51 protein-coding genes (2 of these 51 running past the window's edge) are annotated in these 57,671 nt (G+C 43.8%); 32 read left to right on the forward strand and 19 right to left on the reverse strand.

The annotated features are described in order from the left end of the window. From AAA942_RS04010 to AAA942_RS04045, 8 genes are all read left to right on the forward strand, one after another. On the forward strand, positions 1–58 hold the end of the coding sequence (locus tag AAA942_RS04010; RefSeq protein ID WP_338218945.1) for an acyltransferase family protein. It extends 1,088 nt beyond the left edge of the window; only the last 58 of its 1,146 coding nucleotides appear in the window; the start codon falls outside the window, past its left edge; it ends in the stop codon at positions 56–58. A gap of 76 nt (positions 59–134) precedes the next feature. Next, on the forward strand, positions 135–1,130 hold the full coding sequence (locus AAA942_RS04015; protein ID WP_338218946.1) for an endonuclease/exonuclease/phosphatase family protein: 996 nt from the start codon (positions 135–137) through the stop codon (positions 1,128–1,130). A 24-nt stretch (positions 1,131–1,154) separates the two neighbouring features. Beyond that, complete coding sequence (locus AAA942_RS04020; protein WP_338218947.1) at positions 1,155–1,688, forward strand: DUF4287 domain-containing protein; 534 nt, start codon at positions 1,155–1,157, stop codon at positions 1,686–1,688. Between the two features lie 248 nt (positions 1,689–1,936). Next, positions 1,937–2,797: an ATP phosphoribosyltransferase gene (gene hisG, locus AAA942_RS04025; RefSeq protein ID WP_338218948.1), complete on the forward strand. Its 861-nt coding sequence runs from the start codon at positions 1,937–1,939 to the stop codon at positions 2,795–2,797. A gap of 23 nt (positions 2,798–2,820) precedes the next feature. Beyond that, entirely contained in the window at positions 2,821–4,116 is a 1,296-nt protein-coding gene (hisD, locus tag AAA942_RS04030) for a histidinol dehydrogenase (protein ID WP_338218949.1), read from the forward strand. Continuing rightward, positions 4,113–5,165, forward strand: a complete 1,053-nt coding sequence (gene hisC / locus AAA942_RS04035; protein ID WP_338218950.1) for a histidinol-phosphate transaminase — start codon at positions 4,113–4,115, stop codon at positions 5,163–5,165. The genes hisD and hisC overlap by 4 nt, the downstream gene beginning before the upstream one ends. Before the next feature lie 100 nt (positions 5,166–5,265). Next, positions 5,266–6,360 carry a bifunctional histidinol-phosphatase/imidazoleglycerol-phosphate dehydratase HisB gene (hisB, locus tag AAA942_RS04040; RefSeq protein WP_338218951.1) on the forward strand — a complete coding sequence of 365 codons (1,095 nt, stop codon included), beginning with the start codon at positions 5,266–5,268 and terminating at the stop codon, positions 6,358–6,360. 86 nt (positions 6,361–6,446) lie between these two features. Next, a complete protein-coding gene (locus AAA942_RS04045; protein ID WP_338218952.1) occupies positions 6,447–7,244 on the forward strand; it encodes a tetratricopeptide repeat protein in 798 nt (265 codons plus the stop codon). Positions 7,245–7,246: 2 nt separating this feature from the next. On the opposite strand, the gene AAA942_RS04050 is transcribed toward AAA942_RS04045, so the two are convergent. Then, positions 7,247–8,128: an ATP-grasp domain-containing protein gene (locus AAA942_RS04050; RefSeq protein ID WP_338218953.1), complete on the reverse strand. Its 882-nt coding sequence runs from the start codon at positions 8,126–8,128 to the stop codon at positions 7,247–7,249. 100 nt (positions 8,129–8,228) lie between these two features. Here AAA942_RS04050 and AAA942_RS04055 point away from each other — a divergent pair, with 100 nt between their 5' ends. After that, positions 8,229–8,975, forward strand: a complete 747-nt coding sequence (locus AAA942_RS04055) for a polyprenol monophosphomannose synthase (RefSeq protein WP_338218954.1) — start codon at positions 8,229–8,231, stop codon at positions 8,973–8,975. Here the strand turns inward: AAA942_RS04055 and AAA942_RS04060 are convergent. Further along, positions 8,959–10,176: an ABC transporter permease gene (locus AAA942_RS04060; RefSeq protein ID WP_338218955.1), complete on the reverse strand. Its 1,218-nt coding sequence runs from the start codon at positions 10,174–10,176 to the stop codon at positions 8,959–8,961. The genes AAA942_RS04055 and AAA942_RS04060 overlap by 17 nt on opposite strands. A gap of 44 nt (positions 10,177–10,220) precedes the next feature. Between AAA942_RS04060 and AAA942_RS04065 the strand changes: the two genes are divergently transcribed. The 8 genes from AAA942_RS04065 (at position 10,221) to AAA942_RS04100 (ending at position 18,428) form a co-directional block, all read left to right on the forward strand. Continuing rightward, positions 10,221–11,399: an exo-beta-N-acetylmuramidase NamZ family protein gene (locus AAA942_RS04065; protein WP_338218956.1), complete on the forward strand. Its 1,179-nt coding sequence runs from the start codon at positions 10,221–10,223 to the stop codon at positions 11,397–11,399. 50 nt (positions 11,400–11,449) lie between these two features. Further along, positions 11,450–12,334, forward strand: a complete 885-nt coding sequence (gene fic / locus AAA942_RS20310; protein ID WP_445083318.1) for a protein adenylyltransferase Fic — start codon at positions 11,450–11,452, stop codon at positions 12,332–12,334. A gap of 114 nt (positions 12,335–12,448) precedes the next feature. Next, positions 12,449–13,393: a methionyl-tRNA formyltransferase gene (gene fmt, locus AAA942_RS04075; protein ID WP_338218957.1), complete on the forward strand. Its 945-nt coding sequence runs from the start codon at positions 12,449–12,451 to the stop codon at positions 13,391–13,393. A 68-nt stretch (positions 13,394–13,461) separates the two neighbouring features. Continuing rightward, a complete protein-coding gene (locus AAA942_RS04080; RefSeq protein ID WP_338218958.1) occupies positions 13,462–14,304 on the forward strand; it encodes a DUF4412 domain-containing protein in 843 nt (280 codons plus the stop codon). Between the two features lie 103 nt (positions 14,305–14,407). Next, positions 14,408–14,911, forward strand: a complete 504-nt coding sequence (locus AAA942_RS04085) for a dihydrofolate reductase (RefSeq protein ID WP_338218959.1) — start codon at positions 14,408–14,410, stop codon at positions 14,909–14,911. Next, positions 14,908–15,693, forward strand: a complete 786-nt coding sequence (locus AAA942_RS04090; protein WP_338218960.1) for an SDR family oxidoreductase — start codon at positions 14,908–14,910, stop codon at positions 15,691–15,693. Before AAA942_RS04085 ends, AAA942_RS04090 begins: the two co-directional genes overlap by 4 nt. A gap of 89 nt (positions 15,694–15,782) precedes the next feature. Further along, positions 15,783–17,039 carry a competence/damage-inducible protein A gene (locus AAA942_RS04095; RefSeq protein WP_338218961.1) on the forward strand — a complete coding sequence of 419 codons (1,257 nt, stop codon included), beginning with the start codon at positions 15,783–15,785 and terminating at the stop codon, positions 17,037–17,039. Between the two features lie 87 nt (positions 17,040–17,126). After that, on the forward strand, positions 17,127–18,428 hold the full coding sequence (locus tag AAA942_RS04100) for a dihydrolipoamide acetyltransferase family protein (RefSeq protein WP_338218962.1): 1,302 nt from the start codon (positions 17,127–17,129) through the stop codon (positions 18,426–18,428). Positions 18,429–18,483: 55 nt separating this feature from the next. Here the strand turns inward: AAA942_RS04100 and AAA942_RS04105 are convergent, their stop codons facing one another. The 5 genes from AAA942_RS04105 to AAA942_RS04125 all read right to left on the reverse strand — a co-directional run bounded on the left by AAA942_RS04105 (position 18,484) and on the right by AAA942_RS04125 (position 26,692). Continuing rightward, entirely contained in the window at positions 18,484–21,339 is a 2,856-nt protein-coding gene (locus AAA942_RS04105; RefSeq protein ID WP_338218963.1) for a response regulator, read from the reverse strand. Continuing rightward, entirely contained in the window at positions 21,339–22,343 is a 1,005-nt protein-coding gene (locus AAA942_RS04110; RefSeq protein ID WP_338218964.1) for a hypothetical protein, read from the reverse strand. The genes AAA942_RS04105 and AAA942_RS04110 overlap by 1 nt, the downstream gene beginning before the upstream one ends. Positions 22,344–22,369: 26 nt before the next feature. Beyond that, a complete protein-coding gene (locus tag AAA942_RS04115; protein WP_338218965.1) occupies positions 22,370–22,609 on the reverse strand; it encodes a hypothetical protein in 240 nt (79 codons plus the stop codon). Further along, positions 22,606–23,028 carry an OsmC family protein gene (locus tag AAA942_RS04120; protein WP_338218966.1) on the reverse strand — a complete coding sequence of 141 codons (423 nt, stop codon included), beginning with the start codon at positions 23,026–23,028 and terminating at the stop codon, positions 22,606–22,608. Before AAA942_RS04120 ends, AAA942_RS04115 begins: the two co-directional genes overlap by 4 nt. A 286-nt stretch (positions 23,029–23,314) precedes the next feature. Further along, positions 23,315–26,692: a methylmalonyl-CoA mutase family protein gene (locus AAA942_RS04125; protein WP_338218967.1), complete on the reverse strand. Its 3,378-nt coding sequence runs from the start codon at positions 26,690–26,692 to the stop codon at positions 23,315–23,317. 257 nt (positions 26,693–26,949) lie between these two features. Between AAA942_RS04125 and AAA942_RS04130 the strand changes: the two genes are divergently transcribed. Both AAA942_RS04130 and AAA942_RS04135 read left to right on the forward strand, forming a co-directional pair. Next, positions 26,950–28,293, forward strand: a complete 1,344-nt coding sequence (locus AAA942_RS04130; RefSeq protein WP_338218968.1) for a sugar porter family MFS transporter — start codon at positions 26,950–26,952, stop codon at positions 28,291–28,293. Beyond that, complete coding sequence (locus tag AAA942_RS04135; protein WP_338218969.1) at positions 28,286–29,164, forward strand: carbohydrate kinase family protein; 879 nt, start codon at positions 28,286–28,288, stop codon at positions 29,162–29,164. Before AAA942_RS04130 ends, AAA942_RS04135 begins: the two co-directional genes overlap by 8 nt. 4 nt (positions 29,165–29,168) lie before the next feature. Here AAA942_RS04135 and AAA942_RS04140 read toward each other — a convergent pair whose 3' ends face one another. Beyond that, positions 29,169–29,636, reverse strand: a complete 468-nt coding sequence (locus AAA942_RS04140; RefSeq protein WP_338218970.1) for a SixA phosphatase family protein — start codon at positions 29,634–29,636, stop codon at positions 29,169–29,171. A gap of 156 nt (positions 29,637–29,792) precedes the next feature. Between AAA942_RS04140 and topA the strand changes: the two genes are divergently transcribed. Beyond that, positions 29,793–32,120: a type I DNA topoisomerase gene (gene topA, locus AAA942_RS04145; protein WP_338218971.1), complete on the forward strand. Its 2,328-nt coding sequence runs from the start codon at positions 29,793–29,795 to the stop codon at positions 32,118–32,120. 57 nt (positions 32,121–32,177) lie between these two features. On the opposite strand, the gene AAA942_RS04150 is transcribed toward topA, so the two are convergent. From AAA942_RS04150 to AAA942_RS04170, 5 genes are all read right to left on the reverse strand, one after another. Further along, a complete protein-coding gene (locus AAA942_RS04150; RefSeq protein WP_338218972.1) occupies positions 32,178–34,514 on the reverse strand; it encodes an OmpA family protein in 2,337 nt (778 codons plus the stop codon). Between the two features lie 4 nt (positions 34,515–34,518). Next, positions 34,519–35,688, reverse strand: a complete 1,170-nt coding sequence (locus tag AAA942_RS04155) for a hypothetical protein (protein ID WP_338218973.1) — start codon at positions 35,686–35,688, stop codon at positions 34,519–34,521. A gap of 80 nt (positions 35,689–35,768) precedes the next feature. Continuing rightward, positions 35,769–36,557 carry a hypothetical protein gene (locus AAA942_RS04160; RefSeq protein ID WP_338218974.1) on the reverse strand — a complete coding sequence of 263 codons (789 nt, stop codon included), beginning with the start codon at positions 36,555–36,557 and terminating at the stop codon, positions 35,769–35,771. Positions 36,558–36,806: 249 nt separating this feature from the next. After that, positions 36,807–37,286 carry a hypothetical protein gene (locus tag AAA942_RS04165; RefSeq protein WP_338218975.1) on the reverse strand — a complete coding sequence of 160 codons (480 nt, stop codon included), beginning with the start codon at positions 37,284–37,286 and terminating at the stop codon, positions 36,807–36,809. 133 nt (positions 37,287–37,419) lie between these two features. Further along, complete coding sequence (locus AAA942_RS04170) at positions 37,420–37,578, reverse strand: hypothetical protein (protein ID WP_338218976.1); 159 nt, start codon at positions 37,576–37,578, stop codon at positions 37,420–37,422. A gap of 1,904 nt (positions 37,579–39,482) precedes the next feature. On the opposite strand from AAA942_RS04170, the gene AAA942_RS04175 reads away from it, so the two are divergent. Beyond that, positions 39,483–39,611: a hypothetical protein gene (locus tag AAA942_RS04175; RefSeq protein WP_338218977.1), complete on the forward strand. Its 129-nt coding sequence runs from the start codon at positions 39,483–39,485 to the stop codon at positions 39,609–39,611. A 17-nt stretch (positions 39,612–39,628) separates the two neighbouring features. Here the strand turns inward: AAA942_RS04175 and AAA942_RS04180 are convergent, their stop codons facing one another. Both AAA942_RS04180 and AAA942_RS04185 read right to left on the reverse strand, forming a co-directional pair. Continuing rightward, on the reverse strand, positions 39,629–41,491 hold the full coding sequence (locus AAA942_RS04180) for a hypothetical protein (protein WP_338218978.1): 1,863 nt from the start codon (positions 41,489–41,491) through the stop codon (positions 39,629–39,631). Then, positions 41,488–41,643, reverse strand: a complete 156-nt coding sequence (locus AAA942_RS04185) for a hypothetical protein (protein WP_338218979.1) — start codon at positions 41,641–41,643, stop codon at positions 41,488–41,490. Before AAA942_RS04185 ends, AAA942_RS04180 begins: the two co-directional genes overlap by 4 nt. A 204-nt stretch (positions 41,644–41,847) precedes the next feature. Between AAA942_RS04185 and AAA942_RS04190 the strand changes: the two genes are divergently transcribed. The 6 genes from AAA942_RS04190 to AAA942_RS04215 all read left to right on the forward strand — a co-directional run bounded on the left by AAA942_RS04190 (position 41,848) and on the right by AAA942_RS04215 (position 49,017). Then, positions 41,848–42,546 carry an SIR2 family NAD-dependent protein deacylase gene (locus AAA942_RS04190; protein WP_338218980.1) on the forward strand — a complete coding sequence of 233 codons (699 nt, stop codon included), beginning with the start codon at positions 41,848–41,850 and terminating at the stop codon, positions 42,544–42,546. Between the two features lie 462 nt (positions 42,547–43,008). Beyond that, positions 43,009–44,349 carry a flavin-containing monooxygenase gene (locus tag AAA942_RS04195; RefSeq protein ID WP_338218981.1) on the forward strand — a complete coding sequence of 447 codons (1,341 nt, stop codon included), beginning with the start codon at positions 43,009–43,011 and terminating at the stop codon, positions 44,347–44,349. Between the two features lie 4 nt (positions 44,350–44,353). Further along, positions 44,354–45,466, forward strand: a complete 1,113-nt coding sequence (locus AAA942_RS04200) for a serine hydrolase domain-containing protein (RefSeq protein WP_338218982.1) — start codon at positions 44,354–44,356, stop codon at positions 45,464–45,466. Continuing rightward, complete coding sequence (locus AAA942_RS04205; RefSeq protein ID WP_338218983.1) at positions 45,463–46,797, forward strand: YfcC family protein; 1,335 nt, start codon at positions 45,463–45,465, stop codon at positions 46,795–46,797. The genes AAA942_RS04200 and AAA942_RS04205 overlap by 4 nt, the downstream gene beginning before the upstream one ends. 22 nt (positions 46,798–46,819) lie before the next feature. After that, positions 46,820–47,839, forward strand: coding sequence for an L-glyceraldehyde 3-phosphate reductase (mgrA, locus tag AAA942_RS04210; protein ID WP_338218984.1), 1,020 nt, complete (start codon positions 46,820–46,822; stop codon positions 47,837–47,839). Then, positions 47,839–49,017, forward strand: a complete 1,179-nt coding sequence (locus tag AAA942_RS04215) for an MFS transporter (protein ID WP_338218985.1) — start codon at positions 47,839–47,841, stop codon at positions 49,015–49,017. Before mgrA ends, AAA942_RS04215 begins: the two co-directional genes overlap by 1 nt. 60 nt (positions 49,018–49,077) lie before the next feature. Here AAA942_RS04215 and AAA942_RS04220 read toward each other — a convergent pair whose 3' ends face one another. Continuing rightward, a complete protein-coding gene (locus tag AAA942_RS04220; protein ID WP_338218986.1) occupies positions 49,078–49,869 on the reverse strand; it encodes a hypothetical protein in 792 nt (263 codons plus the stop codon). A gap of 198 nt (positions 49,870–50,067) precedes the next feature. Here AAA942_RS04220 and AAA942_RS04225 point away from each other — a divergent pair, with 198 nt between their 5' ends. From AAA942_RS04225 to AAA942_RS04245, 5 genes are all read left to right on the forward strand, one after another. Further along, positions 50,068–51,192: a pyridoxal phosphate-dependent aminotransferase gene (locus AAA942_RS04225; RefSeq protein ID WP_338218987.1), complete on the forward strand. Its 1,125-nt coding sequence runs from the start codon at positions 50,068–50,070 to the stop codon at positions 51,190–51,192. Further along, entirely contained in the window at positions 51,192–51,740 is a 549-nt protein-coding gene (locus AAA942_RS04230; RefSeq protein WP_338218988.1) for a GNAT family N-acetyltransferase, read from the forward strand. Before AAA942_RS04225 ends, AAA942_RS04230 begins: the two co-directional genes overlap by 1 nt. Positions 51,741–51,862: 122 nt before the next feature. Continuing rightward, complete coding sequence (locus AAA942_RS04235) at positions 51,863–52,243, forward strand: methylglyoxal synthase (RefSeq protein WP_338218989.1); 381 nt, start codon at positions 51,863–51,865, stop codon at positions 52,241–52,243. After that, positions 52,233–53,219 (forward strand): 6-phosphofructokinase, encoded by a 987-nt coding sequence (pfkA, locus tag AAA942_RS04240; RefSeq protein ID WP_338218990.1) that lies wholly within the window; start codon positions 52,233–52,235, stop codon positions 53,217–53,219. The genes AAA942_RS04235 and pfkA overlap by 11 nt, the downstream gene beginning before the upstream one ends. A 318-nt stretch (positions 53,220–53,537) precedes the next feature. Then, positions 53,538–54,185 (forward strand): hypothetical protein, encoded by a 648-nt coding sequence (locus AAA942_RS04245; protein WP_338218991.1) that lies wholly within the window; start codon positions 53,538–53,540, stop codon positions 54,183–54,185. Between the two features lie 60 nt (positions 54,186–54,245). Here AAA942_RS04245 and AAA942_RS04250 read toward each other — a convergent pair whose 3' ends face one another. From AAA942_RS04250 to AAA942_RS04260, 3 genes are all read right to left on the reverse strand, one after another. After that, positions 54,246–55,796 (reverse strand): alpha-amylase family glycosyl hydrolase, encoded by a 1,551-nt coding sequence (locus tag AAA942_RS04250; protein ID WP_338218992.1) that lies wholly within the window; start codon positions 55,794–55,796, stop codon positions 54,246–54,248. Positions 55,797–55,861: 65 nt separating this feature from the next. Continuing rightward, complete coding sequence (gene fbaA / locus AAA942_RS04255) at positions 55,862–56,923, reverse strand: class II fructose-bisphosphate aldolase (RefSeq protein WP_338218993.1); 1,062 nt, start codon at positions 56,921–56,923, stop codon at positions 55,862–55,864. 18 nt (positions 56,924–56,941) lie between these two features. Continuing rightward, positions 56,942–57,671, reverse strand: partial view of an alpha-amylase family glycosyl hydrolase gene (locus AAA942_RS04260; RefSeq protein ID WP_338218994.1) — the end only. Its footprint extends 2,069 nt past the window's final position; the window shows 730 of its 2,799 coding nt (coding positions 2,070–2,799); its start codon lies off the right edge, out of view — the gene reads right to left on this strand; it ends in the stop codon at positions 56,942–56,944.

Here is a 57,671-nt window from a genome sequence, read left to right on the forward strand (position 1 = left end):
ATTGATTTGGGTGATTGGATATGCCATGGACAAGCGCAAGATTTACATCAAAGTCTAGGATTCTCCCCTTGATTCCCTGACTGATGGCAGACTTATTTGTAAATTGAAGAATTGTAAACCTAAACTTTTCCTGGATGCAACTCAAAATTGGAGTCTACAACATTGCTTGGATGAGAGATCTATTCGATTCGGATGGATCTCCAAAAACCACCGGTAAAGAAGGGGACCGAAGTAAACATCTTGCCCAAATTATTCAGGCGATCGATCCTGACTTTTTGGGAATTGTAGAAGGGCCGAATACACTAGTCAACGGCACCAAAACCGCATCAGCTCAGCTGGAGGCTTGGACTCAAGAGTTTATTCCGGACAAAGTCTTTAAAGGCGTGCATGGTTTTCCTTCTCCAGGTCAGCAAGAGCTGTGTGCCATATACAAGCCAGACAAAGTCCAAGCGGTTTTCACCCCCGAAACAGCAGAAGACAAACGGTTTGATCAGCCCTTCTTGATGGATACAACAGACAGGCTGATAAAAGAGCAATACAAACATTATCGTCCCCCTTTGGAATTGAGTCTGTTGGATACCCAAAACAGATTTCTCACGCGGATCATCATTGCCCATACCAAATCCAAAGGAATATTTGACAAGGTGGACTTCGCCCGATATGAAAAACTATCCCAGCGGGATAGACTCAGGCTCTTTGCCGAATGTGCCCACATTCGACAGAGATGTGACGAATACTTGGAAAAAAATCACCCTGTAATTGTTATGGGAGATATCAACGACGGGTTTGAGCTGGACTTTTACGAAAATCGATTCTCCAAAAGTGCAGTGGAAATCTTACTCGGGGACCTTTGGAAGCCGGAATGGATACTAAAACCCGTCCTTCCCAAACCCAATCTAAATGCCCATGGATGGACTCCCAACTCCTCTCGCTTCACCGACAAAATCACCAAGGACCAATTCAATGTGCTCATAGACCACATTCTGGTCAGCAGACAGATTCAGGTCGTGGAGGGAAAAGTCTGGAATCCTTATTTGGAAAAATCCGATACTGTGATTCAGGCTATTCGCTCCCAGCTTCTTGATGTCTCTGATCATTTTCCAATTGTTTCCACCCTAAATTTTCCCTAGACCATGGACCCAGCCGCCCAAACTATGATTGACAACTTGCAAAAAAATACAGGAAAATCCCTGGAAGAATGGATTGCAATCGTTCAGAAACAAAACCTAGGAAAGCACGGAGAAATCCTCAAATTTCTGAAGACCGAGCATGGATTTACCCATGGCTATGCCAATCTGGTAGCTCACAAAGCCTTAAAATCGGATGCGGGATCTGCAGAGGACTCCAATGATCTTGTCAAAAAGCAATACATGGGTAAAGAACACTTCTGGCCCGTTTTTGAAAAGCTGAAAGCCGAAATCGAGTCATTTGGAAAGGACGTGGAATTCGCTCCCAAAAACGCCTATGTCAGCGTCAAACGCAAGAAGCAATTTGCCATGCTGATCCCAGCTTCCAAAACACGCTTCGAAATCGGAATTAATCTCAAAGGACAATCCCCAGAGGGAATATTGGAAGCAGAAACCAAATCCAATGCCATGTGCAGTCACAAAGTCACCATCAACCACGAAGAACAAATCACTGGAGAGGTAATTGATTGGCTGAAAAAGGCCTATACTGCCGCAGGATAAATCCCAAAAAACAATTCATCTGTTTGCTAGTTCTGATTCTCAGATTAACTTTGCCATCGATAATGGAAAACACCAATAGAAATATTGAATTTTTTGCGACTTCACAGCATGCCCCCATGCTGCATCATTTCCATCATTCCTCTTGAGAGGAATACATTTACACCCAGACCCGGTGGTGCCGATGACAGGGATTCGGCCATTCACCAAATTTTATTAAATCAAAAACTTTACTAGCGTAACTTGTCCCCATGGAACAAATAATCCGCATTGCCGTGCAGAAAAGCGGCCGATTATCCGATGACTCACTCAGCCTGATCAAAGAGTGTGGAATCAAATTTTACAACGGAACCGGAAAGCTGAAATCTACCGCAACCAATTTTCCGGTCGAATTCCTTTTTCTCAGAGACGATGACATTCCTGGCTATGTGGCAGACGGCGTGGCAGACCTGGGAATAGTCGGTGAAAATGAACTCGTCGAAAAAGACAAAGATGTCCTCACGCTCAAAAAGCTGGGATTTTCCAAATGCCGTCTTTCCTTGGCCATTCCGAAAGGCCAAGAATATCCAGGAATTCACTATTTCCAAGGAAAAAGCATTGCGACATCCTATCCCAAAATCCTCGACGATTATCTCAAATCCCATCAAATTGAGGCTGAAATCCACGAAATCAGTGGTTCAGTAGAGATCGCTCCAAGCATTGGCCTGGCTGAGGGAATCTGTGACATCGTGAGTTCAGGTTCTACCTTGCTGATGAACGGGCTGAAGGAAGTGGAAGAGATTTTCAAATCCGAAGCGGTATTGATCGGAAATCATGATATGGCCGATTGGAAAAAAGCCATAGTGGACAAATTGCTTTTCCGGATCAATGCTGTCCAAAAAGGGAAAAGCAATAAATACGTCCTCATGAATGTGCCCAACGCATCCATTTCAAGAGTGATCGAATTGATCCCTGGGATGAGAAGCCCTACAATTCTCCCTTTAGCCCAAGAGGGATGGTCCTCCGTGCATTCTGTATTGAGTGAGGATCAGTTTTGGGAAAATATTGAAGAACTCCGCGCAGCAGGTGCTGAAGGAATATTGGTAGTTCCAATCGAAAAAATGGTCATTTAAGAAGAAAGCTAAACAAGAATCTTATGAAACTTTTGGTCAATCCTAGCCCGGACAAGTGGACAAAGCAACTGGCTAGACCTGTACAGAAAAGCAAAGAGATCAATAAAATCGTCAAGCCCATCCTCAAAAAGGTAGAACGTACAGGCGATAAGGCGCTGTTCAAATTTGCCCAGGAATATGATCATGTAAGTTTGGATCAGCTTGTAGTCACTCCTGCGGAAATCGAAGCGGCCACAGCCTTAGTCAGCAAAGATTTGAAAGAGGCGATCCATACCGCCCAAACCAATATTGAGAAATTTCATGCGGCCCAAGCAAGTGAGGAATTGATTCTGGAAGTCATGCCCGGTGTAACCTGCAAAAGAAAAAGCGTGCCAATTCAGCGGGTAGGATTATATGTACCGGGTGGCACTGCTCCCCTTTTCAGTACCGTATTGATGCTTGGAGTCCCAGCCAAACTTGCGGGATGCAAGGAAATTGTGCTCTGCACCCCACCAAATCGGGAAGGAAAAATCCATCCTGCTATTCTATATACTGCAAATCGGATTGGCATTACCAAAATCATCAAAGTGGGAGGAGCCCAGGCAGTGGCGGCGTTCACCTTTGGCACCAATTCCGTGCCTAAAGTGGATAAAATATTCGGTCCAGGAAATCAATACGTTACCGGTGCCAAGCAACTAGCCACTAAATATGGGGTAGCTATTGACATGCCTGCGGGACCTTCTGAGGTTTTGGTCTATGCGGATGAATCTGCCGTGCCGGCATTTGTAGCCTCCGACTTACTTTCTCAGGCCGAGCATGGAGTGGATTCTCAAGTGGTCTTGGTGACACCTTCGGAGAAGTTTGCCAAAAAGGTCCTCAAAGAAATCAATACCCAGCTCGAAGAACTTTCCCGAAAGGACATTGCCTTCAAAGCCCTCCAAAACTCCACAGCTGTGGTAATGGAAGATTCCTCAGCTGCCATTGATCTGATCAATGACTATGCCCCTGAGCACCTGATCATCGCCGTGGAAAACGAGGAAGAAACAGTTAATGCGATTTACAATGCTGGATCGGTATTTATTGGCAATTACACTCCTGAGTCAGCTGGTGATTATGCTTCGGGCACCAATCACACTCTGCCAACCTACGGATATGCAAGAAACTACAGCGGGGTATCTCTGGATAGCTTTGTGAAAAAAATGACCTACCAAAAGATCACCCCCGAAGGATTGAAACTGCTGGGTCCAGCTGTTGAAATCATGGCAGCCAATGAACAGCTTGACGCGCACAAAAATGCAGTTACTGTAAGACTTAACTACCTGAAAGAAAACAAAAAATGAGCTTCGATCTAAACTCATTATTGAGAGCGCATATCCTTCGACTTCAGCCTTATACTTCAGCTAGAGACGAGTACACCGGAAAGGAAGGTATCTTCCTTGATGCCAATGAAAATCCTTTTGGTTCGATCACTTTAGCCGATTATAACCGCTATCCTGACCCTTACCAAAGTGCGCTAAAGGAGGAAATAGCTAAAATCAAAGGAGTAAGACCAACTCAGATCTTTTTGGGAAATGGTTCGGATGAGGCTATTGATTTGTTGTATCGAGCCTTTTGCAATCCTGGTAAGGATAATGTCATCCTTCTGCCTCCCACCTATGGGATGTATGAAGTGAGTGCAAATATCAATGATGTGGAAATCCGCAAGGTTTCACTAACCACAGACTTCCAACTTCAGCCGGATAAAATCCTGGCAGCTGCGGATGATCACTCTAAAATCCTTTTTATCTGCTCCCCCAATAATCCCTCTGCAAACAAAATGAAGCGGGAGGACATCCTGTTTCTTCTGGAAAAATTTCCGGGACTTGTGGTAGTAGATGAAGCATATATCGACTTCAGCGATGAGCCGAGCTTCACCACAGAACTTGATCGATTTCCCAATCTATTGGTAATGCAGACCTTCTCCAAAGCTTGGGGATTGGCTTCTCTCAGACTGGGAATGGCATTTGGCAGTGAGGAGTTGATTCGGATTTTGAATAAAATCAAGCCGCCTTACAATATTTCCGGCTTGACGCAGGAGACGGTATTGGCCGCAATCCAAGACAAGGTAAAAGTCGACCGGATGATAAAGGAAATTCTTTCCGAGAGGGGTCTTCTTCAGAATCAATTGGAAAAGCTGCCTTTTGTGCAGAAGATCCATCCCAGTCATGCTAACTTTCTCTTGGTTCAAGTACCAGAAGCCAACAAGGTTTATGATGATCTGATTAAGGAAAAAATCATTGTGAGAAACCGCGCCAAGGTTTTGCTTTGCGAGGATTGTCTACGCATCACTGTGGGTACAAGGGCTGAAAATGAAGCGTTTTTGGAAGCATTCCAAAAGGTGTGTTCGTGAATTGGAAGTTTGAAATCCAACCTGTTTTGAAAAACTTAAATCGAGCAATAAAGGCCAAAATTGATACTTCAGCTCGTAAATCGTAATTCCAAAATCAAAAATGAAAAGAGTATTATTTATAGATCGGGATGGAACCATTATCAAAGAACCACCCACGGACTTTCAGGTAGACAGCCTAGAAAAGCTGGAATTCCTCCCGAAAGCTATTTCCAACCTTCGGAAAATTGCAGAAGAAACAGACTACGAACTCGTCTTGGTTACCAATCAGGACGGTTTGGGTACGGATTCTTTTCCTGAAAAAGACTTCTGGCCGGCACAATACAAAATGCTCAAGACTCTGGAACAGGAAAATGTCTTTTTCAAGGCTATTCACGTGGACCGGACATTTGAGCATGAAAATGCTCCTACCCGCAAACCACGTACGGGGCTTTTGACCGAATACTTTAACGATGAATATGATTTAGCTAATTCATACGTGATAGGGGATCGGTTTACCGATGTGCAGCTTGCGCAAAATTTGGGAGCCAAAGCCATCTTTATCGGAGATCCAAATCCCGATGCCGCACTTTCCACCAAAGACTGGGATGAGATCTATTCTTTCCTGAAAATGCCTCCTCGACAGGCAGAAGTCAAAAGAACCACCTCTGAAACAGACATCTACATCAAATTGAACCTTGACGGAAGTGGAAAATGCGACATTTCCACAGGCTTGCATTTCTTCGATCACATGCTGGAGCAATTGGGCAAGCATGGAAGTACTGACCTGGAAATCAAGGTGAAAGGGGATCTACACATTGATGAGCATCATACGATTGAAGACACGGCTTTGGCTTTAGGTGAAGCCTATCTAAAGGCTTTGGGAGATAAAAAAGGCATTTACCGCTATGGATTTATGCTTCCAATGGACGATGCTTTGGCACAGGTAGCTATTGATTTCGGAGGACGCCCCTGGATTGTCTGGGATGCCAAGTATACCCGCGAAAAAGTCGGAGATATGCCCACGGAGCTCTTTTTCCACTTTTTCAAATCCTTCTCCGACACAGCAAAGTGCAATCTGAATATCAAAGTGGAGGGAGACAATGAACATCACAAGATCGAGGCTACCTTCAAAGGTCTCGCACGAGCTATCAAAATGGCCGTAATGCGGGATCCAAGAAATATCAACCAACTCCCAAGTACCAAAGGAGTTCTATGAAAAAGAAAAGCTGCCAAGGCAGCTTTTTTTGTGTCTTTTAAGAAATTTTTTATTCCATTTTTGAAATTGTTTTTGTTTATTTCGTTATGAAACGACTTCATCATATTCTTACGGGTTTGGCTATACTTTTACTGGTCTCCTGCAGTGCCGACCCTGCCGAGATTGAGGCCTTGTACCAAAGCGGTCAATATGAAAGAGCAATTGAGGCCATCAATCGTAGGCTATTCCTCCATGTCAACGAAATCAAATCCATTCATATCCGAGCTAGGTGTTATGAGGAATTGGGAAAAACCAAAGAAGCCATTGCAGACTACGAAACGATTATTTCCATCGATCCAGCTTATGCTCAGGCTCATGCAGGGATCGGAAAAATCCTTTTCGAAAAAGAATACTATAGACAAGCAGAGCTCCCTATACTCAAAGCTTCAAGTTTAGACCCAGAGGATTTTGAAATCCTTTACTTAGCAGGCAGGTCCCAGCTGATGGTCAAAAACTGGGAGAGGGCCGAAAATTTCCTTAAACTGGCCCAAACTATGAATCCGGACTTTGCAGAAACCTACTACTATATGGGAATGGCAAGAGCAGGTCGAGGTGACATCTATGGAGCAGCCGCCTCCTTCAACACCTATTTGAAGAAGGAACCTGACAACATTACTGCACGATATAACCGGGGTTTTGCTTTGCTCAAGATCGGTTATTTGCCATGGGCTTTAGAGGATTTTGACTTTGTACTCAAAAACCGTCCTGACCATATCGAGGCCTTAGGCAAAAAGGGCATTTGCATGGCTCGAATGGGCAATCCCGAAGGATGCCAACTGATCAAAGAAGCAGCAGAGAAAGGAAGCGACTATGCCCTGAATAAGATGGAAGAGTTTTGCTCCTGAGTTTAACTTAATAGTCGCTCGCTGACTGCTTTTTTATAGTTTGGCAAGGCATTCTCAGTCAGGCCAAGAAACAGATAAGGCTCGATCAGTTCCAGTTCCATCAGATGAAATACCCCGTCAATTAAGACTCCATCAACTCTTCCATAGAGTGTGCCTTTTCCAAATTCATTCATCAGTCGCTGGGCGGGAACAAGCAATTCAGGCCCCGGCTGAATTACCTGAATCGTCCCCCCAAAGTAATGCTGTACCCGAAAATCTTCTTTAGCCGGAGTTTTCAATACCGCATGGGAAAAAGAACCATTGAAGAATAGTAAAGAATACTCTCCGACCTCAGCTACTTCTTTGACAAATGGCTGAGCTAAAAAGTCCTCCATTTCGAGAAGCTGAGCCACCTTTTCCTTAAAATCATCCCATCGATTTACAGGGATTTTAAGGGTGTTTTTTGCCCCTCCACTCACCACTGGTTTGATGACCAAGGTATCCGACTTTATTTTTTGAAGAATCCGGTCCAAATCTGGGGTGGAGCCTTTTTCCAACAAAACACCCGCTATAGTAGGAAAGCCTTTTGACTCGATCTCCAAAAGATATCTTTTATCAGAATTCCAACGAATCAAATCCAAATCATTCAATACCTGAAGGCCTAAAGCCTGTATTTGATCCATCCAAGCCAAAAATTCGGGATAATAATCAAAGTAATCCCAGACAGATTTGATCAATAAATGGGAAAAATTGGACCAATTCACTTCAGGGTCAGACCAAGCGACGATTTGATGAGAAAGCCCTAATTCCTTCAAAACTTGAGAAAGAAGTTGGTCTTCATCAATAGTATTGGCGTCGTATGCACCTGTAGAAAAATAGCTGACTATGGCAATATGGGGATTCATTAGGGTAATTTTTGCCGCAAAACTAGACGATCTCCAAGATTCAGGCTGACCACTCCTCAAAAAATCCACGTGAACTCTTACTTTTGAGCTTTGAAGCACTATGAACCACCGAAAACTCGTCATCATTCCCACCTACAATGAACTGGAGAATATCCGGGAAATGGTGCTTGCTGTAATGGGACTTGAGGGAGAATTTGAACTCCTGATCATTGACGATGGATCTCCTGACGGAACCGCAAGTGTGGTAAAAAATCTTCAACAAGACTTTTCAAACAGACTTCACCTTTTAGAAAGAAAAGGAAAGCTAGGCTTGGGCACCGCCTACATCACTGGCTTCAAATGGGCCTTGGAAAAAGGCTATGATTTCATTTTTGAAATGGACTGCGATTTTTCCCATAATCCCAATGACCTTATCCGCCTTTACGATGCCGTTAAAGACCAATCATTTGACTTGGCAATTGGATCACGATACATCACTGGAGTAAATGTGGTCAATTGGCCAATAGGTAGGGTTTTGATGTCTTATTTCGCCAGCGTATATGTCAAATTTATCACCGGTCTTCCTATCAAAGATGCCACGGCTGGTTTTAAGTGCTATCACAAAAGTGTCTTGAAAGGAATCAATTTGGACGAAATTAGATTCATTGGCTATGCCTTCCAGATCGAAATGAAGTTCACAGCTTGGAAACTGGGATTCAAGTTGATCGAAGTTCCGATCATTTTCACGGACCGAACCAGAGGAGAATCCAAGATGAGCCCAAAAATCTTCAAGGAAGCGGTTTTTGGCGTGATTTGGATGAAAATCAAAAGTATTTTTTCCCCCTATCGCCTCAATCAAAGCGAATAGACTTAATTGGGTCAACTCTGGAAATCACCAAAACGGGAATCCATAGTACCAAAGCAGTTAAAATCGCAATCCCAATATTCAACAGAATAAATACTGGCCAATTCCAATCAATGGGAACATAGCTCATATAGTAATTGGTCGGATCTAGTGGAATCAAGCGAAAGGTATCCTGCAAAAAGCCGATCCCTAAGCCAATAACATTTCCAATCACGAGCCCTCTTCCCAAAATCTTCATCCCATTCCAGAAAAATATTCTCCGAATTTGGGCATTTCGGGCTCCCATGGCCTTCAGCAATCCGATCATCTGAGTTCGCTCCATGATCAGGATAAACAAAATTGCTCCCATATTGAAAATGGCCACAAAGCCAATCAGAGAGATAAATACCACCACATTGGTATCAAGAAGGCTTAGCCAGTCAAAAATTTCCAGAAACCGATCACGGCTGTCAATCAGTTTTAAGTCAAAATCCAATTTATTTTCTATCAAGGGCAAATATTCATCAGCCTTCAATGCATCATCCACAAAAATCTCCAGACCACCTACTTGGTCCTTGGTCCAGCTATTGAGATTCCGGATGGTTTGTAACTCCCCGATTACAATCTTTTCATCGAAATTTTCCAGATACGTCTCAAATATCCCCACCACTTCCACTCTTCTGAAGCGCGGAGGGTCCTGCACAAAATAGAGCGTCACCCGATCTCCAACACTAAGGAGCAGCTTATTGGCCACCAGCTTACTGAGCATAACTTCATTGCTGACTCCAGTATCCGGAATGGTAAGCATTCGTCCTTCGACCAGATTCTTTTTGAATTCCAGTGTATCAAAATCCTTCCCTACCCCTTTCATCAGGATTCCTTCCACCTCTTCCTCTCCTTTCATCAGGGCTGCTTTATGTCCGAAGGACTGAATTCGCTTAATGAAGGGAAATTGATCTGAAGATTGAGTGAATTCTGACTGAAAAGAAAAAGGTGCCTCTTCAAAGGCATTGCTCATCTGAAAGCGCTGCACCTGAAAGTGTCCGGTAAAACTATACACCCGATCGGAAACGGTCTTTTGAAACCCGCCCAAAATCATGAAGGCCAGAATGGCCACTCCTAAACCCAAACCTAAACTGCCGACTGCAATGCGATGAATGGTCCCAGAAAAACCCCCGGCCTGCTTAAAACTGATTCTTTTGGCAATGAAATAGGAAAGGTTCAAGGGACTCGGTTAAATTTGTTTTTCACAACTCCCCGCAAATTAGCATGAAGCAAGCGAAAAATTCACTTCTGATCGGTTTTTTGGCCTTTTTTACTCTAGCCCTTGTTACCCAAACCACCTTTGCCCAGCAAGTTCTCGTAGGAGCTGAGCAATCCCAAGTATACCTTCCCGTCCTTCAGGGAAAAAAGGTAGGATTGGTAGGCAACCAAACCTCCATCCTTCCCCAATCAGCCAATAAACATGTGGTAGATTTTCTCCTAGAAAATGGAATCGAAGTAAAAAAAGTATTTGTGCCGGAGCATGGATTCCGAGGCACGGCTGATGCGGGAGAAAAAGTAGACAACAGCGTAGACCAAAAGACCGGACTGCCTATCATTTCCCTATATGGAAACAATAAAAAGCCATCTGCTGAGCAAATCAAAGATCTAGACGTGGTGATTTTTGACCTTCAGGACGTGGGAACCCGCTTTTTCACTTACATCAGCACCATGCACTACGTGATGGAAGCCTGTGCAGAGCAGGGAAAAAAGGTAATCATCTTTGACCGACCTAATCCCAACGGAGGCTATGTCGATGGCCCGATGATGAAAAAAGGCTTTGAATCCTTTGTGGGAATGCACCCTATCCCTGTGGTCCACGGACTCACTGTTGGAGAATTGGCTCAGATGATCAATGGGGAAAAATGGCTCAAAGGTGGATTGACCGTGGACTTGGAAGTGATTCCGGTTGCCAATTGGACCCATGCTCAAGCTTACAGCCTTCCGGTGAAGCCTTCTCCGAATTTACCGAGCGACTTAGCAATCAAACTCTATCCTAGCACCTGCTTTTTTGAGGGTACGGTGATGTCTTTGGGACGGGGCACCTATGATCCATTTCAGATGTATGGCTATCCCGATCCCAAATTCGGGACCTTCACCTTTACTCCTGTTAGTATCGACGGCATGTCCAAAACGCCTCCTCATCAGGACAAAATTTGCTACGGTGTGGACCTTCGAGGAGAGTCTTTGGACCATCAATTCACTTTGAAATACATTCTTGATGCATATCAGAAATCAGGAATGAAAGAGAAGTTTTTCAATAATTTCTTCAATACCCTTGCTGGCACAGATGAGTTGAAAAAGCAGATTTTGGAAGGAAAAAGAGAAGCAGAAATCCGGGAAAGCTGGAAAGCGGGTTTGGAAGAATTCAAAAGGAAAAGAGAAAAGTATCTGATTTATAAGTGATTTCAAAATCAGAATTATAAACCCTAATCTCTGAACTAACGAATTTCCCCATGACAAATCCTCAAAAAATATCCATTCGATTTTTTGACGACCGGGAAGTGCGTGCCCTTTGGGATGAGACGAATTCCAAATGGTGGTTTTCTGTGTTGGATATCATTGCGGTACTGACCAATCAGGACGATTATAACAAAACCCGTAACTACTGGAAATACCTGAAATCCAAACTCAAGAAAGAAGGAAGTCAAGTGGTTAGTGATACTACCCAGTTGAAATTACTTGCACCTGATGGAAAAAAGCGACTTTCCGATATGCTTGACTACGATGGGATAATTGCTTTGGGAAAAACATTTCCAGGAACAAAAGCCAATCGTTTTATCGAATGGTTTACCTACAGCGAGGAGACTATAGACGGCAAAAGCAAAACAAAAGCCTATGCCCTATTTGGAAGTTCATTCATCCATAGCATTGAAGTAGGCACCACCAAGGGGTTACAGCAAATCCATGCCTATCTGTTTGGAGGATTATATGATTTTGCAGGACAAATCAGACAAAAGAATATCTCCAAAGGCGGATTCCAATTCGCTATGGTGCAGTTTCTGGAGGCCACTTTGAAGCGAATAGATGAGATGCCCGAGCGTACCTTTGATGAAATCACAGACAAATACGTAGAAATGAATGTGGCCCATCCTTTCATGGAAGGTAACGGCAGAAGCGCACGCATTTGGCTGGATTTGATTTTGAAAAAACGTCTGAAAAAATGTGTAGACTGGAGTAAAATCGGAAAAACAAAATACATAAGCGCCATGATACTAAGTCCTGTCGATTCCAACCCTTTAAAAAACCTGCTTGAAAACGCCCTGACCGACGAAATTGACAGCAGAGAGATGTTTATGAAAGGAATTGATTACTCCTATTACTATGAGGAAATTGATTGAAAAAGACTGCCTGAAAATTTGAATCCAAGCAGACAGATAAATTTTAATATTAACTACTATTTGGATTGAGGTCTATTGAAAATCCAAAGTCCAAGATCCAACACCGAACTCCGAATGTCTAATAAAGAAGTAAAGTCAAAAAAAGACCTACGAATCATCTACATGGGCACGCCCGAATTCGCTGTGCCTGCATTGGAAAAACTGGTCGAAGCTGGATGGAATGTGGTCGGAGTCATTACAGCTCCAGATAAGCCTCAAGGCAGAGGCCAGAAACTAGTAGGTTCCCCAGTCAAGCAAGCTGCCGAGCAACTCGGACTTCACATCCTCCAACCGACCAATCTCAAAAATCCGGAATTCCAGCAGGAATTAAGAGACTTGAAAGCTGACCTTCAGATCGTAGTTGCCTTCCGGATGCTTCCAGAGTCGGTATGGAATATGCCACCCTTGGGGACTTTCAATCTTCATGCTTCTCTTCTCCCTGATTATCGGGGTGCCGCTCCGATCAATTGGGCGATTATCAACGGTGAAAATGAAACCGGCGTCACTACCTTTTTCCTCAAGCATGAGATTGATACCGGAAGTATTATTTTTCAGGAAAAAGTAGCTATCCTCCCCGAAGACGATCTGGGTTCGCTCTATGAAAAATTGATGACCATTGGCTCGGAACTGGTGGTCAAAACGGTAGAATCCATTTCCAAAGGTGATGTTAATCCTTTGCCCCAAGACGAGTCAAAGGCCCTTCATCATGCACCGAAGATATTCAAGGAAACCGGGAAAATCGATTGGAATCAATCAGCGGAATCCATCCACAATTTGGTCAGGGGGCTATCACCCTATCCGGCAGCATGGACCGAGTTTCAGGGAAAAATCTGTAAGGTGTTCAAAACGGAGGTCTCAAAAAAAAGCCTTTCTGGCAAAGAACCGGGAATGTGGGAGTCCGATGGTAAAAGCTACTTGACTTTTCAGTGTGGAGATGGAAGTCTGAAAGTGAAAGAACTTCAACTGGAAGGTAAAAAACGGATGAAAACCGAAGAGTTGCTGAGAGGATTAAAGTGGTGAAGTTTCTTTTAGCTATTTACTTTTTATCTGATTTTTAAGACATTGCCATAGATTTTTAAATAAAAACTATGAAAAAGCTAATTTTAATCTGCACCATTGCAGGATTTACTTCTGTCCTACCTGTACAAGGCCAAATTCTTAAGAAAATTCAAAACGCCGCTCAAAATGCGGCCCAAAGCGCCACCACTTCCAAGTCCGAAAAAGAGGGTAAATCTCCAATGGAAGGTCTTTTGGGAGGCATGATGCAAGTAGCCGACACTGAATCAGCCTATGATTTTACTGGGTACATGGTCATGGAGGTCACTACAATCAGCAAAAAAGGTAAAGCTGAGCCCCCATCCCGAATCAATTACCTTCTGAGTGACAACCCGGATTTTATGGGAATGGCCTTCTCTGACCCCAAAACACCTGAAAATATTACCACAACCATAATGGATGTAAAGAATCAGGCGATGGTCATACTAATGGATAATGAAGGCCAAAAAACCAGCATTGCTATGAAGGTAGATTATGATCAGATTCAGGAAATGGTGGATGAAGAAGCAGACGAACAAATGGAAGAGGAGAATTATTCCATCACCAAAACCGGAAATAAGAAAGAAATTTTGGGCTATGCCTGCGAAGAATACCTGGTAAAATCCGAAGACGGACAGGGAAATTATTGGGTGACTGAGGAGCCAATTGAAGGTTTCTCTATGTTTTCTCCACAAAGCAATCCCATGGTTTCCAACAAAACAGTGGAAAAGTACCAATCCTTTTTCTCCAGTGCCCCAAAAGGATCATTTTTGGAAATGATCTTTACTGACAATAACGGTGAGGTTACTGATATGAAAGTAATTGAAATCCAGACCAGCTCGCCCAAAAAATACAATATGGCCTCCTATCCCAATGCCATGTCAGGCATGAATTAAGAAGGCACACACCAAATTTTTAAGGCAAAAGGGCAGTTTTTCTGCCCTTTTGCATTTTTTGAACCGCAAGACTGGTAAATTCATGAGCTAAATCAAGTACCTCGTGAAAATCATCCTCATCGCTGCAGTAGCAGAAAATCAGGTCATAGGAAGAGACAATCAGCTGATCTGGAAATTATCCTCAGACCTTAAACGATTTAAAAATTTGACTACGGGTCATCATATCTTGATGGGAAGAAAAACTTTCGAATCTCTGGGGAAACCCCTTCCAAATCGAACCCATTTAATCATTACAAGAAACCCTGACTTTCAGGCTCCTGAGGGACATTACAGTTTCGCGAACCTAGAAGAAGCATTTATTTTTTGCAACAAATTGGAAGTCGAAAAGCTTTTTATCATCGGAGGAGGGGAAATATACAATCAGGCACTTCCTTTTTGTGACCAACTTGAAATCACAGAAGTTCACGCCGAGCCTGAGGGGGATACCTTTTTCCCTGCAATCCATTTAGCGGACTGGGAAGAGGTAGAAAGACAAGACTTCCCCGCAGATGAAAAAAATGAATTCTCCTATTCCTTTGTCACCTATGAAAAAAGAGCCCAGCTATGAGTAAACAGGTCATTTGGATTACAGGTGCTTCATCCGGGATTGGTGAGGCTACTGCCAAAGTATATTCCAAAAAAGGATTTGATGTTATTATTTCGGCCCGAAAGGAAAAAGAACTGGAGCGGGTAAAAAGTGAATGCCAGCATCCCGAAAACATACGGGTTCTCCCACTAGACTTGACGGAAACCTCCCAAATGGATGCTAAGGTAAAGGAAGCCATCTCTTTCTTCGGAAAGGTAGATATTCTCCTGCACAACGGGGGCATCAGTCAGCGCTCGTTGATCCGAGAAACTGCTTTGGATGTAGACCGGAAGCTAATGGAAGTCAATTATTTTGGAACGGTAGCCTTGACTAAGGCGATCCTACCTCATTTTATCCAGAATAAAGGTGGACAATTTGGAGTAGTCACTTCCTTGGTCGGGAAGTTTGCCTCACCCTTTCGCTCATCCTACGCCGCTTCCAAACATGCGTTGCATGGTTTTTTTGATACCTTAAGAGCAGAACATTATCAGGATAACATCTCTGTGACGCTTATCTGTCCCGGATTTATCAAGACTCAAGTCTCCGTAAATGCACTCACCGGGGATGGATCTTCTTTGGGAAAAATGGATGAGGCTCAAGCCAAAGGAATGAGCCCTGAAGCCTGCGCCGAAGGGATTTTTTCCGCGCTTTCAAGGAATATAGAAGAAGTGCTGATCGGAGGAAAGGAAAAGTATGCCGTGTACCTCAAGCGATTTTTTCCTGGTATTTTCTCAAAAATTCTACGCAAAGCCAAGGTCAGGTAATCAAAAAGACATTCTCAATTTTTCCAAGAACCTATTCTCCTCAAAAGAATCAAGCATTAAAACATCACCCTAAATAACAAAGCGAGTAAATGAAACTTGTACGTGCTGAAATCATCGCAATCGGAGATGAACTTCTCTATGGACAAATCATGGATACCAATTCCCATTGGATCAGTCAAGAACTGGATTTGGTCGGAGTAAAAGTGGTCAGAAAAACCACCGTTGGGGATAACAGAACAGATATCTTAGCCGCTTTTGCAGCTGCCGAAGAAAGAGCCGACTTGATATTGATCACCGGAGGATTGGGACCGACCCAGGATGACCTGACCAAGCCACTTTTGGCAGAGTACTTTGGCTGTGAAGTTGTAGAATTTCCCAAGGCAGTGGAAGCTGTCACTTCCTTTTTTAAGCGAAGAGGTAGAGAAATGACCCCGCTAAATATTCTGCAAGGCCATCTTCCCTCCTGCTGCACCTATGTGCCCAATGAGGTGGGGACTGCTCCGGGAATGTGGTTTGAGCGAGGAGGGAAATACTGGATGTCTATGCCGGGGGTGCCTCATGAGATGAAGAAGCTCATGAAGGATTTTGTTTTGCCCACTTTACCCAAAGTGGTGGCTTTGCCTGTCATTTATCACAAAGTAATCAAGACAGTAGGAATTGGTGAAAGCTGGCTTGCTGACCTGATCAAGGATTGGGAGAACAACCTTCCCGGACACATCCGCCTGGCTTACCTTCCTTCTTTGGGTCATGTCAAACTCCGACTGACTGCCTTTGGGGACAATCTAAAGACCCTCGAGGAGGAGGTAGACGTGCAAATCGGGCAGGTCATGCCAATCATCGATAAATATGTTTATGGATTCAATGCCGAGACTTTAGAGACCGCTATTGGCAAACTTTTGAAGAACGAAGGGAAAACTCTAGCTTTAGCCGAGAGTTGCTCAGGAGGCTACGTTTCTCATTTGGTAACCACGGTTCCGGGAAGTTCTTCTTACTTTCAGGGATCGGTAGTCCCCTACCATAATCAGTTTAAGGAGTCCATTTTAGGGGTAAAACCGGAAACCTTGGAAACCTTCGGTGCCGTAAGTGAAGAAACAGTAAAAGAGATGGCAAATGGGGTTAAAAAGCTGTTTAAGGCAGATTTTGGTCTTTCCAGCAGTGGTGTTGCCGGCCCGGATGGTGGATCTGAGGAAAAGCCAGTTGGGACTGTTTGGATTGCCTGTGCAGGAGATGGATTCGTAGAAACCCGAAAACTCCAACTGACTCAAGACCGAATGCTGAATATCCAACTGACCGGGGTGGCGGTCTTGAATTTATTGAGAATGTGCTTTTCCAGAAAAGACAAATAAAATTTTATAAGAAAGGTTTGGGAAGGTATTCGATAAAATTTAATTTTAAAACTTGAATATAAACCCAATTTAATTACCAAATACGATATGGCAAGTGTAGAAATGCTAATGCCCAAAATGGGTGAAAGTATCATAGAAGGCACCATTTTGACCTGGCTTAAAAAAGAAGGAGACACCATCGAGGCGGATGAGTCTGTCCTGGAAGTAGCTACAGACAAGGTGGATACCGAAGTACCTGCCACCCATGGTGGGGTTTTGAAAAAAATTCTCGCAAAAGAAGGTGATGTTGTGGCGGTAGGTGCTCCTATAGCCATTATTGAGACCAACCAAGAAGTAGAACCTTCAGCTCCTAAATCAGAAGCCCCTTCTTCTGCAAAAGAAGAATTGGTAGCTGCTGCACCTGCGCATACTGCTTCTTTGATTTCCAAATCCAAGTCAGAAACCACAGGTCCGGCTGAAGACGGAAGATTCTATTCCCCCTTGGTCAAAAGCATGGCTAAAGAAGAAGGAATATCTGCCTCTGAGCTTTCGGCTATCCCAGGAACAGGCAAGGATGGTCGTGTCACCAAGCAGGATATGCTGGACTACCTCAGCAAAAGAGGGGAAAAAGCACCAGAACCAATCCCAGCTTCACCAGCACCATCCATTTCTGCCCCTAATGTACAAGTCAGCATTTCGGCTTCCGACGAAATCATTGAAATGGATCGCATGCGAAAAATCATCGCGCAGCGAATGGTCGAATCCAAACGAATTTCAGCTCATGTGACCTCATTTGTGGAGGCGGATATGACGGCAATTGTTCTTTGGAGAGAAAAAAACAAGGAAGCATACAAAAAGAAATATGGAGAAGGAATCACCTTTACCCCATTTTTTATCGAAGCCGTGGCCAAAGCCATCCGTGATTTCCCAATGATCAATATCTCTGTGGATGGAGAGCGAATCATTAAGAAAAAGGACATCAATATCGGCATGGCTGTGGCTTTGCCCTCCGGAAACTTGATTGTGCCTGTAATCAAAAATGCAGATCAGCTTAATCTGGTAGGAATTTCCAAAGCAGTGAATGACTTGGCAAACAGAGCAAGAGTCAACAAGCTGACAGCTGACGACTTATCTGGCGGCACTTATTCCGTATCTAATGTAGGCTCCTTTGGAAATGTGATGGGCACTCCGATCATTCCTCAGCCTCAGGTAGCCATCTTAGCTGTGGGTGCGATTGTCAAAAAACCTGCGGTAGTGGAAACCCCAACCGGAGATGTGATTGCCATCCGTCACAAAATGTTCTTATCGCATTCGTATGACCACAGAGTTGTTGATGGGGCTTTGGGAGGAATGTTTGTTCGTCGGGTAGCCGATTACCTCGAAGCATTTGACATGAATACCACTTTGTGATTTGATTAAAAATCAGACTTAAAGCCTCCGAAATAATATTTCGGAGCTTTTTCTTTTAAGAGATTTCTTCTCCTCTGACTTTCCTGAAGTAAAACTCCAGCTTGTCGGCTAGGACCGCGAGTCGGATGGGTTTGGTGAGGTAATCATCCATCCCTGCCTTCAAGGCCTCTTTTTGATCTTCTTCAAAAACATTGGCTGAAAGCCCAATAATGATCAGTCCTTTCTTGTCTTTGAGCTTTCTGATTTCACGAGTAGCTTCCAATCCGTTCATATCGGGCATTTGCACATCCATAAGCACTACATCAAAATCTTTCTCCTGCACTCTTTGTAGGGCCTCCTTCCCGCTTTTTACCGTATCGTACTCAAATCCCAACTGCTCAAACATCAAGGTCATCAGCTGCTGATTGAGCTCATTGTCTTCTGCCAAGAGTACACGAAGTGGAAATTCCGCCCCCATGTCTTTTACGTCTTTCCAAGTTAAGACCTGATTTCCAGAAGCAAGATCCTCCTTTTCTGCTCTCTTGACCATAATTGAAAAAGCAAACTTGGAGCCTTCACCGAGTTTGCTCTCGATCTTCAATTCACCTCCCAAAAGTTCGATCATTCGTTTGGCTATGGCAAGCCCCAGCCCTGTTCCCTGGAAATTCTTCGATATAGAGCTATCCACTTGATAAAACGGCTGGGTCAGGTTTTTTATATTTTCCTCAGAAATCCCGATTCCAGTATCCTGAACTTCATAGCTTAAAAAATATAAATCCGACCCAATATCCTCCAATTCCAAACGGACCGTCACTGATCCACCTTCGGGAGTGAATTTGAGGGCATTCCCCATCAGGTTGAGAAGGATCTGATTAATCTTATTCTTGTCCCCTTCAAAAACTAAATTCTCATCCAAATTAACCAAGACCTTCAAGTCTATTTGCTTTTTCTTGGCCAATCCGGAAAGCATTTCTTTCTGAACATGAATTTCTTTTGCCGGATCAAAGATCTCTTTATTAATCTCAATTTTCCCTGACTCGATTTTGGAATAGTCCAAAATATCCCGAATGATATCCAAGAGCGTATTTCCCGAGTTTTTGATGATCTCCACGTATTGCTTTTGGATTTGGCCCAATTTGGTTCCTTCCAGCAAGTCGATTATCCCCAAAAGCCCATTCATAGGTGTTCGTATTTCATGGCTCATATTGGCCAAAAACTGGGATTTGGCCTGACTTGCCTGATCCGCTGCATTCATCGCTTCTACCAATCCCTTCTCCCAGATTTTCTGACTGGTAATATCTCTCGACAGGGACATAACCTGATTATCATCCAAGGAGAAGAACCTCATTTCATAATGCTTCTCTCCCATCGGAGAATTCCAAAAGACCTGTACGGTCTGCATTTTTTTGGTTTGAATGGACTTTTTAAATGCGCCAATGACCAGCTCTTCCTGATTGTGTGGTACGATTTCCGAAATATTTCTACCTAAGGTCTCTTTGGCAGATTCCAGAAGGGTCTCTGAGTCAATCACATGAAAATCAATCACATCGCCTTGCCTATCATAGATAAAAATGGTGTCAGGAATATTCTTAATGAGGTTTTTGAGCCGGGTCTCACTTTGAAGGATTTTTTGCTGAGCGACATATTGCTTGGTAATGTCTATGCCCAGTCCAAATCCTCTTTCAAACCTACCATTTTCATCAAAAACCACTTTTGTAAAGACACGAACCCTTATTTTCTCCCCATTTGGTTTGATAAAATCATATTCTAAATCCACCAAATCTTTTCCCTCAGCCACCATTTCCATCACTGTGGATTTGACTTGATTTGCCTCTGGATGTGTGGAGTCTTTTTTGAATGAATAAATAAAATCCTCCCTGGTATGTCCAAGAATTTCCTCCACTTGCTCACTCACCTCGGTAATCTGGCCTAAATGGTCATGGAAAAACACAAAGCCTTTCAATTCTTTTAGCAGAAGATTTTGCTGCTCAAAAAGAGAGGAAATTTCCTCCAGATTCTTTTCCCGTAGACGGTCTGCTTTAAACTTGCTCTTAAGAGAAAAAATAAAAACAGTAATCATTCCCACCAGGATAACAGCAAGGATAAAAAAGACAAAAAGGTAAGTAGAGTAAATGCCCGAGGTAAGATTCTCGGTAGGTACCAAGAAAACCAATGCAGCATCGCCTTTTGAAGGGGAAAAGTTGAAAGGATATTGAGCTAAAGTTCCAGCTACGGCCCCTTTTTCCTCATCTTCCCAAGAAACCGGATAGATTCCTTTCAATCCCAAAGAAATATCCTCTTTCGCCTTCAAAATAGCCTCCTGATCAGGGTCAAGAGATATACTATCCTTTCCCTGATCGAGAGAAATCAACTTATTGTTGAGAAACAGAAACTTCTCCCCTCCCTGATCCAGATAAAAAATAGAGACGTAGCCTTTGGAAAAATCAGGTAAGTCCAACAGAAACACGAACTTCACCCCTTCCCGATCAAGTTGAATAAAACTATCAAGTTCCCCTAGACTAGGCAGTCCCTCGGCATCCTTTTGCACCAAGAAGTCATTCCTTGAAGTAAGGGAAAACAGCAAAACTGAATCCCCTAAATCCATCCAAAGGTGATCAATCATCCCCGGAAAGGCATTAAATAACTGCCGTGTAGTTCGGACTAATCGATCGGGATCGGAATTAATATCCTCAAGTTGATCAGCAATATTATCAGCAAAAAACCCGGATTCTGATTTAAACCGGTCTATCTCCGACTCCAGTCCTCGTGAAGCCAAAGCGGTCTGCTGACTCAGAAAATCCTTTCTTGACTGGACTTGGGTCTGATAGATGGCATTGAAAAAGCTAAAACCCAAGAAAATCACCATGAAAATCAGGGCGGAACCCACCGCAGTTAGCAAAAAGAAATTAGAGCGTTTCAGTGGACTGGACATCAATTAGAGGGTATGATTTGGATCATGTACCAGTCAATCTCCTGAAAGGGATAACACAGAGCCACTTTTAGACTTTTCTCTTCCTGAAATTCAAAAACTTGACTTTTCTTCAGTAAAAACTCTTGTGCCATTTCTCTGACTTCCCTGCTTCTGCTTTGGAAAAGATTAAAGTCTGAGACTCTAAAATTCTCCGACTTCACAGTCTCCCTGTAAACATGGTTTTTTAAAGGTGGCATGCTGATGGTTTCTATTGCACCAGCCTTTCCTGCAACAATATCTCCCTTGGCATTCACCAGAAGATACTCCCCTTCATAGTCTTGCAAATAATTATAAATCACATCATCTACTGTGAAATCCACTCCCAAAACAGCAAAAAGAGAATCATTCTTGTAAATGGGGTGAACCAATGAAACAATCCAACCTCTACCTGCAGGGTCAACATACGCATCAGGAATCCATACCAATCCCCTATTTGGATTGTTGATTTCGTTTGCCGCATAGTAAAAGTTAAACTGAGTGACATCAATATTCGGATCTACGATGTTTTTATGATCATAGCAAGGGTACACCCTGCTGACTTGAAGTGCAGAATTGCTGTAAACTTGGGCTACGAGCTCATTTTTCTTCACAAAATCCGAAAAGCGTTCATCCAAAAAATTAGTGGCAGCCACTTCTTTGAGAGCCTTCTCACGATTTGCGGTAGTATTAAGAATAATTATGGAGCTTTTTGAAGAGTCAGATCCTGGTGTCGCAGAAGAGAAAGGACCCTCAATCAAATACTTATCGTAATCAGCCTGAGACAGAAGGGAGTCAAAATTTGAAATGTGATCTTCATAAAAATGCGCAATGGAATCTAAACTTTGGCTTAATAAAGCCCCCTGATCCTCTAATAGGTCGACCATTTCATCTAATTCCGAAAATTCAGCTTGATAGGATTTTTCGGGCAATAAGCTGCATGAGCCGACTCCAAGCCCTAAAATCAATAGAATCAGGTAGTTTTTCATATTTCCCCGCTTGCGTAGAAGGGAAATTATAAATTTTCTACTTGGTCACGAAAGGTTTTTCCCATTTCTTCAAACCTCCGAACAACAGCACTAAAAAAATCTCCACTCCAAAAAGCTTCCAGTTCGGATTCTTCCAATACATCCATCTCACTCAGCTTGAATGTTTGTTCAAGCGGCCCCAACTCAAATTTGATCAAATACTTATTATTCCAGGAGAAGACGCTGACCCTGACCTCATCCTTTACAAATTCTTTGACCACTCTCATGAAGGCCTCCTTACTTCAGACGAAAAGGTAATATTTGACTTCAGCGAGGAAGCTACCGAACAGTATTTTTCAACTGACAAAGCAATCACCTTGGCAAACTCTTCCTCCGTGGCGGTGGGGGAGACAATTACAAACTTTAATTCAATATCAGTATAAAAAGCAGGCACTCCATCGTTTCTGGTTCCTTCTACCTCGACAAAGAAATCAACGATTTCTCTGCGCTTCTTTTTCATCATCAATACGGCATCCACTGAAGCACAGCCTCCCAAGGCTGATAGCAGCAAATCCATAGGGGATTGAGCATGCTTATGCTCAGGATCATACATATCGATATTGACCAAGTTTCCCTGAGGATTGCGGGATTCATATTCCAAATCCGCCTTCATGCGGACAGTGACGTTGCGTTTGTTTCCAGCCATTTTTATTTACGATTTACTACATTTTCGATGTCGGAATTTTGATTTCGGATTTCGGATTTTGTAGAAATTTTAAATCCCAAATTCTATTTTTTAAAGTTTAAAAGGTAAATCCTGCTTTCGAAAAAGCAGGATACCCCTTGTTTAGTTTTGCTGTTTGTTGTACCACTTCTGCAGAAGTGGCACTCGAACTATATTCTAGAGTCTTATGCCTAGCGTCTTGTATCTAGACTCTTGTCACTTAATTCAGCCCTTTTTCTAATTTCAGACTTCAGCCTTCTGCATTGAATTACATATTTCTTCGATACTGACCGCCTACTTCATACAAAGCATTGGTAATCTGACCCAAGGAACAATACTTTGCTGCTTCCATGAGCTTTTCAAAGACATTCTCATTTTGGACTGCGGCTTTTTTGAGTCCGGATAATTGCTCTTTTTCCTTGCCTGAATAGGCCTGATGAAGATTGTTCAAGGTTTGAATCTGAGCTTCTTTTTCTTCCAAAGTGGCACGGATTACCTCTCCCGGGATAATCGTAGGAGAGCCCTCACTGGAAAGGAAAGTATTGACGCCGATGATAGGATACTCTCCCGTATGCTTCAGCATTTCATAGTGCAAACTTTCTTCCTGGATTTTGCCACGCTGATACATGGTCTCCATCGCTCCCAAAACCCCTCCTCGCTCAGTGATGCGATCAAATTCCAAATACACAGCCTCCTCGACCAAATCGGTCAATTCTTCAATGATGAAAGAACCCTGAAGCGGGTTTTCATTTTTAGCCAGACCCAATTCCTTATTGATAATCAATTGGATAGCCATCGCACGGCGAACCGATGCTTCAGTAGGCGTTGTAATCGCCTCGTCGTAGGCATTGGTATGCAGGGAGTTGCAGTTATCATAGATCGCATACAATGCCTGGAGCGTAGTCCGGATATCATTGAAATCAATCTCCTGCGCGTGAAGTGATCTGCCGGAAGTCTGAATATGGTATTTCAGCATCTGAGAACGCTCATTGGCACCATACTTAAGTTTCATGGCTTTTGCCCAGATTCTTCTTGCCACCCTGCCGATCACTGCATACTCAGGATCGATTCCGTTGGAGAAAAAGAAGGAAAGGTTTGGAGCGAAATCATTGATATTCATTCCTCTGGATACATAATACTCAACATACGTAAACCCATTGGAAAGAGTCAATGCCAATTGGGTGATCGGATTCGCTCCTGCCTCGGCGATATGGTAGCCTGAAATGGAAACGGAATAGAAGTTTCTGACCCTGTTTTCAATAAAATATTGCTGCACATCTCCCATCAATCGAAGTGAAAACTCCGTGGAGAAAATACAGGTATTTTGTGCCTGATCTTCTTTCAGAATATCCGCTTGGACGGTTCCCCTTACTTTGGAAAGGGTGTCTGCCTTGATCTTTTGGTAAACATCCGCAGGCAATACCTGATCTCCGGTCACACCCAAAAGCATCAATCCCAGCCCATCATTTCCTTCCGGGATCGGAGCATTGTACTCAGGTCTTGGAAGACCTTTCTCTTTATAAATCGCTTCAATTTTAGATTCAACTTCGGCTTCGAGTCCATTGGCTTTGATATAGACTTCGCACTGCTGATCAATGGCCGCATTCATAAAAAAGGCTGTCATCGTAGCTGCAGGTCCATTGATCGTCATGGAAACTGAAGTCATTGGGTCAACCAGATTAAATCCGGAGTATAACTTCTTGGCATCGTCCAGGCAGCAGATATTTACCCCGGAGTTCCCGATTTTCCCATAGATATCCGGACGGTAATCCGGGTCCTCTCCATACAAGGTCACCGAATCAAAAGCGGTAGAAAGACGCTTGGCAGGCATATCCTTGGACACATAGTGAAAGCGCTTGTTGGTTCGCTCTGGTCCACCTTCGCCGGCAAACATACGGGTAGGATCTTCTCCCTCTCTTTTGAAAGGAAATACACCGGAAGTGTAGGGAAACTGACCGGGAACATTTTCTCTCAAGCCCCATTTGAGCAATTCTCCCCAAGCTTCATATTTCGGAAGAGCAACCTTAGGAATTCTCGAATTGGAAAGGGAAGTGCTGTACGTTTTTACTTTCAACTCCTTGTCGCGGACCTTAAACACGTAGAAATCATCCGAATACCGGGCCGATTCAGCAGGCCAATCTTCCAACCATTTTTTGTTTTTGGGATCCAGATTAAGCTCGACTTGAGCATAGACCTCCTGCAGTTCCTTCAGAAGGCGGTCCTGATCCCCAACTTTAGCCTTACGAATAGCCTCCATGGACTTTTGTATGGAATAGAGTTGCTGAGCAATTTCTTTTTGCTCCTCTACCCACTTGTCGTAGTTGCGGTTTACTTCCGTGATTTCGCTGAGGTACCGGGTGCGCGCAGGCGGGATGATGTAAATTTTCTCAGATGTACCCGCTGTTAGTTCAAATGTGCTTTCCCAACCCGGGAATTTATCATTGACCTTGCTTATGATTGCCCGATACAGCTGATTCATTCCGGGATCATTGAATTGGGAGGCAATCGTGCCAAAAACAGGAATGTCCTCATCCGCGGTTTCCCAAAGGTTATGGTTGCGCTTGTATTGCTTTTTTACATCCCTGATAGCGTCCAAAGCTCCCCGCTTATCAAACTTGTTGAGGGCGATCACGTCAGCAAAGTCCAGCATATCGATCTTTTCCAATTGGGAAGCCGCTCCATATTCAGGAGTCATCACATAAAGGGAAAGATCAGAATGCTCGATAATCTCCGTATCGGACTGACCTATTCCGGAGGTTTCCAAGATGATTAGGTCAAATCCAGCAGCCTTCACCGTGTCTACCGCATCCTGAACGTATTTGGAAAGAGCCAAATTGGACTGCCTAGTAGCCAAAGAGCGCATAAACACCCGGGGATGGTGGATAGAATTCATTCGGATTCGATCGCCCAAGAGTGCTCCGCCGGTTTTCCTTTTTGAAGGATCCACAGAGATGATCGCCATGGTCTTGTCCTCAAAGTCAAGGATAAATCGTCGTACCAATTCATCTACCAAAGAGGATTTGCCTGCTCCTCCCGTACCGGTAATTCCCAAAACGGGGGTGTTTTTTGACCGGCTTTCCTTTCTCACCTGCTCCAGCAGACCTGTAGAATGCTCAGGGAAGTTTTCAAAGGCCGAGATGGCTCTTGCCACACTTCCTTTGATCTCTTTATTCAGCTCAAAATCCTTTGGTAACTTATCCCCAATGGGAAAATCGCACTTCTGAACCAAATCATTGATCATACCCTGCAAACCCATGGCCCTTCCGTCATCGGGAGAATAGATACGGGTAATACCATAGCCATGCAGTTCTTTAATTTCCTCAGGAAGGATGGTTCCTCCTCCCCCACCAAAAATCTGAATGTGTCCAGCCCCTTTTTCTCGTAACAGATCATACATGTACTTGAAAAATTCTACGTGACCTCCCTGATAGGAAGTGATGGCTATGGCCTGTACATCTTCCTGAATGGCACAATCGACGATTTCTTGCACAGAGCGATTATGTCCGAGGTGAATCACCTCGCAGCCTGTGGATTGGATGATTCTCCGCATAATATTGATCGCTGCATCATGCCCATCAAAGAGCGATGCTGCGGTCACTATCCGGATGTGATTTTTGGGTTTGTAAATCTCAGTTGGTAAAGTCATGACTTTGGGTTTCTATTCGGAATAGACAGTATTTAGGGCAAAAAACAGATCAGTTTCTGCGCCTGCGAATATAAGGATTTTCACTCGTGCAGGATTTTCCGGATATGTAAAAACAGAATTTTATTTGGTTTTGAAGAAAAATTTTATCCTAGGAAATCGATTGATTTTTCCCGATGAGGACCAGAACCGTCCAAACCTGTTTTGAAATAGAAACCTTCTCCTTAGTTTAGTAAGGCATTCCACCCAAAACATAGCCTATGTCATCCAAAAACTACGCTTTTTTTGTCTCCATCACGGCCGCGTTAGGCGGCTTTTTATTTGGCTTTGATACCGCAGTCATCTCGGGAGCTGAGCGGGATATTCAGGAAGTCTGGCAGCTTAGTGATTGGATACATGGCCTGGCCATTGCCTCTGCACTCTACGGCACAGTGATCGGGGCGTTGTTTGGGGGTATTCCGGCTGACCGAATGGGCAGGAAAAAGAGCTTGCTTTGGATTGGTCTTTTCTACTTCATTTCTGCTTTGGGTTCTGCTATTGCTTGGGACATCACTTCCTTTACCCTTTTTCGATTCTTGGGTGGTTTGGGCGTAGGGGCTTCCTCCGTGGTAGCTCCGATGTACATTTCTGAGATAGCTCCAGCCAAAAACAGAGGTTTGCTGGTGGCGCTTTATCAGTTCAACATTGTATTTGGAATCGTCATGGCCTATGTGTCCAATTACCTGATCGGAACGGCCGGCTTGGCAGAGGACTGGAGATGGATGCTTGGAGTAGAAGCAATTCCTGCCTTGATCTATAGCATGATGATTTTCAGTATTCCGGAAAGCCCGAGATGGTTGATTGCCAAGTTCAATGATCAGATCAAAGCCAGAGAAATCCTCACCCGTACAGACCCAGACGGAGTCGATGAAGCCATACGCCTTGCCATAGCCGAAGAGAAAAATATGAAGCAAAAGGCTGGTTTTGGAGCTCTGTTTAGTCCCAGATTTTTCTCCAGTACCTTGTTGGCAGTGGTGATCGCTTTCTTCAATCAAGTCTCAGGAATCAATGCCATTATCTATTTTGCCCCGAGAATATTTGAGATGGCGGGGATTTCCACCGAAAATGCATTGATATCCACCATCGGAATCGGGCTGACCAATCTTTTTGCCACCTTCTTGGGACTGTATCTCATAGACCGGTTAGGGAGGAAAAAGCTCATGTATATCGGCTCCTTTGGCTATATCATTTCTCTGAGCTTGATGGCCTATAATTTTCTCGGTCCGGGAATTCCTTCATTTTGGCTTCCGATTTTTGTTTTTGGGTTTATCGCATCTCACGCTGTAGGACAGGGATCGGTCATTTGGGTATTCATCTCAGAGATGTTTCCCAATGAGCTAAGAGCCTCCGGTCAGTCATTGGGCTCGTTTACCCATTGGATTTTGGCAGCGGTCATCGCCAATGTTTTCCCCTTCTTTGCCAACAGTTTTGGACCGGGGTATATATTCGCTTTCTTCTGCGGGATGATGATTCTTCAATTGCTTTGGGTTTGGCTGAAAATGCCTGAGACCAAAGGAAGATCCCTGGAAGAAATTCAACAAGACTTACAAAAAAACCATGTCTAATCGCGTCGTAGTTTTCGGAGAAATGCTTTGGGACTGCCTTCCTTCAGGACCTGTAGCCGGAGGAGCTCCCATGAATGTTGCACTTAATTTGCACCAGTTGGGCCTGAATGTCCGGCTGATTTCAGCCGTGGGTGAGGACGAAGACGGAGATCGTCTCTTGGAATTTCTCAGCTCTTTCGGACTTCCTCTGGATTTTATCCAAATCAAGAAAAACCACCCCACTTCCAAGGTATTGGTAGACGACTCTGATCCAGAAAATATCAAATACAACATCCTTACCCATGTGGCCTGGGACTACCTGGAGTGGTCAGAGCAGCTAAGCCAGGCAGTAGAAAAGGCCGATGCATTTGTTTTTGGAACTTTAGGAGTTAGAAATCCCGAAAGTCTAAAAACACTACTCAAGCTGCTCCATCATAAGACTTTACGGGTTTTTGATGCCAATCTTCGTCCTCCATTTTATGATTTTGAGGTGATTGAGACCCTTTTGGGTTTTGCGGATATTTTGAAAATCAACGAGGATGAACTGGAGATTTTTGCAGACTATTTCAAAACAGAACCGACGATCTCCGGACTTTGTGAATACTTGGATCAGCATTTCCCCATGGACCTCATCTGCGTCACACGTGGATCCAAAGGAGCTGTCATTTACCAAAAAGGAAAAATCATTGAGCATCCGGGATATCAGGTGAAATTTCAGGATTCCATCGGAGCCGGAGATGCTTTTTTGAGTGGTTTTGTAAAAAAATATCTGGAGAAATCCACTCCCGAGGAAACTTTGGACTTTGCCTGCAAACTCGGCGGATTCGTTGCTACCCAAAAAGGTGGAACTCCGAAATACACCGAAGAGGAAGTCCTTCGGAAAATAAAGTAATCGGCTATTGCAAAACCTCCTTTAGCGTTGCGGTATTCATCCCAATGTGGTACCAATCGGATATCTCTAGCTCCAATATTCCCATCATTCCGGGACTCAAACCCCTGTAATCCCCGTCTGAAAGATGGGCCATCAGCAAACTGATCGTGGGATTGTGCCCTACAAGAAGGCAGGTTTGGACCTCAGCAGGTGTGTTTTCAAGCAAATTGACCAACACTTCCAAGGAGGCTGAATAGATTTCCTTCTCATAGATTTCCTCCTGTATCGGAAGGTATGCCTTAATGATCTCCGCCGTTTCTCGGGTACGGGTAGCAGAAGAACAGTACATTCTGTCGATGGTCAAGCCCCTGGATTTGAGCAGAATTCCGAGACGATGCAGACTTTCTTTTCCCCTTTGAGTCAGCTGACGCTGAAAATCTATCCCGTCAGAAAATCCCGCTTCACCGTGACGTAAAAGAATTAATTGCTTCATATTAAATTCGGTTTTCCTTAAAAATCAGTGAATTCAAGTCACAAATATCCAACCAAAACAGGTCCCTCAGGATTTATAATATTTGGAGGAGAAATAAAGGCCTTCTATTTTTAGCCCTTGATGACCGATCTCTCGTTATCTTAAATTTAGTTTTTTATGTCAAAAAATCTTGTAATCGTCGAGTCTCCCGCCAAAGCCAAAACCATTGAAGGCTATCTGGGCAAAGACTTTAAGGTAGTCTCCAGCTACGGACATGTCCGGGATCTGCCAAAAGGAGACAAAGCGATCGATATCAAAAACCGTTTCAAACCTACTTACGAGGTAACTGCTGATAAAAAAGAGGTGATCAAAAACCTCAAAAACCTGGCTAAAGATGCAGAGACGGTCTATCTCGCAAGTGACGATGACCGAGAAGGAGAAGCTATTTCTTGGCATCTCAAAGAGGTGCTCAAACTCGAAGAAGACCGTACCAAACGGATTGTATTCCGGGAGATTACCAAAAATGCCATCTCCAAAGCCATAGAAAACCCACGAGGTATTGATTATGACCTCGTCAATGCGCAGCAGGCCCGACGTATCCTTGACCGATTGGTGGGATTTGAACTTTCTCCCATCCTTTGGAAAAAAATCAAAACTGGCCTCTCAGCCGGTCGCGTACAGTCGGTAGCTGTCCGATTGATCGTGGAGAGAGAACGGGAAATCGAAGCGCATCAGGCTAAGTCTTCTTTTCGAATCACGGCAATTTTTGAAGTAGATGGAAAAACCTTTCAAGCCGAACTACCCAAGAAATTTGAGACCAAAGCAGAAGCAGAGGATTTCCTCAAGGCCTGTCTTCAGGCGGAATTCTCCGTTGCCAATCTGGAGAAAAAACCGGCCAAAAAATCCCCTGCCGCACCTTTTACTACTTCCACCCTTCAGCAGGAAGCATCCAGAAAGTTGTACTTCTCAGTAGCACAGACCATGTCGGTAGCCCAAAAGCTTTATGAAGCAGGGAAAATCACTTACATGCGTACCGACAGCACCAACCTATCCCAAGAGGCTTTGTCTGGTGCAAAAAATGCCATTGAAGCTTCCTACGGAACTTCCTATCACAAGTCCAGACAGTATTCTACCAAGAGCGAAAGTGCGCAGGAAGCTCACGAGGCTATCCGCCCCACGGACTTCTCTCAGAGTCAGGTTTCCGGTGACAGAAACGAGCAAAGGCTTTATGAATTGATCTGGAAGCGAGCGATTGCTTCTCAGATGTCCGACGCAGAACTCGAAAGAACCACCATCACCATCGGCATCTCCAACTCCCAGCTAAACTTGATAGCCAATGGGGAAGTGATCAAGTTTGATGGGTTTTTGAAAGTTTACCTGGAGGATACCGACGACGAACCGGAAGAGGACGATGCAGGAAACAAATCCTTGCTTCCTCCTTTGAGCATTGGACAGGATTTGAAGCTGAAGGAAATGAAAGGTCGGGAATCCTTTACCCGTGCAGCACCGAGATATACAGAAGCTTCTTTGGTTAAAAAACTGGAAGAACTGGGCATAGGGCGACCTTCTACCTATGCACCAACCATCTCCACTATCCAAAAGAGAGATTATGTGGTGAAAGAATCCCGGGACGGTACGCCGAGGAATTATGTGGAAATGATCATTTCCGGAGGAAATTTCAAAGAAGCTACTAAAACCGAAAACACCGGAGCAGAGAAAAACAAGCTCTTCCCCACCAATATAGCCATGGTAGTCAATGACTTCCTCGTGGAGCATTTTCCCAATGTGATCGATTTCAACTTCACCGCTAAGGTGGAAAAGGAGTTTGATGAAATTGCAGCCGGAGGACAGGATTGGCAGGATATGATTGATGGGTTTTATGGGAAGTTTCACCACAGCGTGGAAGAGACCGAGCAAGTCTCCCGTCAGGATGTCAATACCAGTCGTTTGATCGGTAAGCATCCAGAAAGTGGTAAAAATGTCTATGCCCGTTTGGGTCGCTTTGGTCCACTCGTGCAGATCGGAGAAAATGAGGATGAGGACAAGCAGTTTGCAAGTCTGAAAAAAGGGCAATTTATCGAAAATGTATCCATGGATGATGCCCTCGAGCTCTTCAAACTCCCTAGAGAGGTTGGCTATTTCGAAGACAAGAAGATGACCGCTGCCATTGGAAGATTTGGCCCTTACATCCGGCACGACAACGCCTTTTTCTCTCTCAAAAAAGAACAGGATCCCCTATCCATCACTGAGGGAGAAGCCATCGAACTGATCCAAGCCAAGCGGGAAGCAGATGCCAACAAATACATCAAAACCTTTGATGAAAATCCGGATATCCAAGTGCTCAACGGAAGATGGGGACCTTACATCAAGTTTGGCAAGAACAACTACAAGATTCCGAAAGGCAAAGAAGCCGAAAAGCTTACCTATGCGGAGACGATAGAGATTATCGAAGCCCAACCCGATGCAGGAAAGAAAAAAGGGAGGTTTGCCTCCAATAAAAAATAAATGCAAAAAGAGCGGCCCATCCTTCCTGAGCCGCTCTCATGTTGAATTAGTCATCCATCAATCCGATTCATGAAGCCGGACTTCTACTTTTCGGTCTTGATCTACCGAACCTTTGCTTGTTCCCCTTAAGATCAAACCTCCCACATCCGTCAGGATTTTTGATTCAGGGATTCCCTGAGAAATCAAGTAGGACTTTACTGAATCCACCCTTTTCTTTGAAATCTGCAGATTATAGGATACCGAACCGGTATTGTCTGCGAAGCCAATCAGTTCCACTTTTAGGTCTGGATCTCGATCCAAAAATCCTTTAATCTGGTTCAGTTTGGCTTTTTCCGACTCTGAAACTTCCGAACTGTTGACTCCAAAATAAATTTCAACCTTACTGGCGTTTAGCAAGACCACCTTCTCATTGACTACTGTATCCGGAGCTGCAGGCTGAGTTATGGACACTTCCTGATTGGCCAACACTGTCTGAAGGCTATCTATCAAAAGAGAATCCTGAAGAATTTGAGCTCTAAAGAGGGAATCCTGCCTTGCTTGAGCGGCATCTTCTTTCTTTTCCCCACTATTTTTGATTGCAGAGGTAGCGGCTACTGTACCCCCAACTAGCAAGGCATCCTTAAGTAGTTCATTATTTTTCTTTTCCAGCTTTTCCTGCTTCCTTCTGTTTTTCTCCAGCTTCTTGGCTGTTTTATCATCCATTGCTTCTGTATTTACCTCAATTTCCTGGGGCTCTTGGGAAACAGGTTCATACTGCTGAGGCTCAGGAATTTTGGAGGCAAAGGCCATAATCATTGCCGAATCTCTCTTTGCCTGAGCCTGAAGCATCTCTGAGCGGAACTTATCCATTTCCTCCTCAAATTCGTCCCGGGTCATCGTTCCATCGGCAGATCTAGAGGCAGGTGATGATTTAACAGAAGTACTGTCCAAATAAATCTGGGTTTGCCCTTTTCCTGTATACATGATCCTGCTCACCTGACCGGGATAAATCAACAATTCTCTGGTCATTGCAGCACTGTCAAGAACTTGAGTCTGCCCCTGACTTTGGACTGCTCGGATCGAATCCAATTTGAACTGAATCTGAGAATCCAGGGTATTCAAGCTGGTTATTTTCCCCATTTCGGTCGACCTTTCAGTTTCTAAACTTCTAAGTCTTGTAGCTGTCACCTCTTCGGAAACCAAGGTATCTCTTCTGGCCATGGCAATAGTTTCATCGTATTCCTCCAAGGCCTGTTGGGAACGGAGGATTTCAATCTGAAGAACTTCCCTCTCTCTACTCAATGAATCCTGCAAGATCTCCAATTGAGTTAATGCCGCCGAATCCAAGGCTGTACTATCTTTCCAAGTCTGATTGGCGGTCCAAGATGGCAATTGGATCACGGTGAAATAATTATTGGTCACTCCAGCAGCCTTGACGGCAATTGAGGAATCAGACTCAGCCATTTGCTGCTTGGAAAGCTCTGAAGGCACAAAAGTATAGCGCGGAGTGACTACAGGAGGATTAAATGCCTCTTTTCGTGCACCTATACTGAATTTAACTCCGATTCCGTGGTAGAGATACCAATCTCCTCTCCGATTCTCAAGGCCTCGATTATCTCCTGGACCGGCTACATTGGTTCCCGGTTTGGCGGCATATTCCTGAAACTGGCTCGTGTAGGAGGATCGATAAACTCCAGACACATCATCCAGGTAATCCGTTGCTGCACGCTTGAAATCAGACTGAGCAAAAATCTCTATGCCTTTGGCCACTCTAAATCGAAATCCCAATCCCAAATGGGCATAAACTGTGCTTTTCCGGTATCCCCCATCCAATTCAGTTTCCAATTCCCGAAGATTCGTTTCAAAGGTCCCATCAGGGATTACATTGGGATTAGTATAGTCGTATCGATCGCCATTTTCATCCAAAAGATCACCGTATACATTGAAAAATTGCATCCCAAGACCCAACACTAAGTAAGGTGCAAAGAAGGATTTGCCTGATAGCAACCAATTATTATCCGGCTTAAATACAAAAGAAAAACCAGCATCGTACAAATTGGTCTGAAAATTCAAGGCCCGATCAAAGTTCTGACCTTCAAGGAAAAGCGTTCCGTCGTTTTGGACAAATCGATCCCCAGATCCAAACTGATAACTACCCGCCGTCAGCATCAATCCCACAGAATTTCCAAGGGCATATTCTGCAGAAATCTGGTAAGAAAGATTTTCAGAGTAGTGAGTATACCTCTTGTAAAGTTTGGTAAACTGGTCAAAATTATTGATTCCCAAAGGCCGGATATCCCCAAAATAATTGGTAGTCCCTGCACTGAACCCAAATCTCCATTTGTATCCGTATTGCTGTGAAAATGCTGGAGAAAGGAAAATAAGGGCAAGCAAAACTGTCAAAAACTTTTTCATCTGCTTATCTTTTATTTCCTAAGCCCAACCAAATCCTAAACTCTGCGCTAACTCCCACAAAAGGATGAAAAGACTGCGTTTTGGAGCCGTCCAATCGCTCAGTGGTAAGAAAAGCCCCACCGGCATTGAGCCGGAAAAACCGGAAAAAATTATACCCCAATCCCACATAGACAGGTCTGTCCAACAAGGGTCCGGTGATTTCTTCGCCTAAAGAATTTTCAATGTTGCCAGATACAAAAGCTCCGGCGCTGAAGGAAACATTACTCAGAAATTTGGTGAAGGTCCTATTTCCGAGAGGAAAAGAAAATCCCACATAGGGACTGTGGACAAACTCCTGCTGAGGAAGATTTTTGGAAAGAGAAATCAACCCGTAGCCCGCATTGAGCAAGAGGGAATTGGGTTTCTTTTCTGTCGGGTAATTTTGAAAAGATTTTTCACCCACTCTTACCATCATATTGGTGGTCAGGTATTGATCCACTTCCGCACTGATGATAGCCAGCAGCTCATCCAAATACTGCCTTGCATAGACTGCCCGGGCATTGTCTCCTTCAGCCACTCCAGTAGCATTGAACTTTGCCTTTCCCATTCTGAGTCGCTTTCGCTGCTCCAGCTTGTCCCGGGTAAGGTCTGAAAAGCCCGGAAACCTCACCCCATTGGGCGTCTCAAAATAGTAGGCTCCCCGATCTACAATCACTCCCATATTGGTCAGAATCTGCTCATCCGAATCCTCAAAATGAATTCCTCCTTTCTTGACAGTGACAATGGTATTTAAATAATTGCTGATATTGGTGGTGATCAATTCCCTCAGCTCCTTGACTTCATCCACACCTGCTTTTTGGTAAAATCCAAAATCCATGTGATAGTCCTCATTGGACCGAAGCTCGTCTTCTACCAAAAGCTGAAAATCCAACTTTTTGTAGCCAAAAGGGGGTGTCCAAAAATAGGTCTGTCCCGATTTCTCGGATTTTTTGGAAGGATAGAGCGACACTTTGACCATTTCAACTTCTTTGGGAATGGATCCTCGGATGTAGAATTTTTCCTCTGAAGGCAGAGGTTTACCTCCGTTGATTTTGTTTTGAATCAGGTCCAAACTGATCGTGGTGAGAGCCTCCTGACCCCTTACTCCTTCAGCCATGAATAGGACTAGGAATAAAAAACATAGGATTGTTTTCATCATAAAATGTTGGTGGTTAGTAAAGAAAAGTTACAAATAAGAACCGGGTATACGAAAGAACCTAAAATGGGACTTTGTACTCATTTAGGAAAAAGCAACACCAAAACTGCTCTCCAGCCCCAATCGGCCTTGCCTCCTTCCGGTGCTGCCAAGTTTAGCCTAGGGCCGACAGCAAACTGAATTTTTTGAGAGCCCAGGGCAGTCACCCCACTTACCGTGGGATTGAGCCAAAGGGTCGTTTGGTCGGAAATCCAGTTTTGGGTCCACTCCAGATTGCCTCCCAGACCGGCACCCGAAGCCCAGTTGTAGACCAAAAAAGGCTGGACAAAGAGCTGACTGACCTCAGGCCTATCCGGATCTCCGGCTACCGACCAGATTTGATTGGCTAAAGCTCCCACCGTCCATCCGTTGAACTGCTTCAAGGCCACAGCAGTAGGTCCCATTCCGAATTTATTTGTGGTCAAGAAATCATTGGTGCCCACGGGAAGCAGAAATGCTGGTCCCACGCCCCAGGTGAGTTTTTCTGAATTCTTGGGGGAAAAGAAGGCAGAAAGCACGGCATCTCCCAGCCCGGATTGCTTTTGCCCCTCCCCGGTAATATTGTATTGGGTAATGATCGGCAAAACCACCCGCGTAATCATGTTGAGATTTTTGCCGACAGAAACGGGAACCACCGGCTGAAAATTGAGTGTATTTCTTGTGCCTGAGAAAGCCCCTATGCCATAGTCGGTGTTATTCTGAAACGGAACCGAAATCAGGGAAGAAACTGGATTTGCGAGTTTTTTGGCCAGTTCCGCTGCATCATCCTGTGCAAAAGCAGAGAAAGCGAGACCAAAAACGAAGGGGAAAAGAAATAGATTTTTCCGCATTGGATAAAAGAAAAACATTAAAATCTTATCAAATATAAGGAATTCTAATGATGAAAATAAAAAGTGAGAAGGCCACTTTTTCTATTCCCTTGGACGATTCAAGGGTTCGAATCCCTACTTGAAAAATTGAAAAACTTGAAGCCTAGAAGATTGACCTAACGTAAAGTAGGAAGGGTATAAAGTTTAACCGAACTGGTTCAAGTCTGCTGATTTACCCTCAGCAGGCTTGGACCAATCAAAATATGAACCTTATCTACGACTGAAAATGAAATGCACGGTGCATTTTTCAAAATCACCATCCCCATCAAAATCATATTCTCCGCTGCCTTCCCCACCATTCAGAGAAAATATGCCCCCATCGTAAGTGTGCGCATATACCTCGTACTCTTCGGGGAGTTTATCCCATCTTATGGCAAAGCGGTAGGTTTGTTGCCACTCTTCCCAAAACATTTCTCCACTGACCGTGTAGGCATCCCGGTTAATTGGATCAACTCGTAGGGTAAACCGACCATTGGTTTGTACACTCATGCTGACAGTCCCTCCATTTTCTACCACATCCACAGAGAGCGAACTCACACTATATTGGGCTTTCGTGGCTTCCCAGTTTCCGGCCAGTTCACTGATTTTGAAAGAACCTTCTTTTACAAGTACCTCTTCCATGTCCTCCTGAGAACACGAAAAGGCCAGTGAGATAAACATCATCACCAAGAGACTTTGGAATAGTTTCATAGGTAAAGAATTTAGAGGTTTAACAAATTCAAATCCTTCCTATAAAGTATCCAGTTCCTCGAAGCTTTACTATGAGATTTATCACTTAGCAAGTTTTTTCAAGCTGAAAGTCAGATGGAAACCTAAGTTCAGATTAGACACTCCTCTGTGCGAAGTTGGCAAGACAAGCGAGCAGTTTAAATCTCCCATGGTTCAAGTCTCCTGACCTGCCTGCAGCAGGAGGGCCTGCCTGATGCAGGCGGGCCTGCCCGATACAGGCGGGCCTGCCCGATGCAGGCGGGCTTGGACCCAACAGAGAGGATTTTTTTGGCTAAAGCCCCATGGGAATCAAAACCTAAGAAGGGAACGGGCTAAAGCCGCATTCCTATTCAAATGCCAATTTTATTTGAATTGTGTTGCCTCCTGCTTCAGCTGGAGGCTAAAATAAGGAGAAAAAAATTTGATGGGCTTTAGCCCAATTGGTTCAATTCCGCCTGGAGGACGGACAGGTCTTCTGACCTGCCCGCAGCAGGGGAACGACTACGAAGCAATATCAAAAGAAAGAATTGGGCTAAAGCCCGATGAAACAAAAATCCTCTGGTTTGAATGGGCTAAAGCCACATTCCAATTCAAAAACAGGTACCATAGCTTTTAATTGCCTCCTGCTTCAGATGGGAAAAATTGAATTGCCTCCTGCTTCAGATGGGGAAAAATTGAATTGCCTCCTGTCCCGATTTTTTCGGGACGGAGGCAAAGAATCAAGCACCCTAGTTTCCGGACTTTAGCCCAATCATTTTAAACAGAGAGGAACCGACCCGGTACGGGTCAAATATTGGTAGAAAACAACAATCGATCTATCAATCCGATCCGCCGCGGCGGAGTCGAATAAATAATCTCAATCTTTAATTCTACCAATAGGACATCCCTACGGGATGAATTGAACTTGTGGCTTCTAAGGAAGAAATCTGGGGGAATTACAAATTCTTTAAAATATAAAAGCAGAGACTTCGCTTTGACCGACGCTTAATCTACACTCTGAAAGGGGGAAGGAATGCCACATTCCCATTCATAGCCGATAGGTTTCAAAACCGACCCAGAATGGGTCAAATGTTTATAGGAATCGGAAATAGTGAAAGGGTTCGACCCACACGGGGTCGGATGGAAAATCCACACGTCTTTGGCTATAAACATTCAATCCCTTCGGGATTAGGATGGAAGTACAAATTCCAAAAAATAAAAGGGCTGAATTACAAATTACACCCAGCGTCAACAGAACCTCAAAGTTGATTGGCAATAGACTACGCCTAGGTCGGTCAGGGAAGAAGAACTCCTCCAACTCCCTGAGTAAAAGAAAAATTGCCGGATTACACTTAACACATGGGCCGGATGCGAAAGCGTCCGGCTTTTTTTGTGGCATAGCTTCCCCACAAGACTAGGTACCTCCCTGCACAAGCAAACTCCCCTGGAAGATTACTCCCTTTTCTTGGATAAAAAGAAAACCGCTTCGCCTCCGAATCCAAACTTTTCATCTAAAAGACGAACACGCTTCCCGATTTGCTGAAATTTTTCACCCAAGTGCCGAAAGAGTTTATCAATTCTTCGAAAAGAGCGAGCAAAACGGTAAACCGGTTTCCCAAACTGCCGAACTTTTTCACCGAATAGTCGAACCGGTTCGCTGATTTGCCGAAAAGGTTTCTCTCCGAGGCGAACTAGTTGAGAAAAAAGGCAAACTGGGGTACTTCGGAAGTGGGTAGGGGTACTTCCGAAGTACCCCCTCCCCTCATTGCGAGCCTGTCTGCCAACGAGGCAGGAAGGAGGATCGACTACGATGCAATATCCAAAGATAGAATTGGGCTAAAGCCTCATGTTACAAAAATCCTATAGTTTGAATGGGCTAAAGCCACATTCCAATTCAACAACAGGTACCCTAGCTTTTAATTGCCTCCTGCTTCAGATGGCGAAAAATTGAATTGCCTCCTGCTTCAGCTGGGGAAAAATTGAATTGCCTCCTGTCCCGATTTTTTCGGGACGGAGGCAAAGAATCAAGCACCCTAGTTTCCGGGCTTTAGCCCAATCATTTTAAACAGAGAGGAACCGACCCGGTACGGGTCAAATATTGGTAGAAAAGAATGGTCTATAGATCAATACGATCCGCCGTGGCGGAGTCGAATAAATCCGGGTGTCAAATTTTTTCTACCCAAAGGACATCCCTACGGGATGAACGATCTTGATGAAAAAGCCAAACAGGAATTGCATCCACACAGTTGTACGGGATCCAAAGGATATAAAGGCGGAGTTACACCCGTACAGCAGTCCGGACTCCGCTTAAACCAACGCTTAATCTAAATTCAGACGGTGGATTGTTAATATTTGTAAACAACTTTGGCGCCCATGTTTCTTACAGTCTTTATACTGTATTTGTTGAAACTATTATCTAATACCTTGCTTAATTTATTTTTAATGTCTTTCTTTGCTTCTGATTCAGCGTTTTTTGTATTCTTAGATTCATGAATTTCAAAATATATATTATTTTTATTAAATTTTAAAATTAGAGAGTCGATGTCCGTAACCATTCTTTTACTTGGTGGTTGAGAGTAGTCATAAATAATTATTCTATTAAGACATGCAATAATAACTCCATCAAATTTCCTAGATACACCTTTTTGTAATTGAAGCAACTCATGTTTCCTATCTAAATCTTTCTCTAAATTTATGGATTTATTAAGTTGACTTGTCAGAATATCCAATCCATCAGATATTTTTACACCAAAAAAATTATATTCATCGTTAATATGATGTTCTATATCGAAATAATATCTTTCTTTAAAATGAAACCTTAAAAATGACCAAAGAATGGATTTATATGTTTGTAAATTCTCTTTTTTTACTTTTTCAATTGCAATATTAGATAATTCTTTTTTTAGAGCCTCAACAATGTCTTTATAGTATTCTCGTGAATTAAACTCTTTTCCTAACCTACTTATTATTGGTTTGTATTCATCAATGCTTTGGTCTATTGTTCCTAAAATTTGTCTGTCAAGAACTCCCTCTATGTTTTGCAAATATTTTACCATGTGAGATTTATTAAACTTGTTTTTTGAAAAGTAAAAATCGAAAAAATAGTCTTTAGAAAATGGATTAATATCAACTGATGCTTCAGCTATTTCTGATAATTCTCTTCTTATTGTAAGCGCTGTTCTTAAGATTTCAGAGAATTTTGATTTTTCAACATATTTGGAATTTAATTTAACTCTTAAAAAGTGGGAATAATTACAATTAAAATCACTAGATAATCCTAGGTGAATCGCATTTTCAATTGCCAATTTAAAAGACTCAACATTTGTCAATTTGTACAGACTTAAATTCGCTTTAATTTCATAATCCCTTTGAAACAATTGACTTTGTTCATTTAAGTATAAAGTTTCATATAAAGAAGACAGAATAGGGTTTAAAATCAAATCTATTGTTGATTCATTATATCTGTTTTCTGTAAAATTGTAAGACAATATTATTGAAAGTATATCTATGTTTATTGGAAGTGATGAATTCCTTGAATCTAAAGATATAATACAAACGTTTCTTATGATTCGATATATTGATCGTAATTGTTGAGATTTTACTCCATTTGCTATATTTTCTATTTCCTTAATGGGTAATAATAATATTTTATAAATATTTAGCAATTTTTCACGTAAGAATATTTGTTTCTTTGTGTTTTTAAAAATTCTATATATAGATAGAACATGATGGAAATTCACATAATCAAAATCTTCAATAACTTTACTTGAAAATCTTTTTAAATCCTCATCTTTAATAGAATTTATTAAAAAATTTTTAAATTTTTTACTTTGTGTGCAATGTAATAAAATTGATTTTTCATCGCCAATAGTATTTTTGCAATGTCCAAAATTTGATAAAAGAATCCATGTTTTAATTATATCATTACCAAAAAATTCTTCCTTATTAATTGTAATGCTACCTTGAGTATTACTTGTTCCTTTATTGTTATTGTCTATTATTTCGGAAATAACGCATTGTAAAATTAAATATTCCCATCTTGAATGATTAATTCCGACAAATGCTTTTGATATTAACCCTAAATGTGGGGTTTCTTTTTGTCTTTCTATCTCATTTGTACTTTCATATAAATTAAATACAATCTTAGATATTTCTAAAAAATTCACTGATACTTTTCCAAATAATGATATGTTTTCTTCAATCCTCATCTCTCACCCCCTTCCACAATCCTAATCTCCTCCTCGGTCAATCCATACAACTCATACACCAAGGCATCGATCTCCCGGTCGATGCGGTCGATGTCCGTTTGCAGGGCTTTCCACTGCCTGAATCTCCCTCCAGCTGAGCAGAGTTGCCCCATTAAAGAATTTTGAAAAAAGCATTGCTTCATTTTTTATACAGTTTCTCGGGTCTTTTAAAAATTACTTCCTAAATATAGAACATCGCTGAAAACTAAAAAGTAGGAATTAGTATTTCCGCCAAAAAACTTGTGAATCCTTAGTTGCTTTTTGTCCCTGCCGGGGATATTTTGCTATTTTTCAGCTTCTATCTTATCTCTTGGCCCATGTCCCGAAAAACCCTCCTCGTCCTCTCCGGTGCCGGAGTCTCTGCCGAAAGCGGCATCCGGACCTTTCGCGAATCCAATGGCCTCTGGGAAAATCATGACGTGATGGAAGTAGCATCCCCCGAGGGCTGGAAAAGAAACCGGGCCCTGGTCCTTGACTTCTACAATCAGCGGAGAAAGCAGGCCCGGGACTGCCAGCCCAATGCCGCTCACCTCGCCCTTGCCCGACTAGAGCAGCATCTCCAAGTCAAAATCATTACCCAAAACGTGGATGACCTCCACGAGAGGGCGGGTTCCTCTTCGGTACTCCATCTGCACGGGGAACTCCGCAAGGCCCAAAGCACGCTTGACCCCAAATTGGTATATGACTTGGATCATTGGGAAATCAAGGAAGGGGACAAATGCGAGAAAGGGAGTCAGTTGAGGCCTTTTATCGTCTGGTTTGGGGAGGCAGTACCCATGATGTATCCGGCGATGGAGTGGATGGAAAGGGCTGATTTCGTGCTGATCATCGGCACCTCTTTGCAAGTCTATCCAGCAGCCAGTCTGATTGACTATGCTCCGGCTCATGCCAAAAAGTACCTAATTGATCCCAATCCTCCGGGGAGTTATTTACGATCAGTTGAGGTAATCCCAGAACCTGCCACGGTGGGGATTCGGAGATTTGAGGAGATGATTTTGAGGGAAATTGAATCTTGATTTACGATTTACGACACTTCGACTCCGCTCAGTACAGGTTTACAAGATTAAATCGAACTCCAGCCATTTATTGGTATAGATCAAACTTTTTAACCCCCCTAGCCCCCCTCTAGGGGGGAATTACTCAATCTGGCACTTCAGGCCTATTCTTACAACTTTACCACTTTTCAACTTTTCAACTTCGGTCTTCCGTCTCCCATCATCCGTCTTCCGTCTTCCCACATTTCACCCCCCCTAGTCCCTCCCGAATCAAGTTCGGGACAGGCTCTAGAGGGGGGAGTTGCCGAATACTGCACCTCAGGCCTATTCTTACAACATTACCACTTTCCAACTTTCCAACTTTCCAACTTCGGTCTCCCGTCTCCCATCTTCCGTCATCCAAATCTTCCCCTTTCAACCTTCCACTCTTTCAATCTTTTTCCCTAGATTAAATGCCCAAACCTAAAGTAATTACTGAAAGAAATGAAGCGGAAAGTAGCGATAATCGGAGCAGGACCATCTGGAATCACTGCCCTGAAGAATTTGCTGGATCAGGGAATAGAAGCCGTAGCCTTTGACCGAAATCAGGACGTAGGCGGCAACTGGATCTATTCGGAAGACGAAAGTCATTCGAGTGTCTTTGAGACCACTCACATCATCTCTTCCAAGACGCTCTCGCAATATGCCGACTTTACCTTTGACGAATTTGACTCTGAGGCGGCGGATTATCCATCTCACGACACCCTGAGAAGGTATTTTCAGGCCTATGCAGCCAAATTCAACTTATATCCCCATATCCGCTTTGGCACTATGGTCAAGCACTGCCAATGGATCGATGAAAATACGTGGGAAATCACTACCGAGAAAGACGGAGTCATCAGCAAGGAACTCTTCACCGACCTTGCGGTAGCCAATGGACATCATTGGAAGCCGCGATATCCTGAATATCCGGGAGAGTTTACCGGAGAATTCCTCCACTCCCATCATTTCAAAAAAGCTGCTCCTTTTGAAGGTAAGCGGGTTTTGGTCATCGGAGGGGGCAACTCCGCCTGCGATGTGGCTGTGGAGACCAGCCGAGTTTCCGAAAGTACCGCTATCAGCTGGAGAAGAGGATATTGGATCGCACCGAAGTTCTTTTTTGGTAAACCATCAGACAAAGTGGCCGAAGGCACCAAGTGGCTCCCGGTCAAAGTACGATCCTTTTTCAATGAACTCTTGCTGAAGTTTTTCTGGGGAGATTATAAAAACTACGGCTTGAGGCCCATCACCGTGCCTTTTGGCGCCACACATCCCACGATCAATGATGAGCTGATGCACAAAATCCGTCACGGGAAAGTCAAGCCCAGAATGGACATCAAAAAGTTTGAGGGGAAAAAGGTCATTTTCGAAGACGGAAAAGAGGAGGAATACGACTCGGTGATCGCCTGCACGGGTTATTGGCTAAGCCATCCTTTCTTTGACCCGGATTTTATTGACTATTCCAAAGGTCCCGTGCCGCTGTATCTGAAAATGTTCCACCCGACCATCACTAATCTATATTTTATCGGTATGTTTCAGCCTTTGGGCTGTATCTGGCCTGGAGCAGAGCTGCAGAGCAAGCTGATGGCGCAGGAACTCATCGGCAAGTGGAAACGACCAAAAAATATCAAGGAACTCTGTGAACGGGAGGTTTCGCATCCTCATTACCAACAGATCGACACCCCAAGACATACAATTACGGTTGATTATCACCTGTTTGTCAAGGCGCTGAAAAAGGAGCTGCCTGCTGATTTTGTGTCCAAAACTCCGGTTTCGGCCCGGGAAAATCTGCTCCAATCCTCCTAATCTTATGAATCGGAAAATCAAATACCTTGGATACGGATTGGTTTTCTGGTTCCTGCTTTTTTTGGTTTGGGAGTGGACCAAAAGTCACCCCAAAGTCAGGCTGAGTCCTGTGAGTTTTCCCCAAAATAAGGAAGATAAACTGGATTCTCTATTTGCACAGAGTCTCGCCGAATTCCTCATACCCGGCTTGGCTGTGGGAATTGTCCGCAAGGGAAAAGTAGAGTATCTGAAAGCATTTGGCTTTGAAAATCTGGACACTAAAGACAGCATGGAGCTGAATAGCCGGATTCCCGTGGCCTCGATTTCCAAACTTTTTACAGCCTTAGCCTTGGCTCAAGCAGGGATTGAGGAAGGGTTTACATTGGAAACTCCCCTGGAAGAGCTTTTCCCCAAGGAAGAAAGGGCCGTAGACGCTTTGGGTTCTGTCACTTTGGCTCAACTTCTTACACATACCTCAGGATTCAAAGATCCCGGATTGTTTACCCGGCTTTTTCACAGAGAAAAAGACCAGCCCCTTTCTCAGGTTATTAATCAAATCCCCAAAAAACGGGGTCCTGAGGATTCCATGCACTATGCTGATATTAATTTTGACCTTCTTGGCTATGGACTGGAAAAGAAGAGACCCCGGCCTTTTGAGGAAATTTTGAGCGAATCCACTCTTTTAAAAGCCGGCATGAAGCATTCCGACTTTGTCTTGGAATGGCCAGAAACCGACAATCCCATCCAAGGGCATGAAAAGACCTTTCTTTGGAAACGCATCCAAGCCAATAAAATCCGCTTTGAGCGAAGTCCCTCCCCTTCTTCCGGCCTGGTGACGACAGCTGAAGATTTGGCGGTGGCCTTGGTTCATTTGGGCAGGGGAAAGATGGGCGACTTTCAAAAAGAGTTGGACTGGTTGACGCTTCCCTCAGGAAAATTGGCTGGATTCCAACATTTCCGTCTCCATGGTCAGGAATTTACCGGACACTATGGAGGTCAGGCAGGCTACAGCTCGCTATTTGCCTATTCCTACGAACTGGAAACGGGCTTTTTTCTTCTCAGTAATGCAAAAGACATCTCAGATCACAGAAAAAAAATTGCAGAAACCCTTTTAAAAACCCTTTTTCCCAATCCATGAAAATCTCTTTTCCTGATCCTCTCATCATTCTTTTATTTTTTATCCTTCTGGCCGGTGCAGCTACCTATTTGATTCCCTCGGGGAGTTTTGAAAGGGTTGTCAATGAAGAAACCGGCCGAGAAGTCGTGGTACCGGGAAGCTTTCATTCGATTGAGGATATCAATCCGAGCTTGGGAGACATTATCCTGTCCATTCCCGAAGGTGTGATCAACGGTGCCGACATTATCGTGCTAATTCTCTTTTTAGGAGGAGCTTTTTTCATCGTGGAAAAGACCGGAGCATTACAAGCGGGTATTGAATCCCTGATTTACACTTTCCGCAATTCCCAATTCTTGCTGTTTTATCTTTTGGGGCTGGTTTTCGCTTTTGGCGGGGCCTCGATTTCCATGCAGGAAGAGATCATCCCCATGGTGCCAATTATGGTGGTTTTGGCCCGAAAGCTCAATTATGACCTCAGGTCCATTGTCGCACTGACTCTAGGGTCTGCCTTAGTGGGAGCGGCATTTTCCCCGATCAATCCTTTTGTTGGTTTGCTGGCGCAAAAAATAGCCGAATTGGAGCCATTTTCTGGATCAGTTTTCCGGATTGGATTTTGGCTGATTGCTGTCTTGGGATGGATTACATTTCATCGATTGGCAGGCAAAAAGAAGGGAGAAATCAGTCTGGAAGGCGGTCTCAAACCCAGCCCAATCTCAGGCAGCAATGCCCTGATTCTATTCTTGGCCTTCGGTGGAATCGGCCTGATGGCCTATGGGATTACCGTGTGGGACTGGGGATACAATGAGATGTCGGCTTTGTTTTTCGTGGTAGGAATAGCTTGCGGACTGATCGGAAAAATGGGCCTCAACGGTACTGCAAGAGCCTATGTACAGGGATTCAGGGAGATGATCTTTGCGGGAATTATTGTTGGCTTTGCTAGGAGTATTTTCGTCATTCTGGAAAAAGGGGCCATTATAGACCCGATTATCCAGGGCCTTTTCTCTCCACTGGAAAACCTTCCCAATTCGGTAGCGGTCATTGGCATGTACATCAGTCAGGCCCTGATTCATTTGCCTGTGCCGAGTACATCCGGTCAAGCTGCGCTGACCATTCCTTTGGCCGCCCCACTTACAGACCTACTTCAGATCAGCCGGCAGGTTTCCGTGCTTACTTATCAGTATGCAGCAGCCCTGATGGATGTCATCACTCCGACCAATGGGGGAATGATGGCGATCATTGCCGCCGGTGGAATCAATTACAAGGATTGGATGGCTTACATTTGGAAAAGCTGGGTTTTTATCAGCATTTTCGCAATCGCCATCTGCCTTTTGGGCATCCTTTGGTTTGGCTGATTCAAAAAAAATAATCTTACTCATGCATATCAACGATCACGAACCTTTACTCCCTTACCTTCCCCAAGCTGACCGCTACGATCGGATGAACTACCGCTTTTGCGGAAATAGCGGACTGAGACTTCCAGAAATCAGTCTCGGTCTTTGGCACAATTTCGGGCACAATGCCGATTTCACTTTAGGAAGAAAAATCCTGAGAAGAGCTTTTGATTTGGGAATTTGTCATTTTGATCTAGCCAATAATTACGGGCCTCCTTTTGGATCAGCGGAGGAAAACTTTGGAAGAATCCTCAAAAAGGACTTTCTCCCCTATCGGGATGAGCTGCTCATCTCTTCCAAAGCTGGCTGGGATATGTGGCCGGGACCTTATGGGAATTTTGGTTCCAAAAAATACCTCATTGCCAGCTGTGACCAAAGCCTGAAGCGGATGGGATTGGACTATGTGGACATCTTTTACCATCACCGACCTGACCCGGATACGCCACTGGAAGAGACCATGGGCGCTCTCGCCCAACTGCACCGTCAGGGAAAAGCGCTCTACGTGGGGATTTCACAATACTCTGCCGAAGATACCGCCAAAGCCTATGATATTCTGGCTTCTATGGGTGTGCCATTGCTGATTCATCAGCCCCGATACAGCATGCTGGATCGCTGGGTGGAAAACGGCCTTTTGGATGTCTTGGGGCAAAAAGGAATAGGTAGCATTGCCTTTTCTCCTTTGGAGCAAGGCCTTCTCACAGATAAGTATCTCAAAGGAATCCCGGCTGATTCTCGGGCAGCCAAAGATGGACGCTACCTCAAACCCGAGCAAATCGCTTCAGAGAAGCTCAATCTCATATCTCAACTTAACGAGATTGCAAAAAAAAGAGGGCAAAGTCTAGCTCAAATGGCTATCGCTTGGCTTCTTAAAGACCCCCGAATCACCTCCGTATTGATCGGTGTGTCCAAGCCTGAGCAACTGGATGATAACGTGGCTGCGGTAGCGAATACGAAATTTTCCTCTGAAGAAACCAACCTAATTCAATCCATCCTCAAAGGCTGATGCCCAAAATTCACTCACAAAGAAGTGCCCTGATTCTGATCGTCATCGCTCAGTTTTTGGGCACTTCTCTATGGTTTGCAGGCAATGCTGCGGCTCCGGAATGGGAAGTACTTTTGGGAAAAGAAGGCATTGTGCCCATGCTCACCTCGGTGGTCCAATTGGGCTTTATCTCTGGAACTTTTCTCTATGCTTTAGGGTCCATTCCTGATCGGTATTCTCCCGTGGACGTATTTTTCTTCAGTGCGGTATTGGCCTCTTTGTCCAATCTGCTGATTTTGATTCTTCCTTTTTCCTATACCTCTTTGCTGGTTTTCCGATTTCTGGTGGGCTTTTTTTTGGCGGGGATTTACCCCGTGGGGATGAAGATCGCGGCAGATTACTTTGAAAAAGGGCTGGGTGTAGCTTTGGGTTTTTTAGTCGGAGCATTGGTCTTGGGCACCGCATTTCCCTTTTTGCTGAAAGGATTGGGAATCACTATTTCTTGGAAAATCATCCTCTTCGCCACTTCTTTGCTGGCCATCTTAGGAGGAGCATTAATTGGCTTTCTGGTCCCCAATGGTCCCTTTCGCAAGAGTAATCCCAAATTTGACCTAGGCCTCCTTCCCCAACTCGCCAAAAACAATGCCCTGAAAGCCTCCGCCGGAGGATATTTCGGACATATGTGGGAGCTATATACCTTTTGGGCTTTTCTTCCAGCTTTGATTTTGGCCTTGACTCAAGATACTGCTTCCTCTTCCCAATCCTCCTTTTGGACTTTTTTGGTCATTGCCTCCGGAGGTGTTTCCTGTGCCTTAGGGGGTCAGATTGCATTGAAAAAAGGAAGTAAACAAGTCGCTCTTTTCAGTCTGATTGGTTCGGGCTTATGCGGGGTGATTCTTCTGATTTTCCCTGGGGTTTCAGGCTTTTGGGTATTGCCCTTTTTGTTGGTTTGGGGCTTGCTGGTGACTGCGGATTCTCCCCAATTTTCCACCTTAGTTGCCCAAAGTGTCTCACCTGAACACCGAGGCACCGCCCTGACTTTGGTTAATTCACTGGGATTTGGACTTACGATTGTCAGCATTTACCTGACCACTTGGCTAATTGCTGAGCTAGGTGTGCGGACTGCTCTGGGCTTACTTGCTATTGGACCAGTGGTAGGAATTTTAATTTTCTTCTGGTTCAAAAACTCCAAAAAGTAAACCCAAAATCATAAAAAAAGGCCTCAATCGAGGCCCTGTAGCGCGAGTCGACCGGACTTGCTATCTAACTACGTTTTCCAAAGTGGCAAGGTAAATCCATTTTTGATCACGAGAGCTTAATCCTTCATTGACAGCTTTTCTCTGCTCATCGGTCTGATTCATATCCTCATAGGCCTGAGCGTTGAAAAACTGCATGTAATCCTTGTACAGATTTACAGTGAGATGGGTGGAAGAAGCTTCCGAACCCAAAGGTAGTGCAGATCTCAGAAAGCTCCAATGCCCCATCAGCCCACGATCAATTCTATTTTGGTGTATGGGTTTGAATACTTCAATTTCAGCTTTTTCATAATCTCCATATCGGCCCTCTACTGCCTTCATTAAGTCAAATGAAGCCAACACTCCCTGCTTAAACTGGAATTGATCTTCAGTGGCAGCCAATACCTTCATGTAAAGCCTCATGGGCAATTCACGCATGGTGAGAGATTGCTGGAAAAGCTGTCTTACTTGTGTGTCCGAAAGATGGGGATAAGCGATTTTGGTGTATTGAATCATTTCTTCGTCGGCAATTCCATTCATCATCTTCACCGGATCGTTGTAATAAGTCACCATGATGTACTGAAAATCACCACCATCGGCCCCATTTTGAAGCGACCAAAAATCCCACCCATTAATCACTTTATCATTGAAAGCCTGCCGGTAAACCTTTTCGAGAAGGTCTTTGAATTCGATGTAATCAAAGAGTTGGTCTTTTTCCACTTTGATAAAATCGAACACCATGTATTGAGTTTGTTGAGCGCGAGTCACACCCGCCCAGAGCAACCCAACAACCAAGAGCATGAGTATCTTTTTCATAATTCAAGGGGTTAAGGGTTTATTGTGCTAGAGATAATTTAAAAAATAATTCTGCAAAAACGGAATTTTCAGAATAAAAATATTTTTTGAGCAATATTTCCCATCGAAATAGAATGTAAATAAAGTATTGCCAAAAATGTAATTTTTCTAACATCCTTGGCAAAAGCTTAGTATTTTGCCAATCAAAACCATAAAACCATGAAAGAAATATCAAGAAGAGCTTGGCTGAAATCAGCCTCTTTGGGAAGTGGGTTGGCACTCTTGGGAGCTTCGGGGATTGCCTCCTCTCTAAGTGCAGAGGAAATCCGCAAGTTTAACCCAAGGCCTCTGGCCGGTCCTATTCGACTTGGCTCCAATGAAAATCCTTATGGACCATCTGAAAAAATGAGGCAAGCCATGGTCAGTGCATTTGATAATGGATGCCGGTATCCCTGGGCCTACAATAGCTCCCTCGTCAAAATGATCGCTGAAAAAGAAGGGGTTCCGGAAAACTATATCGTACCTGTTGCCGGATCTACTGAAGGCCTGAAAGTAGCCGGAATTACCTTTGGACGGGGAGGAGAAATCATCTCCTGTGCTCCTACTTTCCTCTCAATGATGGAGTATGCTGAGCTATGGGGAACAGAGATCAACTGGGTTCCTTTGAACAAGGATCTGGACTTTGATTTGGAGGAAATCGAAAAGAGAGTTTCCCACGAAACTCGCCTAGTGTTCCTATGTAACCCCAACAATCCGACAGGAAAACTCCTTCCTGCACAAAAAGTCATGGATTTCTGTGAAACTGTAAGCAAGAGAGCGGTGGTTTTCAGCGATGAGGCTTACTATGACTACATCACCGAGCCCAATTACCCATCCATGGTAGAACTGGTGAAAAAAGGACACGATGTGGTCGTGTCACGCACACTATCCAAAGTATATGGACTGGCAGGGATCCGCCTTGGGTATCTAATAGCCAAGCCCGAATTGGCAGATAAGTTGAAAGACCGGGTGGTAGCCAATACCAATATCATGGCTATCGAGGCAGGAAAAGCAGCCCTGATGGACAAGGAATTCTACCAATTTGCCCTTCAAAAAAACAAAGAGGCTAAAGCATTGCTGACTCAGACCTTGGATGAGTTGAAGCTTCCCTATCTGGAATCCCATGCCAACTTTGTCTTTTTCCAATCCGGAAGAGACATTGTCGAGCTTAATAAAACCATGGCTCAAAAAGGATTTATCATAGGCCGTCCTTTCCCTCCTCTAAATGATTGGTGCAGAATTTCTACCGGAACCATCGAGGAAGTGACTCTATACAATCAAGCGATTAGGGAAGTACTGGGCTGATGGTACCCCGCGATTTGATTTTGGAAAATGAAAAAGTCCTGCTTCGTCCTATGACCAGGCAGGACTTTCCTTTGCTTCAGGAAATCACTTTACCTGCGAGCCTGTGGACCTATTTCACGCATGACCTCAGTATCCCTGAGGATTTTGAGGCTTGGGCTAAACCTCATTTTGCAGAGGAAAGACTTCAATTTGTGGTTTTCGATAAAGAGAAAAATCAGGTAGCCGGAGCCACTGCATTTGGAAATTTTTCGCCAAGAGACAGTAGATTGGAAATCGGCTGGACTTGGCTGGGAAAATCATTCCATGGCAGCGGAATCAATCGGGAAATGAAAGGCTTGATGTTGGATTATTGTTTTGACACCTTGGATTTGGAGCGGGTGGAGATCAAAACTGATGTGCTGAATCAATCGGCAAGAAAGGCTTTGATCAAGTTGGGAGCCAAGGAAGAAGGAATTTTGCGCAGCCATACCCAAATGATTTTAGGAAGGCGTAGGGATACTATTTATTATAGCTTTTTGAAAGGAGAATGGCCAAGAGAGAATCGATAAGGAAACAATTTGTTTGGATTTTTGCTTTTGAAATGGAATTAGAAAAGAAGCATTAATCTTTTCTGAAAACATTGAAAAATGGAATTTTCCCTAACTTTGACCCGTACCTATTACCCCTATTTATGAAAATCGCTCTCATTGCCCATGATGGCAAAAAAGCTGACATGGTTCACTTTTTAAGCGGATTTCGCGAGGCTCTGCATAGTGCTGAAATTGACTTGGTAGCTACGGGCACCACTGGAAAGCACATCGAAAAGGCAGGATTTGAAGTAAATCGACTCCTTTCCGGACCAATGGGCGGGGATGCCCAAATCGCCGCCATGGCAGCAGAAAAGCAGTTGGCCGCAGTGATCTTTTTCCGTGATCCCTTGGATAAGCACCCCCATGAACCTGATGTGCAGATGCTCATGCGGATATGTGATGTGCACAATATCCCTTTGGCCACAAACCCTGCTTCAGCAGAGCTGATGTTTAAAGCCTTAACACAAACCTATGGAACTTAAAAGTATCAAAAAGATAGGCGTTTTGACTTCAGGAGGTGATGCTCCGGGAATGAACGCCGCTATTCGTGCTGCCGTCAGGGCAGGATTTTATTACGGATTGGAAATGTACGGGATCTACCGAGGCTACGAAGGGATGATCCAAAACGATATCAAAAAGCTGGATTCCAAAAACATCACCCATGTATTGGAACGAGGCGGGACCTTTCTAAAATCTGCGCGGAGTGATGAATTCCGAACCAAAGAAGGAAGGAAAAAAGCTTACGATAATCTGAAAAGCCATGGTATTGATGCCTTGGTAGTGATCGGAGGTGACGGTTCCCTGACCGGTGCACATTTGTTCTATCAGGAATACGGAATACCTGCAGTAGGGCTTCCTGGCACCATTGACAATGACCTATCTGGTACAGATTCAACGATTGGATTTGATACGGCATGCAACACAGCCATCGAGGCCATTGATAAAATCAGAGATACTGCTACTTCCCACGATCGACTGTTCTTTGTAGAAGTAATGGGCAGAGATGCTGGATTTATTGCAATCAATGCAGGTATTGGAAGTGCTGCGGCTTCCATTTTGATTCCCGAGAGAAAAACTCCGGTGGAAACGCTGGTTGAAAAGCTAAAATCCAGAACCAAGGCTAAAAAAACCTCCAATATTGTGATCGTAGCTGAAGGGGGAAAGAGTGGTTCCGCCCAGGAGATTGCCGATAAAGTCAAGAAACACCTTCCCTACTATGATATCAAAGTGACGATTTTAGGCCACTTGCAAAGAGGAGGCGCCCCCACATCCTTTGACCGACTTCTTGCATCCAAGCTTGGCGTGGCTGCTGTAGAAGGCTTAATGCAGGGCAAGTACGATGTGATGGCAGGCTTAATCAATAACAAATTGGTTTACACTCCGATAGTAAAAGCGGTCGTTGGAGACAAGGAAGTAGATGAGGAGGACTTGAGAGTCGCCAATATCCTTTCTACCTAATATTTGATTAATTAAAAATTTTGAAGAGAGACCCACAAAAGGTCTCTTTTCTTTTTTCATTTCACTTGATCTTTTTCTAAGAAATCAATTAGCAAAAATCCAGAAGGGATACTTTTTCCTGATTTTCAATAATTTGGAAAGCAAGGTTACTATTTTTATTAAAAACAGCCATTTCTTTTCTCCGACTTAGCTTTTTCAAAAAATCCTTCTGAGAAATCCCAATTAAAATTGCTGAGGGTTTAGCGAACTATTCCCTATTCCATTTTTCAATCCACCAAAAAGTGCGGGGTCAGCACTCAAAACTCTGACAAAAAAGTCATGAAAAATCACAGAATAGTACAGATCAGTTTATTGGTTTTGCTTATCCTTTTCTCTTTTGTAGAAAAAGGATTTGCCCAATTTACCTCCACTTTCCAAAATGCCGAGTCGGTAGGAAAGGGAAAAGTAGAGGCGGTAGCATGGTACACTTCCACCAGTGCCGGATTTGAAGGAGAGAGGGATGGCGTCCTTAATATTTTTGGTTTGATGGCAGGACTAGGTCTAAGTGACAAAACTGAAATTAGAGTTCGCTATGATCGATTGGGATTGAAAGAAGGTGAAGGAGAAGGCTTCAACAACCTTACTTTTGGGCCAAAGTTTTCCAATGAAACCGGAAGATTTGCTTTTTACCTTCCATTTGGGATAGTCTTCGACGAATTTGACACCAATTGGATGGCTGAACCCTCCTTTATCCTGACTTTTCCAATCGGCGAAAACTTTTTGATCAATGCCACACCGAGTTATATGTATCCCTTTGGCAGCGAAGCCAATTTTGATGACGGACTGGTAAAATTAAACTTGGGTATGGAGGTGAAAATTGACGGAGATTGGAGATTTAGACCTGAAGCCACGCTCATGTATTTTGCTGAATCAATTGGAGATGGCCATTTCCTCAATCTGGGAATAGCGGCTGCTAAAAGATTCTGATCAAAAAAAGAGGCTGGTTCCAAATTTGAGATCCAGCCTCTTTTCCATTTTTAAAGAAAACTATTTTAGATAAACCCGAGAAGCATTCGCTCCCAGTGTCAGCTTTCCGGATACATTTACTCCATCTCCCAATCCAAAAATCACCTCCTTGTACCCTTCAGGCAAAGTAATCTCAACTTCCTCTTTACCCAGATTGTGCACGACAAAAATCTCCTGTCCAGCTGTCTTTCGGAAATAGGCCATTACGCTGGGAGCAAAACCGGACTCCGGAAGTTCCAGCTGACCCAAAGCCAAAGCTGGGTGTGTATTTCTTAGGGTAATTAATTCCTTGTAGTGATTGAAATAGCTTTTGGAATCGTTCAGCTGTTGGGCCAAAGGAGTGACCGTTTTATCGGTTGAATATTTGGATTCAATCCAAGAAGCTCGACCTGTATCTTTTTCCTTAGCATCCCAAAGGAAGGGCTCACGGATATGCTCATCCGGCTTCAATCCCAACATTCCGATTTCTTCTCCATAATACAAATAAGGAGCACCAGGCATGGTAAGTAGGATGGCACTTGCCTGCTTGTATTTATCCGGATCGGATTTCAAGTCATTGAGCAGGCGTGGCTGATCATGATTGGAGGAGAAGGTAGCGTCAATAAAGCTTGGAGTAATCCCCTGATAAAAGTCCAAAACCTCCTTTTGCTTTTCCGCCAAAAGCATCCCGTTTTCCGTGTTTAAGGCTTCGATGAGCGTATAGTGAAAGTCAAAATTAAACAGGGCCGGAAGTCCGGGAAGGTAAGGAGCCACTATTTCCTTTTTGTCATACACCTCTCCTACCAAATACACATCCGGCTTGATGGCTTCCATTTTTGATCGGAACTCTTTCCAAAACTCATGATTATCCAGCGGACGATCATCTGGGAAAATATGCTTGGCTGCATCCAGCCTGAATCCATCTACTCCTACTTCTTCCAGCCAAAATCGGCCGATGTCATAAATCTCTTCACGAACCTTGGGATTGTCGAAATTCAGATCGGGCATTCCTCCCCAGAAAAACCCATAATAGTAATCTTCACCCAGTCCCGGATCGTGCCACTGTCGAATATTGTCTGAATCAAGCGTAATGACTTTTTTGTCCAAGAAAGCAGCAATCGTGTCCTTTTGTGCCCAAACATAGTAATCCCGGTAAGGATTGTCTCTTCCGGATTTACTCTCCTGAAACCATGGATGCTCGGTAGAGGTATGGTTGATAATCATGTCAATCACAATCTTGATATCCCGCTTGTGGGCCTCTTCCAATAGCCTTTTAAAATCCTCCATCGTGCCATAGTCCGGATGTACCGCTTTGTAGTCTGTCACATCATACTTGTGATAGGTCGGAGAAGGCATAATCGGCATAAACCAAATGGCATTGGCCCCTAAGTCCCTCACATAATCCAGCTTTTGGGTAACTCCATTGAAATCGCCGATTCCGTCTCCGTTGGAATCGTAAAAGGACTGAACAAAAATCTCATAGGTGACACCAGCCTGAGGCCAGTAATTTTTGACTTCAGGAGCTTCCTTTTTTTCGCAGGCAAAAAGTACAGTTAGGCTCAAGAGAGAAAGGGTTAATAAGGGTTTTTTCATAGTAAGATGGGTAAAAGAAAAAGTCACCTGCAGCAAGTGACTTTTTCACAGAATTCTAAGATTGATTAGTTTCTATTGATCGCATTGAGCATATCAAAAGCCAACTCCAGTCTCTTCACGAAGTTCTCTTCTCCTTTTCTAAGCCAAGCTCTTGGATCATAGTACTTTTTATTTGGAGAATCTGGTCCTTCAGGATTACCCAATTGGCTTTGAAGATAGCCTTCATTTTTCTTGTAATAATTGAGAATTCCTTCCCAAGTAGCCCACTGCATATCGGTATCGATATTCATCTTGATGGAACCGTAGCTATTCGCCTCCCGGATTTCCTCGACAGATGAACCGGAGCCACCATGGAAGACAAAATTCAAAGGCTTTCCGGTGGTGCCAAATTTCTTGTTGATATACTCTTGAGAGTTTTTCAGAATAATCGGCTTCAAGCTCACATTTCCCGGCTTGTACACTCCGTGCACATTTCCAAAAGCGGCCGCAATGGTGAACAGATCACTGATTTTCTTCAGATGCTCGTAGGCATAGGCTACTTCCTCTGGCTGAGTGTAAAGCTTGGAGGAGTCCACGTCAGAATTGTCCACTCCGTCTTCTTCTCCGCCAGTCACCCCAAGTTCGATCTCGATCGCCATTTCCAATTTGGCCAGCTTCTCGAAGTACTTGCAGGAAATCTCCACGTTTTCGTGCAAAGGCTCTTCAGATAAGTCAAGCATATGCGAGCTGAATAAAGGCTTTTTATGGGTAGCATAGTAGGCCTGACCGGCATCCAAAAGTCCATCGATCCAAGGCAATAGTTTCAAAGCAGCATGGTCCGTATGCAAAATCACCGGTACACCATAGGCTTCGGCCATTTGGTGCACGTGGTGGGCACCGGAGATTCCACCGGCAATACTTGCCTGCTGCTTGTCATTAGGAAGGCTTTTTCCTGCAAAAAACTGAGCGCCTCCGTTAGAAAATTGAATAATGACGGGAGAGTTTACCTTTTTCGCTGTTTCCAATACGGCATTGACTGAGTTGGTGCCGATTACATTGACAGCTGGAAAAGCGAATTCGTTCTCCTTAGCATAAGCATAAAGGTCTCTTAGCTCATTCCCGAACTTTACTCCAGGCTTAAATTTCATAATTTGAGATAGGTTAGGTTAATTTTTTATGAAGCGTTTGTGCAACACGCGTTTGGTATCAAACGCCTCAAAGATATAAATCCCTGCCTTAATTCCCTTTAGATCAAAGTCTAAAATACGCTCATTCGGGGAGGTTTGTCCATCAAAAAGAACCCTTCCGGCCATATCCACCACACGGTAATTGGCCTGTATCATGTCTTCGGGCAGCTCCACTGTAATCGAATTTTGAGAAGGAACGGGATAAATTTTAAAATCCCCATTTGTAAATGGCTCCGGAACTGAAGTCACAAAATCCTCTTGCAAAATTCCGTCTTCCGGCTTTGGAAGCGGCTGATCGGTAAAGAGGTAAAACTCGTTTGGTCTCAAACCCAAGGTGATTTGAGGGGAAGTGACATTAAGTTCCTCTCCGGTGAAATAGTTGTACCATTTCCCTTGTTTTGGAAACTGGATCTGCGCATTTCCTACTGTTACTCCGTCAAAATTTCCAAAAAGGAAAACATCCATCTCAGGGTGATACAGGTAAATCTGCTTGAGAGTCGGACCAAGATTAAGGCTTGCCTGAGTAGGATTGTTAAAAACCGGATAGTTCTTTTTGAGCTTGATCATTTCTCGATACAGCTTATACAAGCGCTGTCTTTCCGGATCATCCAGATAGTTCCAGCGGGTAGGTTTGATTCCCAATCGATCATTGTTCAACTCCAAGTCATAGCCAAATTCTCCAAATTGCCAGAGCATTTTCGGCCCCGGA

Source organism: Algoriphagus sp. oki45, assembly GCF_036245605.1.
Classification (GTDB): domain Bacteria; phylum Bacteroidota; class Bacteroidia; order Cytophagales; family Cyclobacteriaceae; genus Algoriphagus.

Coding starts and splice junctions, on each gene's coding strand:
- AAA942_RS04015 (WP_338218946.1), top strand. CDS start 135: ATGCAACTCAAAATTGGAGTCTACAACATTGCTTGGATGAGAGATCTA.
- AAA942_RS04020 (WP_338218947.1), top strand. CDS start 1,155: ATGATTGACAACTTGCAAAAAAATACAGGAAAATCCCTGGAAGAATGG.
- hisG (WP_338218948.1), top strand. CDS start 1,937: ATGGAACAAATAATCCGCATTGCCGTGCAGAAAAGCGGCCGATTATCC.
- hisD (WP_338218949.1), top strand. CDS start 2,821: ATGAAACTTTTGGTCAATCCTAGCCCGGACAAGTGGACAAAGCAACTG.
- hisC (WP_338218950.1), top strand. CDS start 4,113: ATGAGCTTCGATCTAAACTCATTATTGAGAGCGCATATCCTTCGACTT.
- hisB (WP_338218951.1), top strand. CDS start 5,266: ATGAAAAGAGTATTATTTATAGATCGGGATGGAACCATTATCAAAGAA.
- AAA942_RS04045 (WP_338218952.1), top strand. CDS start 6,447: ATGAAACGACTTCATCATATTCTTACGGGTTTGGCTATACTTTTACTG.
- AAA942_RS04050 (WP_338218953.1), bottom strand. CDS start 8,128: ATGAATCCCCATATTGCCATAGTCAGCTATTTTTCTACAGGTGCATAC.
- AAA942_RS04055 (WP_338218954.1), top strand. CDS start 8,229: ATGAACCACCGAAAACTCGTCATCATTCCCACCTACAATGAACTGGAG.
- AAA942_RS04065 (WP_338218956.1), top strand. CDS start 10,221: ATGAAGCAAGCGAAAAATTCACTTCTGATCGGTTTTTTGGCCTTTTTT.
- fic (WP_445083318.1), top strand. CDS start 11,450: ATGACAAATCCTCAAAAAATATCCATTCGATTTTTTGACGACCGGGAA.
- fmt (WP_338218957.1), top strand. CDS start 12,449: ATGTCTAATAAAGAAGTAAAGTCAAAAAAAGACCTACGAATCATCTAC.
- AAA942_RS04080 (WP_338218958.1), top strand. CDS start 13,462: ATGAAAAAGCTAATTTTAATCTGCACCATTGCAGGATTTACTTCTGTC.
- AAA942_RS04090 (WP_338218960.1), top strand. CDS start 14,908: ATGAGTAAACAGGTCATTTGGATTACAGGTGCTTCATCCGGGATTGGT.
- AAA942_RS04095 (WP_338218961.1), top strand. CDS start 15,783: ATGAAACTTGTACGTGCTGAAATCATCGCAATCGGAGATGAACTTCTC.
- AAA942_RS04100 (WP_338218962.1), top strand. CDS start 17,127: ATGGCAAGTGTAGAAATGCTAATGCCCAAAATGGGTGAAAGTATCATA.
- AAA942_RS04105 (WP_338218963.1), bottom strand. CDS start 21,339: ATGTCCAGTCCACTGAAACGCTCTAATTTCTTTTTGCTAACTGCGGTG.
- AAA942_RS04110 (WP_338218964.1), bottom strand. CDS start 22,343: ATGAAAAACTACCTGATTCTATTGATTTTAGGGCTTGGAGTCGGCTCA.
- AAA942_RS04115 (WP_338218965.1), bottom strand. CDS start 22,609: ATGAGAGTGGTCAAAGAATTTGTAAAGGATGAGGTCAGGGTCAGCGTC.
- AAA942_RS04120 (WP_338218966.1), bottom strand. CDS start 23,028: ATGGCTGGAAACAAACGCAACGTCACTGTCCGCATGAAGGCGGATTTG.
- AAA942_RS04125 (WP_338218967.1), bottom strand. CDS start 26,692: ATGACTTTACCAACTGAGATTTACAAACCCAAAAATCACATCCGGATA.
- AAA942_RS04130 (WP_338218968.1), top strand. CDS start 26,950: ATGTCATCCAAAAACTACGCTTTTTTTGTCTCCATCACGGCCGCGTTA.
- AAA942_RS04135 (WP_338218969.1), top strand. CDS start 28,286: ATGTCTAATCGCGTCGTAGTTTTCGGAGAAATGCTTTGGGACTGCCTT.
- AAA942_RS04140 (WP_338218970.1), bottom strand. CDS start 29,636: ATGAAGCAATTAATTCTTTTACGTCACGGTGAAGCGGGATTTTCTGAC.
- topA (WP_338218971.1), top strand. CDS start 29,793: ATGTCAAAAAATCTTGTAATCGTCGAGTCTCCCGCCAAAGCCAAAACC.
- AAA942_RS04150 (WP_338218972.1), bottom strand. CDS start 34,514: ATGAAAAAGTTTTTGACAGTTTTGCTTGCCCTTATTTTCCTTTCTCCA.
- AAA942_RS04155 (WP_338218973.1), bottom strand. CDS start 35,688: ATGAAAACAATCCTATGTTTTTTATTCCTAGTCCTATTCATGGCTGAA.
- AAA942_RS04160 (WP_338218974.1), bottom strand. CDS start 36,557: ATGCGGAAAAATCTATTTCTTTTCCCCTTCGTTTTTGGTCTCGCTTTC.
- AAA942_RS04165 (WP_338218975.1), bottom strand. CDS start 37,286: ATGAAACTATTCCAAAGTCTCTTGGTGATGATGTTTATCTCACTGGCC.
- AAA942_RS04175 (WP_338218977.1), top strand. CDS start 39,483: ATGAACGATCTTGATGAAAAAGCCAAACAGGAATTGCATCCACACAGT.
- AAA942_RS04180 (WP_338218978.1), bottom strand. CDS start 41,491: ATGAGGATTGAAGAAAACATATCATTATTTGGAAAAGTATCAGTGAAT.
- AAA942_RS04185 (WP_338218979.1), bottom strand. CDS start 41,643: ATGGGGCAACTCTGCTCAGCTGGAGGGAGATTCAGGCAGTGGAAAGCC.
- AAA942_RS04190 (WP_338218980.1), top strand. CDS start 41,848: ATGTCCCGAAAAACCCTCCTCGTCCTCTCCGGTGCCGGAGTCTCTGCC.
- AAA942_RS04195 (WP_338218981.1), top strand. CDS start 43,009: ATGAAGCGGAAAGTAGCGATAATCGGAGCAGGACCATCTGGAATCACT.
- AAA942_RS04200 (WP_338218982.1), top strand. CDS start 44,354: ATGAATCGGAAAATCAAATACCTTGGATACGGATTGGTTTTCTGGTTC.
- AAA942_RS04205 (WP_338218983.1), top strand. CDS start 45,463: ATGAAAATCTCTTTTCCTGATCCTCTCATCATTCTTTTATTTTTTATC.
- mgrA (WP_338218984.1), top strand. CDS start 46,820: ATGCATATCAACGATCACGAACCTTTACTCCCTTACCTTCCCCAAGCT.
- AAA942_RS04215 (WP_338218985.1), top strand. CDS start 47,839: ATGCCCAAAATTCACTCACAAAGAAGTGCCCTGATTCTGATCGTCATC.
- AAA942_RS04220 (WP_338218986.1), bottom strand. CDS start 49,869: ATGAAAAAGATACTCATGCTCTTGGTTGTTGGGTTGCTCTGGGCGGGT.
- AAA942_RS04225 (WP_338218987.1), top strand. CDS start 50,068: ATGAAAGAAATATCAAGAAGAGCTTGGCTGAAATCAGCCTCTTTGGGA.
- AAA942_RS04230 (WP_338218988.1), top strand. CDS start 51,192: ATGGTACCCCGCGATTTGATTTTGGAAAATGAAAAAGTCCTGCTTCGT.
- AAA942_RS04235 (WP_338218989.1), top strand. CDS start 51,863: ATGAAAATCGCTCTCATTGCCCATGATGGCAAAAAAGCTGACATGGTT.
- pfkA (WP_338218990.1), top strand. CDS start 52,233: ATGGAACTTAAAAGTATCAAAAAGATAGGCGTTTTGACTTCAGGAGGT.
- AAA942_RS04245 (WP_338218991.1), top strand. CDS start 53,538: ATGAAAAATCACAGAATAGTACAGATCAGTTTATTGGTTTTGCTTATC.
- AAA942_RS04250 (WP_338218992.1), bottom strand. CDS start 55,796: ATGAAAAAACCCTTATTAACCCTTTCTCTCTTGAGCCTAACTGTACTT.
- fbaA (WP_338218993.1), bottom strand. CDS start 56,923: ATGAAATTTAAGCCTGGAGTAAAGTTCGGGAATGAGCTAAGAGACCTT.